Annotated in this window: 57 protein-coding genes, 1 rRNA gene and 2 pseudogenes (1 of these 60 running past the window's edge); 31 read left to right on the top strand and 29 right to left on the bottom strand. The window is 72.4% G+C overall.

Annotation, left to right across the window (positions count from 1 at the left end; all coding sequences use genetic code 11):
* A protein-coding gene (locus tag B100_RS0108840; RefSeq protein WP_078540764.1) for a GntR family transcriptional regulator crosses the window boundary here: on the bottom strand, positions 1-565 show its 5' portion. Its footprint begins 350 nt before the window's first position; only the first 565 of its 915 coding nucleotides appear in the window; it begins with the start codon at positions 563-565; its stop codon lies off the left edge, out of view.
* Positions 566-741: 176 nt separating this feature from the next.
* On the opposite strand from B100_RS0108840, the gene B100_RS0108835 reads away from it, so the two are divergent.
* A complete protein-coding gene (locus B100_RS0108835) occupies positions 742-927 on the top strand; it encodes a hypothetical protein (protein ID WP_024884080.1) in 186 nt (61 codons plus the stop codon).
* Positions 928-1128: 201 nt separating this feature from the next.
* Here B100_RS0108835 and B100_RS0108830 read toward each other — a convergent pair whose 3' ends face one another.
* Positions 1129-2385, bottom strand: a complete 1257-nt coding sequence (locus B100_RS0108830) for a GNAT family N-acetyltransferase (protein ID WP_024884079.1) — start codon at positions 2383-2385, stop codon at positions 1129-1131.
* 61 nt (positions 2386-2446) lie between these two features.
* The gene (locus B100_RS0108825; protein ID WP_024884078.1) at positions 2447-3082 is read right to left on the bottom strand and encodes an RsiG family protein; all 636 of its coding nucleotides are present in this window, start codon (positions 3080-3082) and stop codon (positions 2447-2449) included.
* 177 nt (positions 3083-3259) lie between these two features.
* Here B100_RS0108825 and dtd point away from each other — a divergent pair, with 177 nt between their 5' ends.
* Entirely contained in the window at positions 3260-3685 is a 426-nt protein-coding gene (gene dtd, locus B100_RS0108820; protein WP_024884077.1) for a D-aminoacyl-tRNA deacylase, read from the top strand.
* A 19-nt stretch (positions 3686-3704) separates the two neighbouring features.
* On the opposite strand, the gene ygfZ is transcribed toward dtd, so the two are convergent.
* The 3 genes from ygfZ to B100_RS0108805 all read right to left on the bottom strand — a co-directional run bounded on the left by ygfZ (position 3705) and on the right by B100_RS0108805 (position 5773).
* On the bottom strand, positions 3705-4670 hold the full coding sequence (gene ygfZ / locus B100_RS0108815) for a CAF17-like 4Fe-4S cluster assembly/insertion protein YgfZ (RefSeq protein ID WP_024884076.1): 966 nt from the start codon (positions 4668-4670) through the stop codon (positions 3705-3707).
* Between the two features lie 9 nt (positions 4671-4679).
* Positions 4680-5117: a Fur family transcriptional regulator gene (locus B100_RS0108810; protein ID WP_024884075.1), complete on the bottom strand. Its 438-nt coding sequence runs from the start codon at positions 5115-5117 to the stop codon at positions 4680-4682.
* An 80-nt stretch (positions 5118-5197) separates the two neighbouring features.
* The gene (locus tag B100_RS0108805; protein ID WP_024884074.1) at positions 5198-5773 is read right to left on the bottom strand and encodes a heme-binding beta-barrel domain-containing protein; all 576 of its coding nucleotides are present in this window, start codon (positions 5771-5773) and stop codon (positions 5198-5200) included.
* Positions 5774-6003: 230 nt separating this feature from the next.
* Between B100_RS0108805 and B100_RS0108795 the strand changes: the two genes are divergently transcribed.
* The gene (locus B100_RS0108795) at positions 6004-6366 is read left to right on the top strand and encodes a DsrE family protein (RefSeq protein ID WP_024884072.1); all 363 of its coding nucleotides are present in this window, start codon (positions 6004-6006) and stop codon (positions 6364-6366) included.
* Positions 6367-6391: 25 nt separating this feature from the next.
* On the opposite strand, the gene B100_RS0108790 is transcribed toward B100_RS0108795, so the two are convergent.
* The 9 genes from B100_RS0108790 to B100_RS0108755 form a co-directional block, all read right to left on the bottom strand.
* Positions 6392-6655 (bottom strand): DUF3099 domain-containing protein, encoded by a 264-nt coding sequence (locus B100_RS0108790; protein ID WP_024884071.1) that lies wholly within the window; start codon positions 6653-6655, stop codon positions 6392-6394.
* 71 nt (positions 6656-6726) lie between these two features.
* Entirely contained in the window at positions 6727-7014 is a 288-nt protein-coding gene (locus B100_RS0108785) for a DUF1416 domain-containing protein (RefSeq protein ID WP_004986406.1), read from the bottom strand.
* 32 nt (positions 7015-7046) lie between these two features.
* On the bottom strand, positions 7047-7892 hold the full coding sequence (locus tag B100_RS0108780; protein ID WP_024884070.1) for a sulfurtransferase: 846 nt from the start codon (positions 7890-7892) through the stop codon (positions 7047-7049).
* Positions 7893-8015: 123 nt separating this feature from the next.
* Complete coding sequence (locus B100_RS37550) at positions 8016-8123, bottom strand: putative leader peptide (RefSeq protein WP_351998383.1); 108 nt, start codon at positions 8121-8123, stop codon at positions 8016-8018.
* Positions 8124-8303: 180 nt separating this feature from the next.
* Entirely contained in the window at positions 8304-9044 is a 741-nt protein-coding gene (locus tag B100_RS0108775) for an LmeA family phospholipid-binding protein (RefSeq protein WP_024884069.1), read from the bottom strand.
* 119 nt (positions 9045-9163) lie between these two features.
* Positions 9164-9541, bottom strand: coding sequence for a nuclear transport factor 2 family protein (locus B100_RS0108770; protein ID WP_024884068.1), 378 nt, complete (start codon positions 9539-9541; stop codon positions 9164-9166).
* A gap of 486 nt (positions 9542-10027) precedes the next feature.
* Positions 10028-11242 carry a hypothetical protein gene (locus B100_RS0108765; protein WP_024884067.1) on the bottom strand — a complete coding sequence of 405 codons (1215 nt, stop codon included), beginning with the start codon at positions 11240-11242 and terminating at the stop codon, positions 10028-10030.
* Between the two features lie 3 nt (positions 11243-11245).
* The gene (locus tag B100_RS0108760) at positions 11246-11500 is read right to left on the bottom strand and encodes a MoaD/ThiS family protein (protein WP_024884066.1); all 255 of its coding nucleotides are present in this window, start codon (positions 11498-11500) and stop codon (positions 11246-11248) included.
* A 40-nt stretch (positions 11501-11540) separates the two neighbouring features.
* Positions 11541-12455, bottom strand: coding sequence for an alpha/beta fold hydrolase (locus tag B100_RS0108755; RefSeq protein WP_037722534.1), 915 nt, complete (start codon positions 12453-12455; stop codon positions 11541-11543).
* 244 nt (positions 12456-12699) lie between these two features.
* On the opposite strand from B100_RS0108755, the gene B100_RS0108750 reads away from it, so the two are divergent.
* From B100_RS0108750 to B100_RS0108730, 5 genes are all read left to right on the top strand, one after another.
* The gene (locus B100_RS0108750; RefSeq protein ID WP_024884064.1) at positions 12700-13479 is read left to right on the top strand and encodes a response regulator transcription factor; all 780 of its coding nucleotides are present in this window, start codon (positions 12700-12702) and stop codon (positions 13477-13479) included.
* A 106-nt stretch (positions 13480-13585) separates the two neighbouring features.
* Positions 13586-14608, top strand: coding sequence for a LacI family DNA-binding transcriptional regulator (locus B100_RS0108745; protein ID WP_078540763.1), 1023 nt, complete (start codon positions 13586-13588; stop codon positions 14606-14608).
* 603 nt (positions 14609-15211) lie between these two features.
* A complete protein-coding gene (locus B100_RS0108740) occupies positions 15212-16201 on the top strand; it encodes a trypsin-like peptidase domain-containing protein (RefSeq protein ID WP_024884062.1) in 990 nt (329 codons plus the stop codon).
* A gap of 99 nt (positions 16202-16300) precedes the next feature.
* Positions 16301-17035, top strand: coding sequence for a response regulator transcription factor (locus B100_RS0108735; protein WP_024884061.1), 735 nt, complete (start codon positions 16301-16303; stop codon positions 17033-17035).
* Positions 17032-18501, top strand: coding sequence for a sensor histidine kinase (locus tag B100_RS0108730; protein ID WP_024884060.1), 1470 nt, complete (start codon positions 17032-17034; stop codon positions 18499-18501). The genes B100_RS0108735 and B100_RS0108730 overlap by 4 nt, the downstream gene beginning before the upstream one ends.
* Positions 18502-18590: 89 nt before the next feature.
* Here B100_RS0108730 and B100_RS0108725 read toward each other — a convergent pair whose 3' ends face one another.
* Positions 18591-20414, bottom strand: a complete 1824-nt coding sequence (locus tag B100_RS0108725; protein ID WP_024884059.1) for a bifunctional metallophosphatase/5'-nucleotidase — start codon at positions 20412-20414, stop codon at positions 18591-18593.
* Positions 20415-20585: 171 nt separating this feature from the next.
* On the opposite strand from B100_RS0108725, the gene mshD reads away from it, so the two are divergent.
* Positions 20586-21512 (top strand): mycothiol synthase, encoded by a 927-nt coding sequence (gene mshD / locus B100_RS0108720; RefSeq protein WP_024884058.1) that lies wholly within the window; start codon positions 20586-20588, stop codon positions 21510-21512.
* Here the strand turns inward: mshD and B100_RS0108715 are convergent.
* From B100_RS0108715 to B100_RS0108695, 5 genes are all read right to left on the bottom strand, one after another.
* Positions 21472-22197: a hypothetical protein gene (locus B100_RS0108715; RefSeq protein ID WP_024884057.1), complete on the bottom strand. Its 726-nt coding sequence runs from the start codon at positions 22195-22197 to the stop codon at positions 21472-21474. The two genes, mshD and B100_RS0108715, sit on opposite strands and share 41 nt — an antisense overlap.
* Entirely contained in the window at positions 22188-23711 is a 1524-nt protein-coding gene (locus tag B100_RS0108710) for a hypothetical protein (RefSeq protein ID WP_024884056.1), read from the bottom strand. The genes B100_RS0108715 and B100_RS0108710 overlap by 10 nt, the downstream gene beginning before the upstream one ends.
* Positions 23708-24568, bottom strand: a complete 861-nt coding sequence (locus tag B100_RS0108705; protein WP_024884055.1) for an ABC transporter ATP-binding protein — start codon at positions 24566-24568, stop codon at positions 23708-23710. The genes B100_RS0108710 and B100_RS0108705 overlap by 4 nt, the downstream gene beginning before the upstream one ends.
* Positions 24569-24639: 71 nt before the next feature.
* The gene (locus tag B100_RS0108700; RefSeq protein ID WP_024884054.1) at positions 24640-25491 is read right to left on the bottom strand and encodes a hypothetical protein; all 852 of its coding nucleotides are present in this window, start codon (positions 25489-25491) and stop codon (positions 24640-24642) included.
* Positions 25488-26039: an RNA polymerase sigma factor gene (locus tag B100_RS0108695; RefSeq protein ID WP_024884053.1), complete on the bottom strand. Its 552-nt coding sequence runs from the start codon at positions 26037-26039 to the stop codon at positions 25488-25490. Before B100_RS0108695 ends, B100_RS0108700 begins: the two co-directional genes overlap by 4 nt.
* A 110-nt stretch (positions 26040-26149) precedes the next feature.
* Here B100_RS0108695 and B100_RS0108690 point away from each other — a divergent pair, with 110 nt between their 5' ends.
* The 11 genes and pseudogenes from B100_RS0108690 to pstB all read left to right on the top strand — a co-directional run bounded on the left by B100_RS0108690 (position 26150) and on the right by pstB (position 37511).
* Positions 26150-26575 carry a GntR family transcriptional regulator gene (locus B100_RS0108690; protein ID WP_024884052.1) on the top strand — a complete coding sequence of 142 codons (426 nt, stop codon included), beginning with the start codon at positions 26150-26152 and terminating at the stop codon, positions 26573-26575.
* Complete coding sequence (locus B100_RS0108685; RefSeq protein WP_024884051.1) at positions 26572-27459, top strand: ABC transporter ATP-binding protein; 888 nt, start codon at positions 26572-26574, stop codon at positions 27457-27459. The genes B100_RS0108690 and B100_RS0108685 overlap by 4 nt, the downstream gene beginning before the upstream one ends.
* Positions 27456-28460 (top strand): hypothetical protein, encoded by a 1005-nt coding sequence (locus B100_RS0108680; RefSeq protein WP_024884050.1) that lies wholly within the window; start codon positions 27456-27458, stop codon positions 28458-28460. The genes B100_RS0108685 and B100_RS0108680 overlap by 4 nt, the downstream gene beginning before the upstream one ends.
* A 142-nt stretch (positions 28461-28602) precedes the next feature.
* Complete coding sequence (locus B100_RS0108675; protein WP_486585606.1) at positions 28603-30969, top strand: RNA degradosome polyphosphate kinase; 2367 nt, start codon at positions 28603-28605, stop codon at positions 30967-30969.
* Positions 30950-31183, top strand: a pseudogene (locus tag B100_RS37545) (CHAD domain-containing protein); the annotation flags it as partial. The gene B100_RS0108675 and the pseudogene B100_RS37545, both read left to right, overlap by 20 nt.
* A 684-nt stretch (positions 31184-31867) precedes the next feature.
* Positions 31868-32665 (top strand): annotated as a pseudogene (locus B100_RS37540) (CHAD domain-containing protein); the annotation flags it as partial.
* A gap of 31 nt (positions 32666-32696) precedes the next feature.
* A complete protein-coding gene (locus B100_RS0108665) occupies positions 32697-33137 on the top strand; it encodes an NUDIX hydrolase (RefSeq protein ID WP_024884047.1) in 441 nt (146 codons plus the stop codon).
* Between the two features lie 228 nt (positions 33138-33365).
* Entirely contained in the window at positions 33366-34496 is a 1131-nt protein-coding gene (gene pstS, locus B100_RS0108660; protein WP_024884046.1) for a phosphate ABC transporter substrate-binding protein PstS, read from the top strand.
* Between the two features lie 129 nt (positions 34497-34625).
* A complete protein-coding gene (pstC, locus tag B100_RS0108655) occupies positions 34626-35630 on the top strand; it encodes a phosphate ABC transporter permease subunit PstC (protein WP_024884045.1) in 1005 nt (334 codons plus the stop codon).
* Positions 35627-36685: a phosphate ABC transporter permease PstA gene (pstA, locus tag B100_RS0108650; protein ID WP_024884044.1), complete on the top strand. Its 1059-nt coding sequence runs from the start codon at positions 35627-35629 to the stop codon at positions 36683-36685. The genes pstC and pstA overlap by 4 nt, the downstream gene beginning before the upstream one ends.
* A 49-nt stretch (positions 36686-36734) precedes the next feature.
* Positions 36735-37511 (top strand): phosphate ABC transporter ATP-binding protein PstB, encoded by a 777-nt coding sequence (pstB, locus tag B100_RS0108645; protein WP_024884043.1) that lies wholly within the window; start codon positions 36735-36737, stop codon positions 37509-37511.
* A gap of 110 nt (positions 37512-37621) precedes the next feature.
* Here the strand turns inward: pstB and B100_RS0108640 are convergent, their stop codons facing one another.
* Together B100_RS0108640 and B100_RS0108635 are read right to left on the bottom strand one after the other, a co-directional pair.
* On the bottom strand, positions 37622-38620 hold the full coding sequence (locus tag B100_RS0108640; protein WP_024884042.1) for an inorganic phosphate transporter: 999 nt from the start codon (positions 38618-38620) through the stop codon (positions 37622-37624).
* A gap of 7 nt (positions 38621-38627) precedes the next feature.
* Positions 38628-39248, bottom strand: a complete 621-nt coding sequence (locus tag B100_RS0108635) for a DUF47 domain-containing protein (RefSeq protein WP_024884041.1) — start codon at positions 39246-39248, stop codon at positions 38628-38630.
* A gap of 237 nt (positions 39249-39485) precedes the next feature.
* Here B100_RS0108635 and B100_RS0108630 point away from each other — a divergent pair, with 237 nt between their 5' ends.
* Positions 39486-39896: a metal-sensitive transcriptional regulator gene (locus B100_RS0108630; protein WP_024884040.1), complete on the top strand. Its 411-nt coding sequence runs from the start codon at positions 39486-39488 to the stop codon at positions 39894-39896.
* 23 nt (positions 39897-39919) lie between these two features.
* Here the strand turns inward: B100_RS0108630 and B100_RS35355 are convergent, their stop codons facing one another.
* Both B100_RS35355 and B100_RS0108620 read right to left on the bottom strand, forming a co-directional pair.
* Positions 39920-40105, bottom strand: a complete 186-nt coding sequence (locus B100_RS35355; protein WP_024884039.1) for a hypothetical protein — start codon at positions 40103-40105, stop codon at positions 39920-39922.
* Positions 40106-40221: 116 nt separating this feature from the next.
* A complete protein-coding gene (locus tag B100_RS0108620; RefSeq protein ID WP_024884038.1) occupies positions 40222-41064 on the bottom strand; it encodes an SCO4651 family lipoprotein in 843 nt (280 codons plus the stop codon).
* 105 nt (positions 41065-41169) lie between these two features.
* Between B100_RS0108620 and B100_RS37215 the strand changes: the two genes are divergently transcribed.
* The gene (locus tag B100_RS37215) at positions 41170-41331 is read left to right on the top strand and encodes a hypothetical protein (protein WP_186568127.1); all 162 of its coding nucleotides are present in this window, start codon (positions 41170-41172) and stop codon (positions 41329-41331) included.
* Positions 41332-41473: 142 nt separating this feature from the next.
* Positions 41474-43036 (top strand): FAD-binding oxidoreductase, encoded by a 1563-nt coding sequence (locus B100_RS0108615; RefSeq protein ID WP_024884037.1) that lies wholly within the window; start codon positions 41474-41476, stop codon positions 43034-43036.
* 82 nt (positions 43037-43118) lie between these two features.
* Here B100_RS0108615 and B100_RS0108610 read toward each other — a convergent pair whose 3' ends face one another.
* Together B100_RS0108610 and B100_RS0108605 are read right to left on the bottom strand one after the other, a co-directional pair.
* A complete protein-coding gene (locus B100_RS0108610; protein WP_024884036.1) occupies positions 43119-43826 on the bottom strand; it encodes a phosphatase PAP2 family protein in 708 nt (235 codons plus the stop codon).
* Positions 43827-44035: 209 nt separating this feature from the next.
* Positions 44036-44983 carry a bifunctional lytic transglycosylase/C40 family peptidase gene (locus tag B100_RS0108605; RefSeq protein ID WP_486585616.1) on the bottom strand — a complete coding sequence of 316 codons (948 nt, stop codon included), beginning with the start codon at positions 44981-44983 and terminating at the stop codon, positions 44036-44038.
* A 414-nt stretch (positions 44984-45397) separates the two neighbouring features.
* Between B100_RS0108605 and B100_RS0108600 the strand changes: the two genes are divergently transcribed.
* The 6 genes from B100_RS0108600 (at position 45398) to B100_RS0108570 (ending at position 52539) form a co-directional block, all read left to right on the top strand.
* On the top strand, positions 45398-45706 hold the full coding sequence (locus B100_RS0108600; RefSeq protein WP_024884034.1) for a hypothetical protein: 309 nt from the start codon (positions 45398-45400) through the stop codon (positions 45704-45706).
* A gap of 199 nt (positions 45707-45905) precedes the next feature.
* A complete protein-coding gene (locus B100_RS0108590; RefSeq protein WP_024884033.1) occupies positions 45906-46715 on the top strand; it encodes a hypothetical protein in 810 nt (269 codons plus the stop codon).
* Complete coding sequence (locus tag B100_RS0108585) at positions 46705-48030, top strand: hypothetical protein (protein ID WP_024884032.1); 1326 nt, start codon at positions 46705-46707, stop codon at positions 48028-48030. Before B100_RS0108590 ends, B100_RS0108585 begins: the two co-directional genes overlap by 11 nt.
* Positions 48027-49586, top strand: a complete 1560-nt coding sequence (locus tag B100_RS0108580) for an SCO6880 family protein (protein ID WP_024884031.1) — start codon at positions 48027-48029, stop codon at positions 49584-49586. Before B100_RS0108585 ends, B100_RS0108580 begins: the two co-directional genes overlap by 4 nt.
* Before the next feature lie 14 nt (positions 49587-49600).
* Positions 49601-51010 (top strand): ATP-binding protein, encoded by a 1410-nt coding sequence (locus B100_RS0108575; protein ID WP_024884030.1) that lies wholly within the window; start codon positions 49601-49603, stop codon positions 51008-51010.
* An 11-nt stretch (positions 51011-51021) separates the two neighbouring features.
* Positions 51022-52539 carry a type IV secretory system conjugative DNA transfer family protein gene (locus B100_RS0108570; RefSeq protein WP_024884029.1) on the top strand — a complete coding sequence of 506 codons (1518 nt, stop codon included), beginning with the start codon at positions 51022-51024 and terminating at the stop codon, positions 52537-52539.
* On the opposite strand, the gene B100_RS0108565 is transcribed toward B100_RS0108570, so the two are convergent.
* Positions 52528-53085, bottom strand: coding sequence for a GNAT family N-acetyltransferase (locus tag B100_RS0108565; protein ID WP_024884028.1), 558 nt, complete (start codon positions 53083-53085; stop codon positions 52528-52530). The two genes, B100_RS0108570 and B100_RS0108565, sit on opposite strands and share 12 nt — an antisense overlap.
* A 94-nt stretch (positions 53086-53179) precedes the next feature.
* Between B100_RS0108565 and B100_RS0108560 the strand changes: the two genes are divergently transcribed.
* Positions 53180-54487 (top strand): histidine kinase, encoded by a 1308-nt coding sequence (locus B100_RS0108560; RefSeq protein ID WP_024884027.1) that lies wholly within the window; start codon positions 53180-53182, stop codon positions 54485-54487.
* A complete protein-coding gene (locus tag B100_RS0108555; RefSeq protein ID WP_024884026.1) occupies positions 54484-55155 on the top strand; it encodes a response regulator transcription factor in 672 nt (223 codons plus the stop codon). The genes B100_RS0108560 and B100_RS0108555 overlap by 4 nt, the downstream gene beginning before the upstream one ends.
* Before the next feature lie 50 nt (positions 55156-55205).
* On the opposite strand, the gene rrf is transcribed toward B100_RS0108555, so the two are convergent.
* Positions 55206-55322, bottom strand: a 5S ribosomal RNA gene (gene rrf, locus B100_RS0108550).
* Positions 55323-55334: the final 12 nt, after the last annotated feature.

Genomic DNA, 55334 nt, shown 5'->3' with positions numbered 1-55334 from the left:
CCAGCCAGCGCTCGTGCACCGGGTCGTCGTCCCCGCGGCGGCCCGCGACCGGGACCGGGAAGGCGAGGTCGATGCTCCGGCTGGGCAGCAGGACGCGGACGTCGACCTTGGCCGGTTTCAGCCGCCCCGCGTGGATCTGCCGCAGCGGTTCGCCGATGGCGAGCGTGAGGGAGACGGCGGTCAGACAGACGGCGTCTATCTCCACGTGGTCCGTCTCGAAGGCGGCGGCTATCCGGGGCGCGAGGGCCACCGTCGTGGGCAGCGGAGGCGCGGCGGGGCCGGTCGGAGGGCGTTCGGACCGGTCGGCGACGGTCGCCGGCGCCCCCTTGGAGACGTTGGTCAGCAGCTGTTCGGACTGCAGGATGCGCAACGCGCCACGCACGGCCTGGCGTTCGACACCGAACTCGGCGGCCAACTGGGCCTGGGTGGGCATGCGCTGGCCCGGCCGCAGTGCTCCGGACCGGATCCGGGCGCGCAGTTCGTCGGCCACCTCACGATGCGTCCTCTGGGGCCGCTGAGGCTTCTTCCGTCCATTGACGGAGGCGTGTTCCGTCTCCACGGCCAAACACTACAACTTCTCGCCATCTTCCGGCAGTTCAACGAAGGGTGGTTATAGGACTCTTCCAAGTGGAGATAACTAAGAAGAAGTTGGTCACCAACTCGCCCAACCTGGTCGACCCACACAGGGGTTGGCTCACCAGGAGGGCGGTGGGGGAGGCCACCGGAGACAGGGGGACCGTCATGCCGCTCATCGCCATCGTCATCGCTGCCCTGGCCATCGGGTTCGAGCAACTCGTCCAGTGGAAGTACGGCCCGATGGGGATCATCGCCTTCGTCGCCCTCACCGTGGGCATCAAGGCGCGGAGCACCATGATCAGCGGCATCGGCGCCGTCATCCTCGTGATGCTGTTCGCCCAGTCCGGCTGACGGCACTCCGCACAGGCCGCCGGCCGGGCTCCTCTCCGGAGGGGAGCCGGGAGCCCGTCGACGGCAGGCACCATCCGCACCACCACAACCACAACCACAACCACAACTGAACAGCACGCTACGGATGCAGATCACCCGTCGTCGGCGGAAGGAGCAGGCAGCAGGGGCGCGCGCACGGCCGCGCCCTGGGCGTGACAGCGCTCAGAACACGTCCGGGCACCACGGTCGCCCGGACGTACGCAGCAGGGCGTCGGCCGTACGGGCGGCGCCCGCTCGTTCTTCCCGGACCCGGCCCAGCGCCGCGAGCCGCACCGCCGACTCGTCCCCGAGGTACAGCGCCCCCAGATCGGCCACGTCCAGGGCGATGTCGGCGCTCTCCTTGGTCGGCGCGCAGGTCCCGGTGCCGTCCGCCGACACCTCCAGCCGGTACCGTCCGCCGGCCAGTCCGCCCGCGTCGGCCACCTCCAGCACCAGCGCCCCGGCCCCCTCGTACGTCCGCGCCTCCAGCGCCCGCACGACGTCGAGGACGCGCACCCACAGGAAGTCGGCGTGCGTGGTCACGGCGGCGGCGCGCGGGTCGGGCAGGAGGAGCGGGAGCAGGTCGTCGGGGGCGCGGTAACCGCTCTTGACCCGGACCACCCAGTCGACCGAGCACAGGTAGTGCCACAGCGCCCGCTCGGCGGCCGGGGTCACCCCGGTCAGCCACTTCACCCGCGCCGTGTTCAACGGCTGCTTGCCGTCACCCCACTTGTCGTCCGTGGTGTAGGCAGCCATGCCCTCGACCTCGCCGGAGGGCGAGCGGTACACCACGTAGAAGGGCTCGTGGAACGTAGCGTGGAAGCGCACGGCACCGGTGGTGGTCCGCCACCACAGCTCGTCCCGGCTCACCACGCCCGGCCGGAGCCGGCGCAGCCGCTCGTGCAGCTCGGGGCCGAGCTTACGGACGTCCTCGGCGTCCACCAGGTCGACCCGGCCGCCGTCCTCCGGCCCGGCCCGGCGCGGGTCGAGACCGGTGCGCGGCACGTCGACCGTCCACTCGGTGGTCCAGGTGGCCGGGCCGAAGCCGTACCGCCCGTAGATCGGGTACTCGGCGGCGATCAGCGTGGCGACGACGTCCCCGCGCTCCTTCGCGGCGGCGAGGTCCTCGGTCATCATCCGGGTCAGCAGCCCGCGCCGGCGATGGGTCGGGGAGACGGTGACGTTGGTGACCGCGTCGGCCGGCACGGTCGCCCCGCCGACCACGGTCAGCTCCTGCGCGAAGGAACGGAACGTCGCGACGCACCGCCCCGCGTCGAAGGCGCCCGTCGAGCGGCCGGGCGTGAACTGCGCCCGGCGCGCGTCGACGATCTCCTCGGGCATGGTCGGCTCCCGCAGGAAGCCGATGTTCATGGCCCGGTTCCAGTCGGGGAACTCGGACTCGGTGATGGGACGTACGTCCATGGCGGCACGGGAGGTCATGGACGTCACGTTAGGCCGGTCCCTCGACGGGTGTCGACGCGGTTTCCCCCCCGGCCCCGCCTCACACCAGCAGGTCGTCGACCTGCGCCTCCCCCTCCCGGTACCGGCGGGTGATCTCCGCGCCGCACGCGTCGGCCGTGCGCTGCAGCCGCTGCCGCCGCCGCGACACCTGCTGCTCGTAGCCCACCAGCCGGCCCATGGCCGTGTGCAGCTCGCCGTCGGTGCGCGCCGCCAGGTCGGAGAGCTCCACCTCGGCGAGCATCTCGGCGGCCAGCCGCCGGGACTCCTCGCTCTGCGGTGTCCCCAGCGTCAGGTGGCGGGCCGAGGACCGCTGCCGGGCCGGGGTGTCCCGGAGGATCTCCGGCAGCCGGTCGACGACGGAGCTCTCCCCCGGCGCGAAGGCCGCGGGCACCCCCTGCGGCAGGTCGCGCCGCGCCAGCTCCGCGCGCAGGATGTCGATCCGCCCCTGGAGGAGCCGGCGTACGTAGCTGAGGTCGGCCTCCTCGCGCTGCGCGTCCCGCCGCGTCGCGCGCAGTTCGTCCAGGCTCAGCCCGGTCGGTTCGTCCTCCGCCCGCTCCTCCGGCAGCACGGGGCTGTCCGTACGTTGCGTGGGCGGCCGGCGGAACTCCCGTTCCCCGGCGCCCCCGTGGGTCAACGCGACAGCCGCAGACGACTGCCCGATCCCCGGTGTGCTCATGTGCCTCAACCGTCCCCTCGACCGGCATGTGCCAGCATCGTGCCACCCCGAGCGGCCGCAATGTGAGCGAGTGGCCCCGATCCGCCCCAGATGGGCGCTAAGGAGTAAAAATAGCCCGACCGGGGTGTTCCGCGGGCCGCCGTCGGCCACCTGTTCGCGGACCGGCATCATGGGCGTATGCGTGCAGTGGTGCAGAGGGTCGACGGCGCGAGCGTCGTGGTGGACGGCGAGACGGTGGGGGCGATCGAGGGCGAGGGCCTGTGCGTCCTGGTCGGCGTCACCCACGAGGACACCAAGGAGAAGGCGGCGCAGCTCGCCCGCAAGCTCTGGTCGATCCGGATGCTGCAGGACGAGAAGTCATGCAGCGACGTCGGCGCCCCGCTCCTGGTGATCAGCCAGTTCACCCTCTACGGCGACGCCCGCAAGGGCCGCCGCCCCACCTGGAACGCGGCGGCCCCCGGCGACCTCGCCGAGCCGCTGGTCGACGAGGTCGTGGCACAACTCCGCGCGCTGGGCGCGACGGTGGCGACGGGCCGCTTCGGCGCGCGGATGCGGGTGTCGCTCACCAACGACGGCCCGTTCACCGTGCTGCTGGAGATGTGAGGCCCCGGGGCCGTACGGCTCAGGGCTCGACGACGGTCTCCTGGGCGGCGGCCGTGTCACCGGCGAGCAGCGGGGCGTCCACCGGGACGTTCCGCTTCACCAGCGCCAGGGCGACCGGGCCCAGCTCGTGGTGGCGGGCGGACGTGGTGATGAACCCGATCTTCCGCCCGTCCTCACCATCGGCCGCGAGCCGCAGCTCGGTGCCCGGCACGGGCAGGTGCACCTCGCTGCCGTCCAGGTGCAGGAAGACCAGCCGGCGCGGCGGTTTGCCCAGGTTCTGCACCCGGGCGACCGTCTCCTGGCCCCGGTAGCAGCCCTTCTGCAGGTGCACGGCGCTGCCGATCCAGCCCAGCTCGTGCGGGATGGTGCGGTGGTCGGTCTCGAAGCCGAGGCGCGGCCGGTGCTGCTCGACACGCAGCGCCTCGTGGGCGAGGAGCCCGGTGGCGGGACCCGCCTTGTCCGCGTACGCCTCCAGGTCGCCGCGGGGCAGGAACAGGTCCCTGCCGTACGGCGTCTCGCGCACCGCGACGCCCTCCGGCACCTCGGTGATGGACCCGGCCGGCAGGTGGACCACCGCGATGTCGGCGGTGCGGTCGGCGACCTCGACCCGGTAGAAGAACTTCATCGACTCCAGGTACGCGATCAGCGACTCCTGGGTGCCGGGCTCGACGTGCGCCCAGACCGTCTCGCCGTCGTCGACCAGGTAGAGCGCGTGCTCGATGTGGCCGTTGGCGGAGAGGATCAACGCCTCGGTCGCGCGGTGCGGCGGGAGGTCCTGGACGTGCTGGGTGAGCAGCAGGTGCAGCCAGGTGAGCCGCTCCGGTCCGGAGACGGTGACGACCCCGCGGTGGGACAGGTCGACGAAGCCGGTGCCGTCGGCGAGGGCGCGCTGCTCACGGAACAGGTCGCCGTAGTGGGCGGCCACGCCTTCGTCCACGCCCTCGGCGGGGACGGCGCCGGGCAGGGTCAGCAGGGGGCTTTTCATACGCCTAGCCTACGACTCGGCAGGTGAAGCCTTGCGGGAACAGTCCTCGCACCGGCCGAAGATCGCGAAGTGCTTCATGTCGGTGTCGAAGCCGAAGGTGTCCCGCAGCTTGGCCGTGAACTCGGCGGCCACCTCCACGTCCGCCTCGATGACGTCGGTGCAGTCGCGGCAGACCAGGTGCAGATGGTGGTGCCGGTCGGCGAGGTGGTAGGTCGGGGCGCCGTGACCGAGGTGGGCGTGGCTGACCAGGCCCAGCTCCTCCAGCAGCTCCAGCGTGCGGTAGACGGTGGAGATGTTGACCCCCGACGCCGTCTTCCTCACTTCCACGAGGATGTCGTCGGGGGTCGCGTGCTCAAGGGTGTCGACGGCTTCGAGCACGAGCTGGCGCTGGGGCGTCAGCCGGTACCCGCGCTGCCTGAGGTCGCTCTTCCAGTCGGTGCTCACCACACCACGAGTCTAGGGCCTGGCCCGTGAACCGCCCGGGCCCGAGCCGGGCGGATCCGGCCGCCGTGCCCGGCCGGTGCCGCCTACTTGAAGAACGCGATGCCGTCGTCCGGCATGTCGTCGGGCAGGGCCTTGGCCCAGCGCTCGACCTCCTCCGGGGTGACGACCTTCTTCAGGTGCGCCGACATGTAGGGGCGCAGCTCCACCTCGGGGGTCTGCTTCTCGCCGACCCACATCAGGTCGCTCTTCACGTAGCCGTACAGCCGCTTGCCGCCGGAGTAGGGGCCGGAGGCGGCCGTGCGCGCCACGGCGTCGGTCACCAGGTCGATCTGCGGCTTCTTGTCGGCCATCTCGCCGTACCAGACCTCGACGACGCCGTCGTCGCGGACCATGGTCACCTCGACCTTGCGGTCGGCGTCGATCCGCCAGAAGCCGTGCTCCGACTCCAGCGGGCGGACCTTGTTGCCGTCACCGTCCAGCACCCAGCTGTGCGAGGAGTACTCCAGGAAGTCCCTGCCGTCATGGGTGAAGGTGACCTCCTGGCCGAAGTTGCACTTCTCGGCGCCGGGGAAGTCGTGCACGCCGGCGCCCGCCCAGTTGCCGAGCAGGAACGCGAGCGGGACGAGGTCCTTGTGCAGGTCGGACGGGATCTCGATCATGAGGGAACTTCCTGGTAGCGGGTCAGCGCTGGCCCTGGTACAGCTTCTTCACGGTCAGCCCGGCGAAGGCGAGAACGCCGACGGCGACGAGGACCAGCAGGATTTCGAAGAAGGCGATCACGGGGTGCTCCTTGAGCGGGGTGCGAGGGTGTGCACAGGGCCGGCACCCAGCTTACGCGGCCGGGTGCGGCCGCCGTCGTGCGAGGTGGGCCCCTGACTACGATGCGGTCATGGCGAAGAAGCTCGTGATCAAGGTGACCGCCGGGACCGACGCCCCCGAGCGCTGCTCGCAGGCGTTCACGGTGGCCGCGGTGGCGGCGGCCAGCGGCGTCGAGGTGTCCCTGTGGCTCACCGGGGAGTCCGCGTGGTTCGCGCTCCCCGGCCGGGCCGCCGAGTTCGACCTGCCGCACGCCGCTCCGCTGCCCGACCTGCTGGACTCCGTCCTCGCGACCGGCCGGGTCACGCTGTGCACGCAGTGCGCGGCCCGCCGGGACATCACGGAGAAGGACGTCATCGAGGGCGTGCGGATCGCCGGCGCGCAGGTGTTCGTGCAGGAGGCCATGACGGACGGCACCCAGGCACTGGTGTACTGACGGGCCTACCGGCGTACTGGCGGGCCTACCGGGGCCCCTTCTTCTTCCCGTCCAGCTCGTCCCACCACTCGTCGGACTGCGGGTCGCCCGAGGGGTCGTCCCACCAGCGGTCCTCGGGGCCCCGCCGGTTGGCGACCATCGCGGCGACCGGCGGGATCACCATGGCGACCACGCACATCGCCACCGCGGCCGGCACCGACCAGAGCCGCACGACGCCCCAGGCCAGGACGAACAGCCCGATGCAGCCGCCCATCATGGCGAAGTAGACATGCCGCCTGCGCGCGTACATGTCTCCAGCGTAGGTCCGGGCAGGCCGAAGGGCCGCGCCCCGGAGGACGCGGCCCTTCGTACGAACCCTGCTCAGACCGCGATCGCGACCTCGGCCAGGCCACCCTGCTGGGCGACGACCGTGCGGTCGGCGGTGCCGCCGGGCACCAGGGCGCGGACGGTCCAGGTGCCCTCCGCCGCGTAGAAGCGGAACTGCCCGGTCGCGGAGGTCGGGACCTCCGCGGTGAACTCGCCGGTCGAGTCCAGCAGACGGACGTAGCCCGTCACCGGCTCGCCGTCGCGGGTCACCTGACCCTGGATGGTGGTCTCACCGGGCTTGATCGTCGAGGCGTCCGGGCCGCCGGCCTTCGCACCGCACATGTCTTACTCCTGAGAGATCGGTCGGAGAGGGATTACTTGCCGGAGCCGAGCTCGATCGGCACGCCCACGAGGGAGCCGTACTCGGTCCAGGAGCCGTCGTAGTTCTTGACGTTCTCCACGCCGAGCAGCTCGTGCAGCACGAACCAGGTCAGCGCGGAACGCTCACCGATGCGGCAGTAGGCGATGGTGTCCTTCGCCAGGTCCACGTCCTCGGCGGCGTAGAGCTCCTTGAGCTCCTCCTCCGACTTGAAGGTGCCGTCGTCGTTGGCGTTCTTCGACCACGGGATGTTGGCGGCCGTCGGGACGTGACCCGGGCGCTGCGACTGCTCCTGCGGCAGGTGGGCCGGGGCGAGCAGCTTGCCGGAGAACTCGTCGGGCGACCGCACGTCGACCAGGTTCTGCGCACCGATGGCGGCCACGACGTCGTCGCGGAAGGCGCGGATGGAGGTGTCCTGCGGCTTGGCCTTGTAATCGGTCTTCGGGCGCTCGGGCACCTCGTCGCCGGGGACCAGCTCGCGGGCGTCGAGCTCCCACTTCTTGCGGCCGCCGTCGAGGAGCTTGACGTTCTCGTGGCCGTACAGCTTGAAGTACCAGTACGCGTACGAGGCGAACCAGTTGTTGTTGCCGCCGTAGAGGACGACCGTGTGGTCGTTGGAGATGCCCTTGTCGGACAGGAGCTTCTCGAAGCCCTCCTGGTCGACGAAGTCACGGCGGACCGGGTCCTGCAGGTCCGTGGTCCAGTCGATCCGGATGGCGTTCTTGATGTGGTTCTTCTCGTAGGCGGACGTGTCCTCGTCCACCTCGACGATCGCGATGCTCGGGTCGTCCAGGTGCTCCTGGACCCAATCGGCGTCGACCAGGACGTCACTGCGAGCCATGCTGTTCTCCTCCGGGGCAGTTGCGGGGGGCGTGCAGGTATACGGGTGCGCCCACGCCCGGGCCGGGCCGGCGCACGGATCCCCTCGACGGGGACGGGAATGCGGACGGAAAGACGCGCCCGCTCAGAAAGTGCGACAGAGCATGGCGGCGACACGGCACAGGTCCACTGCCCGCCGCTTCGTGAGATCCGCCTGTCCCCTCGACCGGAGGACGCTCGTCTGACACTGCATGGTGACGATCGTAGGGACGGACAGGCGGCCCTGTCACCGCCGTGTCGCATCCTGAGACGAGATCGTCCGAACTTCGATACGACTACCCGGAAAACCGCCCACTCCGGCGCCCCCGCGCCTACGCGCCCCGCCGACCCATCTGCTCAGCGGACGTCATCGTCTCGCCCACCGGACACCGCTCTAGCCGACCAGCCGCACATCGGTCCCCGTGACCGTGACGTCCACGCCGTCCGGCGCCGCCTGCACCTGCTCCAGACGGATGCCGCCGGGCAGTCCGTCGATCTTCTGCTCGAAGTCCGTGATGCGGCGCACCCGCGACTCGGCGATCTCCACGCCGCCGAGCACCGGCAGCACGTCCGCCCGCACGCGCACGGTGTTGCCGTCCACGACGGTCACCGAGCTGAGCACGGAGACCGGCTCGGGCAGCTTCTTGCCGAACACGCTGGTCTCCAGCGCGACCTCGATCTTCCCGTTCCCCCCGTCGGACAGCCCCACGACCTCGGCGGTGATGCCGGGCGCCACCTGGGTGGACTCGGACTTGGCCGTCTTGAGCAGCTCGTCGTACGCGAGCGTCGCGGTACCGGTGGCGCTGTCGGCGACGGCGGAGCTGAAGTCGCCGGTGAAGTCGACGCCCCTCATGTCGGCACGCAGGTCGGCGATACGGATGGTGCCCTTGCCGTCGCCGGTGCCGGCCTCGTAGTCATGGATGCCGACCCCCACCTCGTCGAAGGTGCCGTCGAGCACCTGGGTGAGGAAGGGGAAGCCCTTGATGTCGACGTCGGGCGTGGACGAGAGGTTCTCCGTGGCCCGGAGGCGGTCGGCGGCCTCGCCCTCGGCGAAGTACACCGCGACGCGGTCGACGGCGACGAAGAGGGCGCCGAGTACCACGGCGATGATCAGCAGTATTCGCAGTGCGCGCATGCGGTGTCCCCCACCTGACGTAAGACGCCCCCGACGACCGGGCGGCCGTCCCTACGCGAGAGTAGTGCGGGACCGTGGGACCCACGGGGGATTGTGGATCACCTGTGACAGGGCAGCCCTCACACCCGCTCCACGTACGGCGCCCGCCATGCCGGCGAGGAGTCGGCACCCAGCTCGGTCCAGTACTCGCGCCCCCGGGTGACCAGTCCGTCCTGGACCGTCCAGAAGGACGCGACACGGTGAACACCCAGGGTGGCGTGGGGGACCTCGACCTCGGAGACGACCTCGGCGCCCGCCTCCAGGACGCGGAGGACCTTGATGGACCAGCCCTCGGGGTATTCCGCGTTGACGCGGATGTAGTTGTCCCTGCCTCGGATGCGCTCGGCGCTGACGGGCCATTCGACGACGAGGTCGTCCGCGAGGAGGTCCGCCAGGGCGGGCCAGTCTCTTGCCTGCATGCGGCCCCAGAGGGCGTGGACGATCTCTGCGGGACGCATGTTCGACATCCTGCACCGGTTCGTGCGGGCGCGGGGGGTGTTGACGCGGCCCGGGCCCAGATGCACCGGGGTCGGTGCGGGCCGGGGGGTGTTCGCGCACCTGGCGCCGGCAGGGTGCCGCCGCGCCCACCCTCCCCCGCTCTCGGGTTCGCTCGAGCGGGGGGGACCCCCATCGCCCCAGCGGCACGATGGCCCGCGGTTGGCGGCAGCTTGCGGCAGCCGCCCGGCCGCGGTTGGCCGCAGGCGTACCGCCTGCGGCGGAGGGCGATGTCGCCACGGTGTTGGTGTGGTCGCCGACGGCGGGGAGGGGACGGGGTGGGGGTGGGCGCCCGCAGCGGCTGGCGCGTCAACACCCCACACCCCACAAGCACACTTCATCGCGCCAGACCGAGGACGACCGCCCCCACCCCGGCCCCGCACCACCCACCCACCGTGGGCGCTACAGCAACCCCCACCGCACAGAACCCTGCGCCGCAGGCGTCGGCGTCAGCCGAAGACGCGGCCCAGGATGTAGACGGCCGGGCCCGCCGCCGCCAGCGGGAGGGCGATGCCGGCCGTGAAGTGGACGAAGCGGGACGGGTAGTCGTAGGCGGCCACCCGGTGACCGATCAGCGCGCAGACCGCCGCACCGGCCCCCAGCAACGCCCCGTCCGTCTCCATCCCCCCGACCGCGAACCCGGCCCCGCCCGCCGCCACCAGCGCGAGCACCACCGACGCCGCCGTCCCCACGGGCAGCGCCCGCGCGACGAGAGCCACCGCGACCGCGACCGCCCCCACGACCACCGCGTCCGCGTCGGCCGCGAGATACCCGCCCGCCGCGATCGCCAGCGCCGCCGCCACGACGGTCGCCATCAGCCCGTACATCCGCTCGTCCGGATCGGCGTGCGACCGCAGCTGCAGGACCAGCGACAGCAGCACCCAGACCCCCAGCGCCCCGAGGATCGCCGCCGGCGACCGGTCGGACAGCAGCATCGCCGCGTCCGCCGCCAGCGCCCCCAGGAACCCGAGCGCGATGCCCTGCCGCGCCGGCCACATCCCGTTGAGCCGGAACCACCCCGCCGCGGTCAGCCCCTGCAGCACCACCAGCGGCACGAGCAGCGCGTACGTGCCGAGCGCGGCACCACCCGCCAGCAGCAGCCCCAGCACGGCCGTGAGCAGGGCCGACTGCATCCCGGGGTCGATGATCGGCGACCGCCCCTCCGCCCGCGCCCGCTGCGCGTCGGTGATCCGGGAGTTCCCCGCGAGGGTGGCCGGCCCGTACTCGGGCCCGGCACCTCCCCCGCCTCCCGCGGTCTCCGGCGCGGGCGCCGGAGCCACAGGCGCGCTCACCGGCACCTGAGCCTGCGCGTGAGCCGGCGCCTGAGCCGGCGGGTACCCCTGCGGAACCGCCGCGCCCACCCCCTGCGGAGGCAGATAGGACGTCTCCTCAGCCGCGGCCACCGGCGGCACCGGCGGCTGCATCTGCGTCTCCCACGTCTGCCCCTGCCACTGCTGCGTGTACTGCTGATCCGCGTACGGATCCTCGTACTGCTGCTGTCCGGGCCACGCCTGCGGCTGCGCATGAGGCTGCGACTGCGGCTGCTGATACGGCGCCTGCGCCTGCGGCTCCCGGGCACCGGGCTGCCCCCAGGCCCCACCGCCCGGCCCGCCCGATCCGTCCGGCCCGTACGCCCCGTACGACCCATACGGCTGGTTCGTCATCCCTCACCCTCCTGCGAACGGCGGAAGCACCTCGACCGTGCCGCCGTCGGCCAGCCGTACCGTCTCGTGCGCGCGCTTACCCACGGGATCACCGTCGACGAGGAACGAGCACCTCAGCAGCACACGCGTGAGCTCGCCGGGATGCCGCCCGCGCACGGCGTCGAGCGCGTCCGCGAGCGTGCCCGCCTCGTACGGTTCCTCGGCCACCCCCGCCGCGGCCTTGGCGGCGGCCCAGTACCGCACCGTGACCTTTGCCATCTGCTGGTTCCTCAATCGGTTGACGGTGAACACGGTCAGGCTAGCCCGCCCGGCCGGCCGCCCAGTCCCCGATGCGCCTCAACAGCGGCTCGGGCGCCGCGTTCTCGGCGTGCCCCATGCCCTGCTCGACCCAGAGTTCCCCGTGCTCCCCGGCGGCGTCCGCGAGCATCCGCGGATGGTCGAGCGGGAAGTACGCGTCGCTGTCCCCGTGCACGACCAGCAGCGGCGTCGGCGCGATCCGCGGTACGGCCTCCACGGGCGACAGCGGTACGGGGTCCCACTGCCGGTGGTGGATGCGGGTGCGCAGCCCGTACCGCCCGACGAGCCGCCCGGAGGGCCGCGTCACGAGCCAGTGCAGCCGCCGCATGGGCGCGGTCCCCCGGTAGAACCACCGGGCCGGCGCGCTGACCGAGACGACGGCGTCCACCTCGGCGGCGCCCCCGCCGGCGCCGCCCACCGCCGCGTGCCGCAGTACCACCGAGCCGCCCATGGAGAACCCCACGGTGACCACCCGCGTGTGCCCCAGCTCCCGCGCCCACTCCACGGCCGCCGCGAGGTCGAGCACCTCCCGGTCCCCGACGGTGGACCGCCCGCCCGAGGCCCCGTGCCCCCGGAAGGAGAACGTCAGGACGGCGCCGTACCCGGCGAGCACCCGCGCGACCCGACGTATGTGCGGCCGGTCCACGTCCCCGGTGAACCCGTGCGCGACGACGAACACGAGACCCCGGTCGAGGCCGGTCCCGGAACCGTTCTGGGGGTTCTTCCCGCCCCGTTCGTATACGGCCGTCCCCGGGTTGTATACGGCCCTTCCCGGTTCGTATACGGAATCGATCGCCACACCGTCCGCCGTGCGCAAGAACGTCCGTATTGGCCCGCCCTCTCGCGTTACATTCCGCGTCTCGGAATATGGACGAATGGTGGATCGCGCCACATGACCTGCCGGATCGGTACCCATGTCGGCTATTCTTCAGCGAAGAGGACTCGGGCAGCGAAGCCCCCGGGTCCTTTTGTGCTTTCGGAAGCGTTGTATACGACCGCGGGAAACCGCCGGTGTACGGCCCTCGAACGCACGCCAGCAGTGCCGTAAACGTCCTCGCAGGGACCGAGGAGGAACCAGACGTTATGGGCGAGCGAACCGTGCACGAACGCAGGCCGGCCGTGTTCCGGGCGGCCCCGATCCGAGCAGGTGAGGAGACGCGATGAGTGCACTCCTTCTCCTGACCAACGCACTCCAGCCGTCGACGGAGGTGCTCCCCGCCCTCGGTCTTCTCCTGCACAACGTCCGCGTGGCACCCGCGGAGGGCCCGGCCCTCGTCGACACCCCCGGCGCCGACGTCATCCTGATCGACGGCCGCCGTGACCTGCCGCAGGTCCGCAGCCTGTGCCAGCTGCTGCGCTCCACGGGACCCGGCTGCCCGCTCGTCCTGGTGGTGACCGAGGGCGGTCTCGCCGCCGTCACCGCGGACTGGGGCATCGACGACGTGCTGCTGGACACCGCGGGCCCCGCGGAGGTCGAGGCACGGCTGCGCCTGGCCATGGGCCGGCAGCAGATCGTCAACGACGACTCCCCGATGGAGATCCGCAACGGCGACCTCTCCGTGGACGAGGCGACCTACTCCGCGAAGCTCAAGGGCCGGGTCCTGGACCTGACCTTCAAGGAGTTCGAGCTGCTCAAGTACCTCGCGCAGCACCCCGGCCGGGTGTTCACCCGCGCCCAGCTGCTCCAGGAGGTCTGGGGCTACGACTACTTCGGCGGCACCCGCACGGTCGACGTGCACGTACGCCGTCTGCGCGCCAAGCTCGGCCCGGAGCACGAGTCGCTGATCGGCACCGTACGGAACGTCGGTTATCGATTCGTTACGCCGGAGAAGGTGGAGCGGGCCGCCGAGGAGGCGAAGGCGAAGGACGCCCGGCAAAAGACGGCGGAAGCGGACGAGACGGCCGCGCAGGAGACCGACGGGGTCCGGGCCAAGGCCTGAGGGCGCACGCATGAGCATCGCGCTCGCCCATACGAGCCGTTTTCCTCCTGTTCACAACCTCCGGCACGCCCTGCCCGGAGGGGATATATCCGCGTAGACTCCGCGCGTGGCCAAGGTAACCAGGGATGATGTGGCGCGACTGGCGGGGACGTCCACCGCCGTCGTCAGCTATGTCATCAACAACGGACCCCGGCCGGTCGCCCCGGCCACGCGCGAGCGGGTGCTCGCAGCGATCAAGGAGCTGGGGTACCGGCCCGACCGCGTCGCCCAGGCGATGGCGTCCCGGCGCACGGACCTCATAGGTCTGATCGTGCCGGATGCCCGCCAGCCGTTCTTCGGGGAGATGGCGCACGCGGTCGAACAGGCCGCGTCCGAGCGCGGGAAGATGGTGCTGGTCGGGAACTCCGACTACATCGGCGAGCGCGAGGTCCACTATCTGCGCGCCTTCCTCGGCATGCGGGTCTCGGGGCTGATCCTGGTCAGCCACGCACTGAACGACCTGGCCGCTGCGGAGATCGAGGCCTGGGACGCCCGGGTGGTGCTGCTGCACGAGCGGCCGGAGGCGATCGACGACGTCGCCGTCGTCACGGACGACCTCGGCGGCGCCCAGCTCGCCGTGCGGCACCTGCTGGAGCACGGCTACGAGTACGTCGCCTGTGTCGGCGGCACCGCGGAGACCCCCGCCGTCGGCGACCCGGTCTCCGACCACGTCGAGGGCTGGCGGCGCGCGATGGACGAGGCCGGCATACCCACCGAGGGACGGCTCTTCGAGGCCCCGTACAACCGCTACGACGCCTACCGCGTCGCCCTGGACATCCTGTCCGGGCCGCAGCGTCCGCCCGCGGTCTTCTGCTCCACCGACGACCAGGCCATCGGTGTGCTGCGCGCCGCCCGGGAGCTGCGCATCGACGTGCCCGGGAAGCTGGCGGTCGCCGGGTTCGACGACATCAAGGAGGCGGCGCTCGCCGACCCGCCGCTCACCACGGTGGCCTCCGACCGTCCGGCGATGGCCCGCGCGGCGGTCGACCTGGTACTGGACGACGGTGTGCGGGTGGCGGGCTCACGCCGCGAACGCCTGAAGATCTTCCCGTCCCGCCTGGTGGCCCGCCAGTCCTGCGGCTGCGCGTAACCCCGGCCCACCGGCCCCCACCCAGAGCCCCAGGCCCACCTGAACCCCGGGCCCCACGGCCCGGACCCACCCGGAGCCCGCAGCCCGGCTCCGCCCGTAGCACTCGGCCTGCCCACAACCCGGCCTCGCTCGACTCGACCCCACCCGTTCTTGGCACGGTCGCCCGGACCCGCCCGTGGCCTGCCCGCAGCTCTTCCGGAGCCCTCGGGCCCCGCCCGGTCCCGCCGGACCCGCGCCCGGCAGTAACACTCGGCCTCGCCCGCGCTGCGGCTCCGCCCGCAGTCCCAGCCCTTCCCACCCGCCACCAGAGGCGACCGGGCTACCCGCGGCCCCCAGCCCTCAGCTCCACCCGCCCCCTCGGCCCCGCTCCTCCCCGGGCCCTCAGCCCCGCCCACGCCCCGCTCCTCCCCGGCCCTCAGCCCCGCCCACGCCGCGGCTCCACCCGCGCGCCGCCTGCCCATCCCGGCACCGCCGCCAGGGCCCGCTCGGAGCCCTGGATCGTCGGCCGGCCGTGGCGGGCTTTATTTCGGGCATACGTACTTCTGTCGGGCTTCTCAGCGGGCACTCAGGATGCTCTCATCGTCGGGCGGGACGCTCGGGAACATGAGCGAGAACTCCCGCCCGAGCGGCGCCCCCGAGAACGACCCGTACCACGTGAACCCCGAGTGGCCGCCCCCGCCGGCCTACGCTCCCCCGGCCCCGCAGCCCGCGCACCGGCGCGCCCGGGGCCCGGCCAAGCTGCTCGTGGCCGTGGCGATCGTCGCGGCCGCCGTCGGCGGGACCACCGCCTACGGGGTGCAGGAGCTGACGGGCACCGGCGGCAGCGGTGTCGCCGCCTCCGCCGCCGCCGAGACCGACGTGGTGCCTGCCTCCCTGAAGGGCACGGTGGCCGGGGTCGCCAAGACGGTGAGCCCCAGCATCGTGGAGATCAAGGCCGCCACGTCGTCCGGTTCGGCCACCGGATCGGGCGTGATCATCACCGGTGACGGCGAGATCGTCACCAACAACCACGTGGTGGCCGGGGCGGACAGGATCCAGGTGCGCACCCACGACGGCAAGACGTTCGGCGCGCGGGTCGTCGGCACCGACAGCCGCAAGGACCTGGCCCTGATCAAGCTGGAGAACGCCTCCGGCCTGAAGCCCGCCACCCTCGGCAACTCAGGCGGCGTACAGGTCGGCGACCAGGTCGTCGCGATCGGCTCCCCCGAGGGCCTGACCGGCACGGTGACCAGCGGCATCGTCTCCGCCCTCGACCGTGACGTCACGGTGCCCAGGGACGACAGCCAGGGTCAGCAGCAGTGGCAGCGCGGCGGCGGCTGGCCGTTCGAGTTCGGCGGCCGGCAGTTCAACGGCGACACCGGCGGCTCCACGACGACGTACAAGGCGCTGCAGACCGACGCCTCGCTGAACCCGGGCAACTCCGGCGGCGCGCTGATCGACATGAACGGCGACATCATCGGCATCAACTCCGCGATGTTCGCCCCCAGCGGCGCCGAGTCCTCCGCCGCGGGCAGCGTGGGCCTGGGCTTCGCCATCCCGGTCAACACCGTCAAGGCGGACCTGCCTGACCTGCGGGCCGGTGCGACGAACTGACGCACCGGACGGGAAACGTGCGACGCTGAAGATCCGACCGACCGTCCCCTCCCCCGCCGCGCCGGCCGCGCGGCGCGCAGACGAAGGACCCGCCACCCGATGAGCCCCGCAGACGGCGACCGTGCCCCCCAGCGCATCCTGATCGTCGACGACGAGCCGGCGGTGCGCGAAGCACTCCGGCGCAGCCTGGCCTTCGAGGGGTACGACACCGAGGAGGCCGTCGACGGCGTGGACGCCCTGGACAAGGCGGCGGCCTACCGTCCCGACCTCCTCGTCCTCGACATCCAGATGCCCCGGATGGACGGACTGACCGCCGCCCGCCGGATCCGCGCCACCGGCGACACCACGCCGATCTTGATGCTGACGGCCCGGGACACCGTCGGTGACCGCGTCACCGGGCTGGACGCGGGCGCGGACGACTACCTGGTCAAGCCGTTCGAGCTGGACGAGCTGTTCGCGCGGATCCGCGCCCTGCTGCGCCGCAGTACGTACGCGGCGGCGGTGGCCGCCTCCGCCGAGTCCGACGACGTCCTCACCTTCGCCGACCTGAGCATGAACCTGGCCACGCGGGAGGTGTCCCGGGCCGGGCGCCCGGTGGAGCTGACCCGCACGGAGTTCACCCTGCTGGAGATGTTCATGGCGCACCCGCGCCAGGTGCTCACCCGCGAGCAGATCCTCAAGTCGGTCTGGGGCTTCGACTTCGAGCCCTCGTCCAACTCGCTCGACGTGTACGTCATGTACCTGCGCCGCAAGACCGAGGCGGGCGGCGAGCCGCGCCTGGTGCACACGGTGCGGGGGGTGGGGTACGTGCTGCGGCAGGGCGGCGCGGAGTGACCGGACCGGTGCGCCGTTTCCGCGCCCTGCCGATCCGGGCGCGGCTGTCGCTGCTGGTGGCCGCGGCCGTGGCGTTCGCGGTGGCCGCGGTGTCGGTGACCTGCTGGTTCATCGTGCAGGGCAAGCTGTACGAGCAGGTCGACGAGGATCTGAAGAAGGCGACGGTGCTGCAGGGCCCGCAGCGGGTGGACGAGATCCGCAGCGCCCTCACCGACTGCACCGAGACGCCGCGGGACGAGGGCACGGGCGGTTTCCAGTACACGTACTCGCAGGTGGTCAAGGAGGACGGCACGGTCTGCCTGTTCCCCAGCTCCGTGGGGAACGTCAGGGTCACCGCGTCGGACCGGCGGGTGATCGAGAGCGCGGGCGAAGGCTCGCGGGGCATCTTCCGCAACGGCACGGACGAGGACGGCGACGACGTCCGGGTGCTGACCCTGCCCCTGGTCATCAACGACCCCTCCACCCTGACCAGCACCCACGCGGCCGTCATCGTGGCGGTCCCGCTGAAGGGCACCGAGTCCACCCTCAACGACCTCGCGCTGATCCTGCTGCTCGTCTCCGGCATCGGGGTGCTCGGCTCGGCCGCCGCGGGTCTGGCCGTCGCCCGGGCCGGACTGCGCCCGGTGGACAAGCTCACCGAGGCCGTCGAGCACGTCGCCCGCACCGAGGACCTGAGCATCCGCATCCCCGTGGAGGAGGAGTCGGAGGACGAGGTCGCCCGCCTCTCACGGTCCTTCAACTCCATGACGTCCGCGCTCGCCAGCTCCCGTGACCTGCAGCAGCAGCTCATCGCGGACGCCGGGCACGAACTGCGCACCCCGCTCACCTCGTTGCGCACGAACATCGAGCTGCTGACCCGCAGCGAGGACACCGGCCGCCCCATCCCGCCGGCCGACCGCAAGGCACTGCTCGCCTCGGTGAAGGCGCAGATGACGGAACTGGCCGCGCTCATCGGGGACCTCCAGGAGTTGTCCCGCCCGGACCCGGACCACCAGGCGGGCCGTACCGGGATCGTCCCCTGGCACGACGCCGTCGAGTCGGCGGTGCGCCGGGCCCGGCTGCGCGGCCCGGAGCTGACCGTCACGGCCGACGTGCGCCCCTGGTACGTACGGGCGGAACCGGCGGCGCTGGAGCGGGCGGTGGTCAACGTGCTGGACAACGCCGTGAAGTTCAGCCCGCCCGGCACCACCGTCGAGGTGCGCCTCGCCGACGGCGTCCTCACCGTCCGGGACCACGGCCCCGGGATCGCCGCCGACGAACTGTCGCACGTCTTCGACCGTTTCTGGCGCTCCCCGGGCGCCCGCGCCCTGCCCGGCTCCGGACTCGGCCTGTCGATCGTGGCGCGCACGGTGCAGCAGGCGGGCGGCACCGTCGCCCTCACCCCGGCCGAGGGCGGCGGCACCACCGCCACCGTCCGCCTCCCGGGCGCCCCGGCCCCGCCCCCGGAGGTCCCCGGAACCCCGTGACCGCGGGGAGGCGGGGAGGCGGGAAAGCGGGAAAGCGACGGGGCCGGTGCCCACCGTGTGGTGTGCGCCGGCCCCGGTCGTGGTGCGGGTTACTGCACGATCGTGATGCGGTCCGCCGCCGGCGGGGCCAGCGGGGAGCCGGCCGAGGAGTTGGCGGTCAGGTACTGCTCCAGGGCCGCCAGGTCGTCGTCACCGACCAGGTCGTCGGTGCCCTCGCCCAGGGTGGTGAAGCCGTCGCCGCCACCCGCGAGGAAGCTGTTCGTCGCGACGCGGTAGCTCGCCGTCGGGTCGATCGCCTCACCGTTCAGCCGGATGGAGTCCGTGACGACCCGGTCGGCGCCGGTCTTCGTCAGGTCCAGTGTGTAGGTCAGGCCACCGGACACCTGGAGGATCTTCGGGGCCGCCTCGTTGGAGCCGCTGACCTGCTCCTTGAGCGCCTGGATCAGCTGCGCGCCGGTGAAGGTCTGCAGGTTGACCGTGTTGGCGAACGGCTGGACCGTGAACGCCTCCGCGAAGGTCACCACGCCGTCGCCCTCGCCGCCGCTCGCCCCGTAGGTGAGCGAGGCGCGGATACCGCCCGGGTTCATCAGGGCCAGGTCGGCCTCCGGGTCCAGCGTGCGGGCGTACTCGAGCTGCGCGTCGGCGATGAGGTCGCCCAGCGGGGACTCGGTGCCGTCCTTGACGACGTCGCCGGAGATGTAGCCGATCGGGCGGTTGCCGATGGGGGCGGCGAGGGTGTTCCACTCGCCGATCAGGCCGGTGATGTCGGACGCCTTGGGGACGTCCCGCGAGACCACGTGGTTGGCGGACTTCACGGCCGTACGGGCGATGTCGCCGGTCCTGCGGTCGTAGGTCAGCGTGGTGTCGGTGTAGAGCCGGCCGAAGGACGCGGCCGAGGTGACCATGCGGGGCTTGCCCGCCGGGTCGGGGATGGTGCACACGTACGCGTTGTGGGTGTGGCCGGTGACCAGCGCGTCCACGTCGGGCGAGACGTTCTTGGCGATGTCCGCGATGGGGCCGGAGATGCCGTCGCCGGCGCCCGGGGCGTCGCAGTCGTAGTTGTAGTTCTGCGAGGCCGGGAAGCCGCCCTCGTGGATCAGCGCCACGATGGACTTCACGCCCTTGCGGCGCAGCTCCTTGGCGTACTTGTTGATCGTCTCCACCTCGTCCTTGAAGACGAGGCCCTTGACGCCCTCGGCGGACACGATGCTCGGGGTGCCCTCGAGGGTCACGCCGATGAAGCCGACCTTGACGTCCTTCTTCTTCCACACCCAGTACGGCTTGAGAAGGGGCTTCTCGGTCTTCTCGTTCAGCACGTTGGCCGTCAGGTATGGGAAGTCGGCGCCCTTGAACTTCTTGTCCGTGTAGCAGCCGTCCGTCGGGTGGCAGCCGCCGTTCTGCAGGCGGCTCAGTTCCCTGGCGCCCTCGTCGAACTCGTGGTTGCCGACCGAGGTGACGTCCAGTTCGAGCTTGTTCAGCGCCTCGATGGTCGGCTCGTCGTGGAACAGGCCCGAGATCAGCGGGGAGGCGCCGACCATGTCGCCGCCGGCCGCGGTGATGGAGTACGGGTTGCCCTTACGGGCCTGGCGCAGGTGCGTGGCCAGGTACTCCGCGCCGCCCGCGTCGATCGTCTTCACCGTGCCGTCGGGCTGGACCTCGGTGACCCGGCCGGAGGAACCGGTCGGCGGTTCGAGGTTGCCGTGCAGGTCGTTGAAGGACAGCAGCTGCACGTCCTGGTAGCGGCTCGGCCCGTGGCCGTGGCCCTTGCCCTTGCCGTGCTGCTCGCCCGCGTTCGCCGACCCGGGCAGGGCCGCGGCGGCCAGCGCACCGACGGTGAGGACACCGGCGGCGGTCGCGAGGAGACGGTTCGTACGGCGTCTGCGGCGCGGGTGCGCCGGGGATGTGGCTGGCATACGCCCCCCTGTCGGTGCGAGTGGGTACCGGCGCAGCCTAGAGTCAACGCGCGTAGCGCGACAGGGGCTTCCGGGTCACGACCTGGTTTATCTTTCGCCGGTGCCCTCGCCACGGGGTGCGCGCGGCACGCTGCCGCCCCCTCACCCGGCCGTCCCCTTACCCTCGTACGCATGACCAGCGACGCCTTCTCCCGGCCCGGCCGCCCCCGTTCGCTCCAGACGTACACCGTGCTCGACACCGACCAGGTCGAGGCGGTCCTCGCCCTGCTCGCCGACGCCGCGCGCGCCGACGGGCAGCAGGCCGTGTCCGAGCAGGGCCGGCTGCAGCTGCGCGGCGGGGAGCGGGACGGCGTCTCGCACCTGCTGCTCACCGTCGACGACGACCTCGTCGGCTACGCCCAGTTGGAGGACACCGACCTGGTGGAGCCGCCGGCCGCCGAGCTGGTGGTGCATCCCTCCTACCGGGGTCAGGGCCACGGGCGGGCTCTCGGCACCGCGCTGCTCGCCGCGTCGGGCAAGCGGCTGCGGGTGTGGGCGCACGGCGGCCACTCCGCCGCCCGCCACCTGGCCCAGGTGCTCGGGCTGACGCTGTTCCGTGAACTGCGGCAGATGCGGCGGCCGTTGTCCGGCCTGGACCTGCCCGACCCGGTGCTGCCGGAGGGCGTGGAGGTGCGCGCCTTCGAGCCCGGCCGGGACGACACGGCCTGGCTGGCGCTGAACGCCGCCGCCTTCGCCCACCACCCCGAACAGGGCTCCCTCACCCAGCGCGACCTCGACGACCGCAAGGCCGAGCCGTGGTTCGACCCCGAGGGCTTCTTCCTCGCGGAGCGCGACGGCCGGCTCGTCGGCTTCCACTGGACCAAGGTCCACCGGCAGGAGGGCCTCGGCGAGGTGTACGTCCTCGGGGTCAGCCCCGACGCCCAGGGCGGCGGGCTCGGCAAGTCACTGACCACGATCGGGCTGCGCCACCTCGCGGACCAGGGCCTGCCCACCGCCATGCTGTACGTCGACGCCGACAACAAGGCGGCCGTGTCCGTCTACGAGCGGCTGGGCTTCGTCACCCACGAGACGGACCTGATGTACCGGACGGAGACCTGAGCGCCCGCAGCGTGCGGCGCCGGACCGGTTCGGCGCAGCTCACCGCCAGCGCCACGAGCAGGGCGCACAGCAGCACCGCCCAGCGGTCGTGGGCGGCCGCCCAGTGGGGGTCGGCCGGCTCGGTGAACATCCCCCAGTCGCCGGGGCTCAGCAGCGGCCCCAGGACCGCGCACACGAGCAGGAGCGCGGCGACCCCCTGTCCCGGCCGCGCGCTGTCCCGGCGCACCGCGAACGCCGCGCCGGCCAGGGCGAGTACGAGAGCCGACGCCGCCTCCAGGGTGACGTCCCCGGCCGGGGGACGCGCATCCTCGGGGACCAGCAGCAGCGCCGCGGTCCACCACAGGGCGGCGAACGGCACCAGCGGCACCCAGCGCAGCGCCAGCCGCAGGCCGCGCCGGACGGGCACGGCGGCCGTGGTGTGCCGGGCCGGGTCGTCCAGCAGGAACGCCGCGCCCAGCGCGAAGGACAGGGCGGCGGCCCGCAGCGCGGTGACGGCGGCCCACGCGGTGACCTCGCCGCCCGACAGCCTCGGCAGCGCGGCCGCCAGCAGCCCCAGGCCGCTCGCCGCGGCCACCGCCCGCCAGGGGACGGTGCGGGCGACGGGCCGCACCAGCTGAAGGACGGTGCCCGCCGCCCGCGCCTCACCCACCGGGGCACCGCCCGCCCGGGTTCCGGTCACCCGCACGTGTCGTCACCTTCCGGCTTCGGAAGGCCCAGCACCTGCGCCACGCGGTCCGTCGACACCCTGGGCGCGGTCAGTTCCTTCCAGCCGGAGCGCACCTTCGCCTCGGCCTCCTGGCGGGGCAGCGCCAGCAGTTCCCGCAGCACCTCGGTGTGGGCGGCGGTCATCCGCAGCGGCTCGGTCTGCGAGATGACGATCGCCGAGCCGGTGTCGCTGTCGTCGATCCGCACCCGGCGCAGGTCCGCCACGGGGTCGGGGCGGCCGGCGAGGGCCAGCCACATGACGGTGACCATCCGGCCGTCGCACATCTCGCCCACCTCGGCCTCCGTGCCGGCGACCAGCACTCCGGCGACGCCGACCGCGAACTCCGGGACGCGGTTGCCGCCCCAGGCCGTGCCGACGGTGACCTCGCCGGGGCGGGTGGCCGGCGGGATCGGCCCGTCGGAGTCCAGGCCGTAGCGCGCCTCGACCCGCTGCCGTACGAGCAGCGGCCGCTCCCGCGCGTCGCCCCCGGCCAGGGCGCGCACGTCGTCGACGGTCTCCGCCCAGTCGCCGGTGCGCGGCCCCCACTCGGGGAAGGCGCAGTAGGTCGTGGTGTCCCGCTCGGCGCAGGTCTGGAGCTTCTCCGGGGTGACCGTGGCCCGTACCCGCGCCTCGGTCGTCGCCTCCGGCACCCCGCGGGACTGTCCCACCGCGCCGACGACCGTCAGCGCCACCGCGCCGGCGGCGGCCGCCTGCACGGTCCGCAGCCGGGCGCCGCCGGACAGCAGCAGCGCCACGAGCATCAGCGTCAGCGCGAGCCCGCCCAGGTACAACGCGTGCCACGCGGCGGGGCGGCCGATCAGGTCGGAGGGCAGGGTGATGAGGCTGTACTCGGTGACGGACGGCACCAGCCACCGGGTCCAGCCGTCGGTGACGAAGCCGGTGAGGAACATGGCGAGGAAGAGCAGGAGGACGATCAGCAGCGGCGCCGCGAAGGGCGCGGCGAGCAGGCGGGCCAGCAGCACCCCGAACCCGCCCAGGAGCAGCACCGACAGCGGGCCGACGAGGAGTTCACCCGGCGAGCCGTGCCCGACGGCGCCCGGCTTGAGCACCTCCCAGGCGAACTGCGCGCCCACGCACGCCCCGGTCAGGAGCGCCGCCGAGACGACGGACAGCAGATGCGCGACCGTGCGCTGCCAGCTCGGGAGCACCAGCACGGCGAGGTGCCGTTCGGTGTCGTGGCGCCGGGAGCGCAGCACGGCCTGGTTGACGCTCAGCAGCACCGCGAGGCCGACCAGCAGCGGACCGTCCTGCGTGGCCCGGTCGGCGTCCTGCAGCGCGGGGAAGCCGTCGAAGGAGTCGCGGGTGCGCCACACGATCCAGGCGAGGTACGCCGCGAAGGCGACGAGCACCGGCACGCGGGTCAGGAGCCTGCGGGTCTCGAAGCGGGCCAGGGCGAGAACGGCCGCCGAGGAGGCTCCGGGCGCCCGCGTCACCGGGGCCGGGGCGGGGGCCGTGGTGGTGGTCGTGCTCATGCGGTCACCTCCGCGCCCGCGCCGTCCAGGGTGAGCAGGTAGCCGTCCTCCAGCGTGGGTTCGAGGAGGTCCGCGCCGGCGGGCGGGTCGCCCACGTTGCGGAAGGTGCCGAGGCCCGTGCGCCAGCCGGCCTTGGCCCCGGGGTCGCGCCCGTCGCTGCTCCATACGCGTCCGGCGGCCCGCGCGGTCAGGTCGGCGGGGGCGCCGTCGAAGCGGACGGTGCCGCCCGCGAGCACGACCACCCGGTGGCAGAGCATCGCCACGTCCTCGGTCTGGTGCGTGGACAGCAGCACGGTCCGGCCCTCGCCGGCGGTCGCGATCAGCTCGCGGAACCGCATGCGCTGTTCGGGGTCGAGACCGACGGTGGGCTCGTCCAGGACGAGGAACGCCGGGTCGCCGGCCAGGGCCGCCGCCAGCGCCACCCGCTGCCGCATGCCGCCGGACAGCTTGCGGATGCGCTTGCCGCGCACGTCGCCGAGTCCGACCTCCTCCAGCACCCGCCGCACCTCGGCGTGGCGGGCGGTGCGGTCGGTCAGCTCCTTGAGGATCGCCACGTAGTCGACGAACTCGAAGGCGGTGAAGTCGGGGTGGAAGCCGGGCGTCTGCGGCAGGTAGCCGAGCCGGCGCCGGACCTCCTGGCGGCCGCGCGCGGTGCCCGGGTCGTGGCCGAGCACGGTGAACGCGCCCCGGTCGGCGGGCACGGCGGTGGCGAGGACCCGCAGCAGGGTGGTCTTGCCCGCGCCGTTGGGGCCGAGCAGCCCGGTGACGCCGGGGGACAGCCGCAGCGACACGTCGTCCAGGGCGCGCGTACGGCCGTAGTGGAGGCTCAGCCCGGAGGCCGAGACGGTGGGGGACATGGGGAACTCCCGTGGCAGGTGGTGGGGGCCGGGGCGGTGACGCCCCCCGGCCGGTGAGGAGCCGGGCGCGGTCAGACCGCGGGGTCCCGGCTCAGGTCGAAGCGGTCCCGGAGCAGGACCAGCAGTCCGGCGGCGAGTACGGCGACGGCCGCAGACACGCCTTGCCCGGCCGCGGTGAACGGGGCGAGCGTCCCCTGTCCGCCGCCTCGCAGGGCGTCCGCCGTGAGCAGCAGCGCGATCCAGCCGCCGCCGACGAGCGAGGGCGCCAGGACGGGGCCGAGCCGGGCCGACAGCGCGAGTGCCGTGGTGATGAGCGCGAGCGCGGGCAGCAGCCAGCCCAGGGCGAGCAGCCCGTACCCGGGGAGGGCGAGGGTGGCCAGGCCGTTGAGGCCGAGCCCAGCGGTCAGCACCGCCACCGTGCGGATCATCAGCAGCCGGAAGCCGTGCATCGGGGCGACCACGGCCATCTCGTACGTCGGGTCGACCGCCGGCCCGTACGACAGGGCGACCCCGACGAGCGGCAGCAGCGGCGCGAGGGCGAGGAACAGCGTGACCCGGCCGCCCCCGGCGTTGCCGACCGTGACGGCCACGGTGAGCACCAGCACGGCCGCCACCGCGCCCAGCCAGGAGCGGCGCAGCGCCGGGGTGGCGACCAGCAGCCGGGCGGTGTGGTCGGCCACGCCGATCCGCAGCAGCAGCGACTCCAGCAGGCCCGGCCGAGGCGCGTCGAGCTCGGCGTCCAGCCGCTGCCAGCCCATGTCGAGGGCGACGGGGTCGCCGAGGGCGGCGAGGACGGCACGGCAGTGCGCGCAGGCCGTCAGGTGGGTGTCGGCCGACCAGAGCGCGGGCGGCTCCAGCTCGGCCCGCGCGTAGGCCCGCAGGTCGTCCTCGGGGACGTGCCAGCGCTTGTCCTCGTACGTCATGCCAGCGCCTCCCGGAGTTGCCTGCGGGCCCTCATCGCCCGCGTCTTGACCGTGCCCGGCGGGATGCCGAGCAGGACCGCGGCCTCGCGGGTGGTCAGCCCGTCGACCACGGTCGCCTGGAGCACCGCGCGCAGTTCCGGCGACAGCCGGACCAGGGCGCCGGCGAGGTCCCCGTGCTCGACCCCCGCGAGCACGCGCTCCTCCGCCGACACCTCGTCGCGGTGCCGCAGCCGCGCCAGCGCCTGCCGCAGCCGCCCCCGTGCCCCGGCGCCGCGCAGGGCGTCGACGAGCCGGCGTGAGGCGATCCGCCACAGCCAGCCGGCGGCGTCCGCGGCCGCCGTGTCCTCGCGGTGGCGGGCGGTGCCGCGCCACACGGCGAGGAAGGTCTCCTGCACGACGTCGTCGACGAGGGCGGCGTCGGCGCACCGGCCGCGCATGCGCGCGGTCAGCCACGGCGCGTACCTCCGGTACAGCTCCTCGAAGGCGCCCCGGTCGCCGTCGGCCGTGACGGCGCGCAGCAGCTCGCCGTCGCTTCTCTTCTCGCTCACGTCTCCTCATCGGACGGGCCCCGCGGATCGGTTCACGGATCCGCGGTTGACTTTCGCACCACTCTTGCACCACCCTTTCACTACTCAATTAGTGAAAGGGTGGTTGCCGAGTGGTCGACTACCGCATCGACCGGCGCAGCGGCGTGGCCACCTACGTCCAGATCGTCCAGCAGACGAAGCAGGCGATCCGTCTGGGCCTGCTGACCCCCGGCGACAAGCTGCCCACGGCCCGCGAGGTCGTGGAGGCCACCGCCGTCAACCCGAACACCGTGCTTAAGGCGTACCGGGAGCTGGAGCGCGAGGGCCTGGTCGAGGCCCGGCGCGGCCTCGGCACCTTCGTGCGCCGCTCCCTCGGCGCAGCCCCCGCCGACTCCCCGCTGCGCGCGGAGCTGGAGGACTGGGCCGCCCGCGCGCGGGAGTCCGGCCTGGAGCGGGAGGACGTCGCCGCGCTGTTCACCGCCGTACTCGAGACGCACTACCCGGAGCAGGCCGCGCACGCCGCGCCTGCGCACACCCCCCAGGGAGACCCGTCATGACCGTCCCGGCCCTCGAGGCGGACGCGCTCGGCAAGCGCTTCGGCCGCCGCTCCTGGGCGCTGCGCGACTGTTCCTTCCGGCTGCCCGCCGGACGCGTGTGCGCCGTCGTCGGACCCAACGGCGCCGGCAAGTCCACGCTCGTCGCGCTCGCCGCCGGACTGCTCGCGCCCACCGAGGGCACGGTCCGCGTGCTGGGCGCCGCCCCGGCCGCCGCCCGCCCCCGGGTGGGCTTCGTCGACCAGGACAAGCCGCTGTACCCGCAGCTCACGGTCGCCGAGACGCTGCGCATGGGCGCCGACCTCAACCCCGGCCACTGGGACGCCGACACCGCGCACCGGGTCGTGGCCGGCGGCGACCTGGACCCGGGCAAGCGGATCCGCGCCCTCTCCGGCGGCCAGCGCACCCGGGTCGCGCTCGCCCTCGCCCTGGGCAAGCGGCCCGAACTGCTGCTCCTGGACGAGCCGATGGCCGACCTCGACCCGCTCGCCCGGCACGAGCTGATGGGCCTGCTGATGGGCGAGGCCGCCGCCCACGGCACCACCGTCGTGATGTCCTCGCACGTCGTCGCCGAGCTGGAGGACTCCTGCGACCACCTGCTGCTGGTCGGCGGCGGCAAGATCCGGCTCGCCGGCGAGATCGACGACCTGCTGGCCGCCCACACCCGGGTGTCCGCCCCCGCCGCGGCGGACCTCTCCCCGCACGAGGTCGTCGAGTCCCGCACCACCGGCCGCCAGCTCAGCGCGGTGCTCCGCCCCTCCGGCCCGCTGCCCGACGACTGGCGCACCGTCGCGCCGACCCTCGAGGAACTCGTCCCGTCCTACTTGCGCAACCCCGCGGCCCCGGCCCTGACCCCCGCGCCCGAGACCCTGGAGGCCGCCGCATGACCGCCGCCCTCACCACCCCGGCCGCGCCCGCCGCCGCCCGCACCGCCGGCGTGCCCCGCCAGTGGCGCTGGCTGGCCCGGCTGCACCGCCCGGCCCTGATCGGCGGCGGCGCGCTGGTGCTGCTCACCGCGGCGGCCCTGCTGTGGCTCGGCGGGCCGCTCACCGACGCCTCGGCGGCGGCGTGGAAGGCGTACAACGCCTGCGGGTTCACCCCGCGCTGCTCCTACGACCAGGACTCGATCCTGCTCTACAAGGACGTCTACAACTACACGACGATCGCCGTGCTGGCCGTGCCGTTCCTGGTGGCCGCCTGGGCCGGGGGCGCGCTCGTCGGCCGCGAGACGGAGTCCGGCACGGCACGCCTCGCCTGGACCCAGGGTGTCTCCCCTGCCCGCTGGCTGGCGTCCCGGCTGGTGCTCCCCGCCGTGCTCACCGTCGCCGCGACCGGTCCGCTGGCGGCCCTGCACCGCTGGGCGTGGGCGCAGGGCAGGGACAGCATCCCCGCCACCAAGTTCTGGCACGACATGGCCACCTTCCACGCCAACGGCACCGTCCCCGTGGGCCTGGCACTGGCCGGTCTCGCGGCGGGCGCCCTGGCCGGGCTGCTGCTGCGCCGCGCGATGGCCGCGCTGGCCGCCGCCGCTGTCACCGTGGGGGTGCTGTGGGCCGCCGTCCACGCGGCCGTGCCGTACCTGTGGCCGTCCGTGACCCGGGTCAGCAGCCTGAAGGAAGGGCCGTTGGGGCGCGGCCTGCTCGTCGGCCAAGGGGTGCTGACCCCGGAGGGCCGGGCAAAGGCCCCGTGCGTCAGCGGCGGGCTGGACAGCTGCCGCGACACCCTGGCCGACATGGGCGCCACCGCCTTCTACCGCGACCTGCACCCCGTCTCGCACTACTGGCCGCTCCAGCTGGTCGCCACGGGCATCCTGCTCGCCGTGGCCGGCCTGCTGACGTACGCGGCGTTCCGGGTGCTGCGCCGCACGACCGGGACGGCGCGCGGCTGACGCGTCCGCGTTCACGACAAGGGAGGGGGCGTGCCCGCACGGGGCACGCCCCCTCCGCCGCGCCCCCGCGGGCCACCGCCCGCTGCCCTGGACGTCATGTCGTCGTAACCACGGATTCAGACGGCCTTGCGACGCTCGGTGAATGCATCCCGCCGCGCCCCAGCCCTCACCCCGCCGGGTGAACGGGAGGAACGGGAACGCCTCAGGGCCACCACCGCTCCCACCCGCGTTCTCCGACGCGCCCGTGACGCCCTTCGCGCGGAAGAATGGGGTCATGAGCCAGCCCGACACCCAGGCACAGGTACAGCACTCGCAGCCCTCCGTGGGCTCCATCGCCGCGCACCGGCCGCACACCGTGGCCGGAGTGGTCTCCGACCTGGAACCCGACATCGACGCCGACCTGGACGGCTACGAGGAGGCGCACACCGACGGTGCCACCCCGCTGCCGCAGGGCCGTTTCCTCGACCGCGAGCGCAGTTGGCTGGCGTTCAACGAGCGCGTGCTCGAACTGGCCGAGGATCCCGAGACCCCGCTGCTGGAGCGGGCGAACTTCCTCGCGATCTTCGCCAGCAACCTGGACGAGTTCTTCATGGTCCGGGTGGCCGGACTCAAGCGCCGCATAGCCACCGGCGTCGCCACCCGCTCCGCCTCCGGCCTCCAGCCGCGCGAGGTGCTGGAGATGATCTGGGCCCGCTCCCGCGAGCTGATGGCCCGGCACGCCGCCTGCTACCACGAGGACGTCGCCCCCGCACTCGCGGACGAGGGCATCCACCTGGTCCGCTGGAACGAGCTCGCGGAGAAGGAGCAGGCCCGCCTGTTCACCCTGTTCCGGCACCAGATCTTCCCGGTGCTGACCCCCCTCGCGGTCGACCCGGCGCACCCCTTCCCCTACATCTCGGGCCTGTCCCTGAACCTGGCCGTCGTGGTGCGCAACCCGGTCACCGGGCACCGGCACTTCGCCCGGGTGAAGGTGCCACCGCTGCTGTCCCGCTTCCTGGAGAGTTCCCCCGGCCGCTACGTCCCCATCGAGGACGTCATCGCCGCCCACCTGGAGGAGCTGTTCCCGGGCATGGAGGTACTGGAGCACCACGCCTTCCGGCTCACCCGCAACGAGGACCTCGAGGTCGAGGAGGACGACGCGGAGAACCTGCTCCAGGCGCTGGAGAAGGAGCTCATGCGGCGCCGCTTCGGCCCGCCGGTGCGCCTGGAGGTCGAGGAGTCCGTCGACCGGGAGGTCCTGGACCTGCTGGTGCGGGAGCTGAAGATCGGCGAGGCCGAGGTGTACCCGCTGCCCGGCCCGCTCGACCTCACCGGCCTGTTCCGCATCCACAGCCTGGACCGGCCGGAGCTGAAGTACCCGAAGTTCGTCGCGGGCACCCACCGCGACCTGGCCGAGGTGGAGTCGGCGTCCGCGCCGGACATCTTCGCCGCGCTGCGCAGCCGGGACGTGCTGCTGCACCACCCGTACGACTCCTTCTCGACGTCGGTGCAGGCGTTCCTGGAGCAGGCGGCGGCCGACCCGGACGTGCTGGCCATCAAGCAGACCCTGTACCGGACCTCCGGCGACTCCCCGATAGTCGACGCGCTCATCGACGCCGCCGAGTCCGGCAAGCAGGTCCTGGTGCTGGTCGAGATCAAGGCCCGCTTCGACGAGCACGCCAACATCAAGTGGGCGCGCAAGCTGGAGGAGGCGGGTTGCCACGTCGTCTACGGCCTGGTCGGCCTGAAGACCCACTGCAAGCTGTCGCTGGTGGTCCGTCAGGAGGGCGAGACGCTACGCCGGTACAGCCACGTCGGCACCGGCAACTACCACCCGAAGACGGCCCGGCTCTACGAGGACCTCGGCGTGCTCACCGCCGACCCGCAGGTCGGCGCGGACCTCTCCGACCTGTTCAACCGGCTCTCCGGCTACTCCCGCCGCGAGACCTACCGCCGGCTGCTGGTCGCCCCCAAGTCACTGCGCGACGGCCTGATCTCGCGGATCGACAAGGAGGCACAGCACCACCGTGCCGGGCGGCCCGCCTACGTCCGCATCAAGGTCAACTCGATGGTCGACGAGGCCGTCATCGACGCCTGCTACCGGGCGTCCCAGGCGGGCGTCCCGGTCGACATCTGGGTGCGCGGCATCTGCGCGATCCGGCCCGGGGTGCCGGGTCTGTCGGAGAACGTGCGGGTGCGGTCCGTGCTCGGCCGCTTCCTGGAGCACTCCCGGGTGTTCGCCTTCGGCAACGGAGGTGAGCCGGAGGTGTGGCTCGGCAGCGCCGACATGATGCACCGCAACCTCGACCGCAGGATCGAGGCGCTGGTGCGGGTCACCGACCCGGCGCACCGGGCCGCGCTGAACCGGCTGCTGGAGACGGGGATGTCGGACACCACGTCGTCCTGGCACCTCGGTGCGGACGGCGAGTGGACCCGGCACTCGACCGACGCGGACGGCCAGCCGCTGCGCAACATCCAGGAGATGCTCATAGACGCCCGGAGGCGCCGGCGTGGCACAGCAGCACCATGATCCGACGGCCGGTCCGGTACCGGCGGACGTCCTGGCCCGCCACCTGCGGGACCGGGCGACCGAGTTCCTCCGCGCGCTGCGCCTGCACCGGGAGTCCGGTGCGGGCGCGGCGTCGGAGGACTCCGCCGAGGCGGCCCGCGCGCTGCGGCGTGCGGCCCGCCGCATCAGCGCCGGGCTGTACACCTTCCAGCCGGTGCTGGACCCGGCCTGGTCGCAGGCGCTGGGGCCCGAACTGGCGTGGGTGTCCGGCACGCTGTCCCTGGAGGACGCCTGCGCGTCCCGCCTGAACCAGCTCCTCCTCGCCCTCCATCGCCTCTCGGGCACCCCGGACATCCCGCCCGGCGTCCGGATGCCCCCGCCCCGGTCGCGGCGAACGCCCGCTTCGGCGGTCGCCGGGGCGGAGGACACCCCGGGCCCGGCCCGGTCCCCCGACGCCTCCACGACACGGTCCGGCGCCGGCGGGCCGGCCCCCGCCGCCCGTGACCGCGGCCCGTCGGCCGGCCCCGGTGGGCCCGCCGCCCTCACCGAGGACGGCCCGCGGCGCCCGGCCCCCGCCACCGGTGACCCCGGCGGGCCGGTGTCCGCCGCGCGGCGCCACGGCGCGTCCGCCCACGACGCGAACACCCCCGGTGGACCGTCGGCGGTGCCCGCCGAGGACACCCCGGCCCCCACCCGCCACCTCGGCGCATCCGCCGGCCGGCCCACGCCCCACATTCCCGGCGCGTCCGCCCACGACGCGGGCACCCCCGACGGACCGTCGGCGGTGCCCGCCGAGGACACCCCGGCCCCCACCCGCCACCTCGGCGCATCCGCCGGCCGGCCCACGCCCCACATTCCCGGCGCGCCCACGCCCTCCGGCGGCACCCCGCCCGACGTGCCCCGCCCCGCCGCCCCGGCGTCCGGCGCCCCCCGCGCGACCGGGACGCGGTCCGCCGCGGCCCGCCGCACCGGCACCGTGACCGCCACCGTCCCGGCCCCGGACGACCGTCACGCCGCCGACCGGCGTCCCGAAGGGAGCGCCCGTCCCGACGGCGCCCGCACCCCCCGCCCCTCCCCCGGCCGGGGTCACCTCACCGTCGGGGCGGCCAAGGCCGGGGCGCTCCTGGACCGGCAGCTCACGCCGGCCCGGACGCGGGCGCACTCCACCGCGCTGCAGGCGCTCGGGTCGTCCCGGTTCCACGCCCTCGCCGACCAGGTGGCGGTGCTCGCCAGCGAGGTACCGCTGGCCCCGGCGGCCGACGGCGCCGACCTGCGCCCGCTGGCGGACGCCGCGCGCGAGCGGCTCGACGACGCCGTCGCCGCGCTGCCCCTGCTCACCGCGGGCAGCCCGTACAACGCCGAGGCGCTGGTCCACGGCCTGTCCCCGGACCTCGCGCCGCATCCGCAGGACGCCCCCTGGCATCAGGTCCGCCTGCTGCTGCGCCTGCACCGCTACGCCCGCGAGGTCCTGTGCGACGGGTCCGGCGACGGCCCCGGCGCCGACCCCCGGCTGCTCGCGGCGAGCGAGGCGCTCGACCGGCACCGCGACGCCGCCGAGGCCGCCGCGGCCGCCGCGCAGGCGGCCCGTACCCCGCGGATCGCACCGGCCACCGCGTACGCCCTGGGCGTGCTCCACGCCGACCAGCGGCACGAGGTGGAGGCGGCGCGGTACGCGTTCCAGCGGGCCTGGCAGAAGCCGGCCGCGGACTCGCCGTAAGGCCACCGCCACGACCTTAAGGAGGCACCCGGTGCGCACCCCCCGCCCCGCCCGGAACGGCACCCTCGTCGTCCAGGCCGCCGGCTGTGTCCTGTGGCGCCCCTCCCCCGTCACCGGCGAGCTGGAGCTGTGCCTGGTGCACCGCCCCAAGTACGACGACTGGTCCTGGCCCAAGGGCAAGCTGAAGCGCGGCGAGGACCCGCTGGCCGGCGCGCTGCGCGAGGTCGCCGAGGAGACCGGTCACACCGCCGCGCCGTCCGCCGAGCTGCCCGGCACCCGCTACCTCGCGCAGGGCCGCCCGAAGCGGGTCCGCTACTGGGCGGCCGAGGCCGTGTCCGGCACCTTCGTCCCGAGCGACGAGGTCGACCGGATCCTCTGGCTCCCCCCGGACGCCGCCCGCCGCCGTCTCACCTCACCGATGGACGCCGGCCTGGTGGACGCCCTGCTCGCCGTCCTGCCCCCGGCCCGCTGAGCGCGTCACCCGCCCCTCCGGCCCCGCGCGCCGCGACCTCACCGCACCGTCCTCAGGGGTTCACCCCTCGTTCATGTACGGCCATCGGCCGCTTCACCTCTTCTGCCTAATTTCGGCCTTACGCGGTGCGGTTCGCCCGTACACGAACGCTTTGACAGAGGAGGCGACCGCCTCCCCACACTTCGCACGCCGCCGCATTCAGGACGGCGGCCACTGGAAGGAACACAAGTGAAGCTTCAGCGCATGAACCGGCGGGCCCTCGCTCTCGGTGCTCTCGCCGTCTCCGGCGCCCTGGCGCTCACGGCGTGCGGCTCCGACGACACCGGCACCAACGGCGGCGGCACCGACGCCTCGGCGACCGCGCAGGCCGGCACCGTCGACTGCGGCGACGCCAAGGGCCAGCTCCAGGCCTCCGGCTCCTCCGCCCAGAAGAACGCGATCGACGCCTGGGTGCGCCAGTACACCGCGGCCTGCAAGGACGTGCAGATCAACTACAACCCGACCGGTTCGGGCGCCGGCATCACCGCGTTCACGCAGGGCCAGACCGCGTTCGCGGGTTCGGACTCCGCGCTGAAGCCCGAAGAGGTCGAGGCGTCGAAGAAGATCTGCGCCGACGGCCAGGGCATCGACCTGCCGATGGTCGGCGGCCCGATCGCGGTCGGCTTCAACGTCCCCGGCGTCGACACCCTCGCCCTGGACGCCCCCACCCTCGCGAAGATCTTCGACAACAAGATCACCAAGTGGGACGACCCGGCGATCGCCAAGCTCAACGCCGACGCCGACCTCCCCGACCTGAAGATCCAGGCCTTCCACCGCTCCGACGAGTCCGGCACCACGGACAACTTCACCAAGTACCTGAAGGCCGCCGCGCCCAAGGACTGGAAGTACGAGCCCGCCAAGTCCTGGGCGGCCGAGGGCGGCCAGTCCGCGCAGGGCTCCTCCGGCGTGGCCCAGCAGGTGAAGCAGACCTCGGGTGCGATCTCGTACTTCGAGCTGTCCTACGCCGCCGACGGCATCAAGACCGTCGACATCAAGACCGAGGCCGCCGAGCCGGTCAAGGCGACCATCGAGAACGCCACCGCCGCCATCGGCGCCGCCAAGGTGGTCGGCACCGGCAAGGACCTCTCCCTGAAGCTCGACTACACCCCGACCGCCGAGAACGCCTACCCGATCGTCCTGGTGACGTACGAGATCGTCTGCGACACCGGGAACAAGGCCGAGACCCTGCCCGCCACCAAGTCCTTCCTGGGCTACATGGCCTCCGAGCAGGGTCAGGGCCAGCTCGCCGACGCGGGCTACGCCCCGATGCCGACGGAGATCATCACCAAGGTCCGCGAGACCGTCGCCGGCCTCAGCTGACCCGGGTGTGCGGCCCGCGCCCCACCGGGCCGGGCCGCACCGTCCGGTGCACCGCCAACAGGAGCCCCCGGCCCCGGGCGGCTCCGACCGAGCCGCCCGCCCCGGTGGCTCCGCAGACCGGAGAACCCGATGGACACCACCACGCAGAAACCCGCCGCGCCGCCGGCACCCGGACCGGCCGCGCCCCCCGACACCCGTGCCGCGCGCGGCGTCACCCGCCCCGGCGACCGGATCTTCCTCGGGCTGTCCCGGGGGTCCGGCATCCTCGTCCTGGTCCTGATGGCCGCCATCGCGGCCTTCCTGACCTACCGCGCCTCGCTCGCGATCGCCGCGGACGAGGCCAACTTCTTCACCACGTTCGAGTGGAACCCCAGCGGCTCCCCGCCGGAGTTCGGCATCGCGGTCCTGGCCTTCGGCACGGTCGTGTCGTCGGTGATCGCCATGGTCGTCGCGGTGCCGATCGCCGTCGCCATCGCCCTCTTCATCACCCACTACGCCCCGCGCCGCCTCGCCGGCCCCGTCGCGTACGTGATCGACCTGCTCGCCGCCGTCCCGTCCATCGTCTACGGCCTGTGGGGCGCCCTCGTCCTCGTGCCGCACCTGGACGGCCTCTACGGCTGGCTCGACGACTACCTGGGCTGGACCGGGATCCTCGACTGGAACGACGGCGCCCCGCGCTCGCTGTTCACGGTCGGCATCCTGCTGGCGGTGATGATCCTGCCGATCATCACCAACGTCAGCCGTGAGGTCTTCCGCCAGGTCCCGCGGACGCACGAGGAGGCCGCCCTGGCCCTCGGCGCCACGCGCTGGGAGGTCGTCCGCATGTCGGTGCTGCCGTTCGGCCGCTCCGGCGTCATCTCCGCCTCGATGCTGGGCCTCGGCCGCGCGCTCGGCGAGACGATGGCCGTCGCCATGGTGCTCTCCCCGAGCTTCACCATCGACGCCAGCCTGCTCGACCCGGGCGGCGGCACCTTCGCACAGAACATCGCCAGCAAGTTCAACGAGGCCACCGAGACGGGCCGGGACGCGCTGATCGCCTCCGGTCTGGTGCTGTTCGTCATCACCCTGCTGGTCAACGGCGCGGCCCGGCTGATCATCGCCCGCCGCAAGGAGTACTCGGGGGCCAACGCATGAGCCACGCTCTCCACGACACCCGCCCGTCCGGTTCGCTGCGCGGGGCCACCCTGCCGAAGTGGTTCCCCTGGGCGGTCGCCGCCGCCTCCACCGCCCTCGGGCTCGGCGTCAGCACCGCGGCCGGGCTGCACAGCGACATCCAGTGGGCGCTGATCGCGGCGCTGCTGTTCGTCGCCGGCTCGTACGCCGTCTCCGCCAAGGTCGAGGGGCGCCGGCAGGCCCGGGACCGCACCGCGACCAGCCTGGTCTGGGTCGCCTTCCTGCTCGCCGTCATCCCGCTCGCGTCGCTGACCTGGGAGACCGTCAAGCAGGGCATCAAGGTGTTCGACGGCTACTTCCTCACCCACTCCATGGGCGTGGTCGCCGACACCGAGCCCGGCGGCGGCATCTACCACGCCCTGCTGGGCACGCTGGAGCAGGTCGGCCTCGCCGCCCTGATCTCGGTGCCGGTCGGCGTGCTCACCGCGATCTACCTCGTCGAGTACGGCCGCGGCCGGCTCGCCCAGGCCGTGACCTTCTTCGTCGACGTCATGACGGGCATCCCGTCCATCGTCGCGGGCCTGTTCGTCCTCAGCCTGTGGATCCTCATCCTCGGCATGGGCTACTCGGGCTTCGCCGGCTCGATGGCGCTGGCCATCCTGATGATCCCGGTGGTCGTGCGGTCCACGGAGGAGATGCTCAAGCTCGTCCCGAACGAGCTGCGCGAGGCGTCCCTCGCCCTCGGCGTCCCGAAGTGGCGCACCATCCTCAAGGTGGTCCTGCCGACGTCCGTCGGCGGCATCACCACCGGCGTGATGCTCGCGATCGCCCGCATCACCGGTGAGACCGCGCCCGTGCTGCTGCTGGTCTGGGGCACGAACTTCATCAACGCCAACCCGTTCCAGGACCCCCAGGCCTCGCTGCCGATGTACATCTACCTGCAGTACACCAACGGCTCCGAGGCGGCGTACGACCGTGCCTGGGCGGCGGCCCTGACGCTCATCGCGTTCATCATGATCCTCAACCTGGTGGCCCGCGGCATCGCCCGCTGGAAGGCCCCGAAGACCGGTCGCTGACCGGCTCCCCCACACAGTCGTCGGCGACCCGAAAGAAGCAGTGATACCCATGGCCAAGCGCATCGACGTCAGCGGCCTCAACGCCTACTACGGATCCTTCCTGGCCATCGAGGACATCTCGATGACCGTCGAGCCCCGCTCCGTGACCGCCTTCATCGGCCCCTCCGGCTGCGGCAAGTCGACCTTCCTGCGCACCCTGAACCGCATGCACGAGGTGACCCCCGGCGGCCGGGTCGACGGCAAGGTCATGCTTGACGACGAGAACCTCTACGGCCCGGGCATCGACCCGGTGGCGGTGCGGCGCGAGGTCGGCATGGTCTTCCAGCGCCCGAACCCGTTCCCCACCATGTCGGTCTACGACAACGTGGCGGCGGGCCTGCGGCTCAACGGCACGTACAAGAAGTCCCAGCTGGACGACATCGTCGAGCGGTCCCTCAGGGGCGCCAACCTGTGGAACGAGGTCAAGGACCGGCTGAACAAGCCCGGCTCGGGTCTCTCCGGCGGCCAGCAGCAGCGCCTGTGCATCGCGCGGGCCATCGCGGTCGAGCCGAACGTGCTGCTGATGGACGAGCCCTGCTCCGCCCTGGACCCGATCTCCACCCTCGCCATCGAGGACCTGATCGGCGAGCTGAAGGAGCGCTTCACGATCGTCATCGTGACGCACAACATGCAGCAGGCGGCGCGCGTCTCGGACCGCACGGCGTTCTTCAACCTGGCGGCGGTCGGCAAGCCCGGCAAGCTCATAGAGATCGACGACACCGATCGGATCTTCTCCAACCCGTCGGTCCAGGCCACCGAGGACTACATCTCCGGCCGCTTCGGCTGACCCGAAACCCCTCGCGGCGCTGCATGGCGGTGCCGCCGCGAGGCAGGAAGGGCCCGCCCCCACTCAACGGGGGCGGGCCCTTTCCCTGTGCTGTCACTCGGGGACGGCGGCTACAGGGCGACCAGATAGACCAGTCCGTAGCAGGCCGCGGCCACCAGCGCGGCGGCCGGCATGGTGATGAACCAGCCGAGGACGATGTTCTTGGCGACGCCCCAGCGCACGGCGTTGACCCGCTTCGTCGCCCCCACACCCATGATCGCGGAGGTGATCACGTGGGTGGTGGAGATCGGCGCGTGGAAGATGAACGCGGAGCCGAACATGATCGAGGCGCCGGTGGTCTCGGCGGCGAAGCCCTGCGGCGGGTCCAGCTCGATGATCTTCCGGCCCAGGGTGCGCATGATGCGCCAGCCGCCCGCGTAGGTGCCGAGGGACAGCATGAGCGCACAGGCGATCTTCACCCACACCGGGATCGCGTCGCCGTACTCCTCGACGTCGGCGATGACCAGCGCCATCACCACGATGCCCATCGTCTTCTGTGCGTCCTGCAGGCCGTGGCCGAGGGCCATGCCCGCCGCGGACACCGTCTGGGCGATACGGAAGCCCCGCTTGGCCTTGTGCGGGTTGGACCGCCGGAACATCCACATGATCGCGGTCATCACCAGGTAACCGACGACGAGGCCGATCACCGGCGACACGAACATCGGGATGACGATCTTGTCGACCACCCCGTGCCAGTAGACCGTCGTCCCGCCGGCCAGCGCGGCGCCCACCATGCCGCCGAACAGGGCGTGGGACGACGAGGACGGCAGACCGAAGTACCAGGTGATCAGGTTCCAGGTGATGGCGCCCACCAGCGCGGCGAAGAGGATTCCCATCCCCTTCGACCCCTCGGGCGTCTCGATCAGCCCCTCGCTGACGGTCTTGGCGACCCCGGAGCCCAGGAAGGCGCCGGCCAGGTTCATCACGGCCGCCATCGCGAGCGCCGCGCGGGGCGTCAGCGCGCGGGTGGAGACGGACGTGGCGATCGCGTTCGCGGAGTCGTGGAAACCGTTGGTGTACGTGAAGAAGAGCGCGACCCCGATGGTCACGACCAGAGCGAAGGTGTCCATGAAGAGCTCAGGACTCCTTGACGGCGATGGTCTCCACCGTGTTCGCCACGTGCTCGAAGGCGTCGGCCGCCTCCTCCAGTACGTCCACGATCTGCTTGAGCTTCAGCACCTCGATCGCGTCGTACTTGCCGTTGAAGAGGTGGGCCAGCAGCTTGCGGTGGATCTGGTCGGCCTGGTTCTCCAGGCGGTTGACCTCGATCCAGTACTCGGTGAGGTTGTCCATGGTCCGCAGGTGCGGCATGGCCTCGGCGGTGAGCTCCGCGGCCCGCGCCAGCACCTCGATCTGCTGCTCGACGCCTTTGGGCAGTTCCTCGACGTTGTAGAGGACGACCAGGTCGACGGCCTCCTCCATGAAGTCCATGATGTCGTCGAGGGAGGACGCCAGGTTGTAGATGTCCTCACGGTCGAACGGCGTGATGAACGAGGAGTTCAGCTGGTGGAAGATCGCGTGCGTGGCGTCGTCACCGGCGTGTTCGGCGGCCCGCATACGCTCTGCGATCTCTGCTCGGGCGGAGGTGTCCGCCCCGAGGAGTTCCATCAGGAGCTTGGAGCCCGTGACGATGTTGTCCGCGGACGCGGCGAACATGTCGTAGAAGCTCGTCTCCCTGGGGGTCAGACGAAAGCGCACGTGGGGTCCTCGGTATGCGTCGGTTTCGGTCAGGCTGATGCTAGGCGCATCATCCGGCCACCTATAACGGCCGCCCCCCAGTGTCGCCCATCATGCAGAGTGATGAGTACGGGGGCGGCCCGTGCGCTGTACCGGCCGGTGCCCGCGGTCCGGACCTGCGGGCCCCGGACCGGCGAAGTTCGGTACCATATACCCACCAGGGGTATATAACGCCCAGCAGGACGCCAGGAGGACGCGATGACCACCACCGGGACCGGCGCCCCCGCGCCCTCCTCTCCGGACACCCCGGACACCGTGGAGACGAGCACCGGGGACGCGACGGGTGTGACGGACGTAACGGACATCGTGACCGATCACGACCGCGGGATCCACGGCTACCACCACCAGAAGCAGGAGCACCTCAAGCGGCTGCGCCGGATCGAGGGCCAGATCCGCGGACTGCAGCGGATGGTCGACGAGGACGTCTACTGCATCGACATACTCACCCAGGTGTCCGCCTCCACCAAGGCGCTGCAGTCGTTCGCGCTGCAACTGCTGGAGGAGCACCTGCGCCACTGTGTCGCGGACGCGGCCGTCAAGGGCGGCGACGAGATCGACGCGAAGGTCAAGGAAGCGACGCAGGCCATCGCCCGCATGCTGCGGACCTGACCGCCGCCCCGGTGGCCGCGGCCTCAGTGCCCGGCGGACTCCGCCCGGGCCTCGGCCACCCGCAGCACCTCGTCGATGCTCTCCGGACTGAGCCGGTCCTCGGCGTTGGAAGCGGCGATGATCAGCTCCCCGCAGAGCTCGATCTCGGCGAGCGCCACGTGATCCTGAACCGGGACCGTCCCACTCCCGAGCGGAGCCACGCGCCTCACCTCACTCTGTCGTCACCGACTTCCTAGAGTAGGGAGCGCCCTACGGACCGCGCATGGCACGGAAGGGCTAGTTCGGCCCGGCCACTCGGGACCCCGGCCCCCTGGCCCGCGCGCCGTCACTCCTCCGCGATCCGCCCGGCGTAGATGTCCTCGTCCTCGGGAAGCCGCACGTCGGCGGGGGCGCCGAAGTCGTAGAGCAGCGTGGTGGAGGCGACCGCGACGGGCTCCTGCCGCTCCCCGTTCACGAAGCTGAACCGGTGCCGGATCTTGCGGATCCGCCCCTCGTCGTCGAGGTACACGTCGAACGGCACCCGGGCCGTGGCGAACCCTTTCGCCGCCGCGCCCAACGGCCCCCGGTTGACCTCCGAGGCCTCCCGCGAGGCGGCCTCCAGGTCGGCGGTGCCCCGGTAGTGCCGCACCCGCGCCCCCGCGACCTCGGTCCGGCCGACGAACGTCGCCGACCGTGTGCCGCGCAGCACCTCCGCGGCGGCGAACGGATCGGTCGCCCCGCCGGTGACGAGATTGCCGTCGGACAGCGTCGCGGTGTCCACCCGCACCCACTTGTCGGCGGGCACCCCCGCCCCCCGGTTCTTCATGTACAGCGCCCCGGGCGCGAGCAGCTCGGTGATGGGCCGCCGCACGGCGGCGCCCGCGGGGTCCTGGGGGAGCAGCACCTTCAGCCGCCCCAGCCGCCTGCGGTAGTCGTAGACCCCCTCGCCCCGGATGGTCACCCGGGTGCCGCCGGTGGCCATCTCCAGCGAGGTGCGGGTCTGCGAGCTGCCGGCGTCCACCAGCGCGTCGGCGGCCGAGCGCAGCACCTGGACCGGATCGCCGGCGGGAGGTCCCTGCGTCACGGCGTCGCTGCGCGCGCACCCGGCGGACCCGAGCCCGACACAGCAGACGACCCCGACCACGGCCGTCATGCCGTGCGTCCGCCGGTGCTGTCGTCGTCGAGCCATCCCTGCCTACCCCCGCTCCGTCCGACACGGGCCGCCTGTCGTTCCCGTTAACGACGGGTCGGTGGCCCCGTCACGCGGCCCCGCCCGGGCGCTACGGTGGGCCGCGTGCCGCACCAGGACGACGCGCCGGCTCCCCGGCCGCACACCACGACCACCACCGAGCAGGGGCCCTTCTGCACGGCCCGCTGCACCTGCGGCTGGCGCGGCCCGGCCAGAAGAGCCAGGAGCCAGGCCCGCAAGGACGCCGAAAACCACACGGGGGAGTGACGCGCCCCCGGCCTGGTGCCGACAATGGCCCCCGCACGACCACGGGAGACGGACGGGACGGCGGCGGACCCGCACCGCGGCGGCAGCCGGCCCGCCCGGACCCGGACAGGCCGTCCCCCACCCGACCTCCGGAAGGCCGACCGTGAACCGCCGCACCTTCTTCGCGGGCACCGCCGCAGCGCTCACCACCGCGGCCGCGTCCTCCGCGTGCACCTCCTCCAAGCCCGGACCCGCCCCGGCCACCCCCACGCACGCCCCGTCGCCCTCTCCCTCCCCCTCCAGGCCCCCGCGCCCCGCGACGCCCGCCGACTGGACCGCCCTGGCGGGGCACCTCGACGGCCTGCTGGTGCGCCCCGGCGACGCCGACTGGGAGACGGCCCGCCGCCTCTACAACACGCGCTTCGACTCGCTCAGGCCCACCGCCGTCGCCTACGTGCGGCACGCCGACGACATCCGCACCGCCCTCACCCACGCCCGCGAGCACGCCGTCCCGCTCGCGGTGCGAAGCGGCGGCCACTCCTACGCGGGCTGGTCCTCCGGCGACGGCCGCCTGATCGTCGACGTGTCCGGCCTCGACGCCGTCCGCGTCGACGGTGACACGGCCGTCGTCGGCGCCGGCGCCAAGCTCATCGACGTCTACCGCACGCTCGCCGCGCGGGGCCTCACCGTCCCCGGCGGCTCGTGCCCCACCGTCGGCATCTCCGGGCTCACCCTCGGCGGCGGCCACGGCGTGACCTCCCGCGCCTACGGCCTGACCTGCGACAGCCTCACCGAGGTCACCCTGGTCACCGCCGACGGCAACCGGCTCACCGCCTCCGACTCCGAGAACCAGGAGCTCTTCTGGGCGCTGCGCGGCGCGGGCAACGCCCAGTTCGGCGTCGTCACCGAGTTCCGCTTCCGCACCCACCCCGCCCCGCGCAGCGTCACCGGCTACCTCACCTGGCCGTGGGAGCGGGCGGCCGCCGTGGTCGCCGCCTGGCAGGAGTGGGGCCCCGACCAGCCCGACGAGATCTGGTCCGCGCTCCACCTGGACAACACCGGCGGCGGACCCGGCGTCTCCGTCACCGTCTTCTCCCTCGGCACCTACGGCGAGCTGCAGAACGCCGTCGACCGGCTCGCCGACCGCGTCGGCGCCTCCGCGAGCAGCGTCTCGCTGCGCCGGCGCTCGTACCAGAAGTCCATGGAGCTGTACGCCGGGTGCTCCTCCTTCGCCGACGACGACCAGTGCCGGCTGCCGGGCGCGACACCCGGCCGCAGCCCCGACGGCGCCCTGGGACGCGAGACCTACGCGGCCCGCTCCGACTTCTTCGACCGCCCGCTCGACGAGGCGGGCGTCGACACCCTGCTCACCCGGACCCGGGAGGCCCGCGACGGCTCGGCGAGCATCGCGCTCACGGCCCTCGGCGGAGCGGTCAACCGGGTCGCGCCCAACGCCACGGCGTTCGTGCACCGCGGCTCCCGGGTGCTGGCCCAGTACCTCGCTTCGTGGGGGCCCGACGCCCCCGGCACCGCGATCCGCTCCTGGCTGACGGACACTCACCGGGCCATGCGGCCCCACGCGTCCGGCGCCGCCTACCAGAACTACGCCGACCCGGACCTCACCGACTGGCGCCGCGCCTACTACGGCGACGCCGCCCCGCGCCTGACCCGGCTGAAGCGGCGCCTCGACCCGGACCGCGTCTTCACCTACCCGCAGGCCCTCTGAAGCCGACCTCCGGACAGACGAAAGGGCCCGCGCCCACCCGCCCCGGGAGGAGCGGCGGCCGCGGGCCCTTTCCCAGCCCTCGTCAGGCAGCCAGGTCCCGCTCCTCGGGGCCGGCGCCCGACGCCCTGCCCCGGCTGCGCTCGGCCACCCGCCGGCGCTGTCCCTGCGGCCGGGCCGAGACCAGCCACCCGGCCTTCGGCGACCGCTCGACGGCCCGCATCAGCGGCGTCAACAGGGCCATGGCGAGCGGGGACAGCAGCAGCGCGACCGCCGTACCGAGCGCGAGTCCGCCGATCACGTCCGTCGGGTAGTGCACACCCATGTAGACGCGGATGAAGCCGCCGATCAGGCCCAGCACCAGGGCGACCAGTCCGAACCTGCGGTTGGCCAGGAACAGCGCCACCGCCAGCGCCATGCAGAGTGTCGCGTGGTCGCTGACGAAGGAGTAGTCGTCCTTGCCGTCGACCAGCACCTCGAGGCCCTCGTGGTCGTTGAACGGTCTCGGCCGCTCCACGAATCCCCGGATCGGCACGTTCACCACGACCGCGACGCCCGCCGCGAGCGGGGCCCACACCAGGGCCGCCACGGACGACGCCGCGTCAGGTCCGCCCTGCTTGCGCACCCCCCACCAGCACCAGAGCACCATCGCGAGAAGGCCGAAGAGCACCCCGTACTCACCGACGAACTCCATGACGTGGTCGAACCACGGCGGGGCGGCCTTGGCGAGGCCGTTGATGTCGTAGAGCAGGTCGACGTCGGGGTTCGACCCGGAATCGGCGAGTCCAGCCATGGTGCTGCGGCCCCTTCGTCATGTCGTCCGGCGCGCGGACGCGCGCCGTGCTGCCACCCCCGTGGTCTGTAGATCCGCTCGTCCGCTCGGCTACGAGAACAGGAACGCACGGTCCCCGCTGATACGTTCCACACTCCACCGAAAGATCACGCAGACGTTATCGAAGAGAGATACGTCTTTGCAGCTCAGGGGGGAGTTTGTCGCTCCGCTCACACGGTCGTGGGGAGCGCTTTCGCGCCATCTTCGGTGACCCGGGTGGCACCAAAGTAGTCAGGAGTGTCGATCGGGTCGAACCGGATCACGGCTCCGGACCGCGGCGCGTCGATCATGTACCCGCCGCCGACATAAATGCCCACATGCCGGATGGCACGGGAATTGGTGAGGTCGTCCGAGAAGAACACCAGATCCCCCGGCAGCAGTTCGTCCCGGGCCGGGTGCGGTCCCGCGTTGTACTGGTCGTTCGCCACGCGCGGCAACGTGATCCCCACACTCTCGTACGCGGCCTTGGTCAAGCCCGAGCAGTCGAAGCGTCCGCCCTGGTCAGGGGTGCCGTTGCCGCCCCAGAGATAGAGGGTGCCGAGCTTCTTCTGCGCGAACGCGATGGCCCCGGCGGCCTGCCGCGACGGATCCACCCGCCCCACCGGCGCCGCGAAGCTCTTCTCCAACTCCCGGATGCGCTGGACGTAGTTCTGCGTCTCCTTGTACGGCGGCACGCCCCCGTACTTGATGACCGCGTACGCCCCCGCGTTGTACGAGGCGAGCATGTTTTCGGTCAGATCCCCGCCGACGTCATCCACATAGGACGCCAGCGTGCAGTCGTAGGTCGCCGCGGACGGGATCGCGTCCGCCGGGTCCCACACGTCACGGTCCCCGTCCCCGTCGCCGTCGATGCCGTGGACGGCCCAGGTGCCGGGGATGAACTGCGCGATGCCCTGCGCCGCCGCGTGGCTCTGCGCCTTGGGGTTGAACCCGCTCTCCTGGTAGAGCTGGGCGGCGAGCAGGGCCGGATTGATGGCCGGGCAGAGGTTGCCCCAGGTGGAGACGAGCTGCTGGTAGGCGGCCGGCACACTGCCCTTGGCGAGCGCCTTGGCCGCGCCGCCGCCCACCCCGTTCACCAGGTTCCCGGCGACGACGTACACGCCGACGACGAGGAGCATCACGAAGGCGAGCGCCGAGCCGACGGCAAGAGTCGCACCGACCCACACCTTACGCACCGTCAACCACCCCTCACCGTCCGGCAGTCCACCGCCGCCCGACAGTGTAGAGGCGAGAAGCCCGCCGCGGGGTGATCAGATACGACGACATGCTCGGTCCGCGCCACCGGGGACGAGCCGCGCTTCATTGCCCGGCGTTACGCAGCGTGATACACAGAGTGACGATACGACTCTTCACCCGTCGGAGCGCGCCCCTCCCGGAGTCCGGCGCGCGCCGGTGGCAAGCTATTCCTACGAAACCCGCCAACAGATGACGTCAAGTCGACATACGACAGCGGCATCGTCGGCGACAATGAGGCCTGACCTCTGCACCCCCGCAGAGGATGCGGAACTACCCATACAGGGGCGGTGACTTACATGCTCTTTGCGGCCGACGAGGGAGACATCAACACCATTATCGGCGGGATCGCTCCGGATTGGGGCCCCTTCGGCAGCCTGGGCAACGAGGCCAAGGTGATGATCGAGGTGGTCATGGCGGTCGCCATCCTCCTCTGCCTCGGCATCGCCATCTGGGGGGCGGCCAAACAGCGCATCGGCGCCACCGCGTTGAGGGACACGTTCTCCGCCGAACAGGGCAAGGGCCTGATCATCGCGGGCCTCACGGGCGTCTTCATCATCGGATCGCTCGGCACCGTGTTCACCATCGTGTACGGCATGGCCGTCTAGCCCCGCACCATCGGTCCCGTCCGGGCACGCCCGGCTCCCCTCCATCCCACCCGCCCGTCGTGCCCACCGGCTGAGGTTGCGTTTCCCTGATGTCCAGTCACCACACCACGCCCGAGCGGCAGCCGGTACGGCTACCGTCGTACGTGGAGTACCCGGAGTACGAGGTGTTTCCGCACGACGCTGAGGGGGCGTACGCGGTATGAGTCTCGGAGACGACACGGGCCGGACCCGCACCCGCCTGCCGGAGGGCGGCGGCGACCCGTACGGTGGCGCGCGCAGAGGCGGCCGTTCGTCGTCGCGCAGCCTGGTGACGGTCGTCGGCGTGGTGGTCCTCCTCATCGCCGCCATCGCCTTCGCGAACCGCGGAGGCGGCGATTCCGACGCGGAGGAGGGCGGGGGCGCCGACTCCCCCAAGGCGGCGGCTACGGCACCGTCGGGGGACAAGCCCGTCTCGGCGGAGGAGGCCGGTGTCCCGGCCGGCTTTCCCCACACCCGCCAGGGCGCGGAAAGCGCGGCGGCGAACTACGCGGTGGTGCTCGGCTCCGCCGAGATGTTCGATAAGGAGCGGCGGCGGGACATCGTGGCGGCCGTCTTCACCCCCGAGGTCGCCGCCTCGCGCAAGGGCGACCTTGACACGGCGTACTCCAACCAGGAGTTCCTGGCCAACATCGGCCTCGACAAGAACGGCAAGGCCCCTGCCGGGCAGACCTTCGTCTCCCGAGTGGTTCCCGTGGGCACCAAGGTGACGGCGTCCGGCGCGGACGACGCCTCCGTCGAGGTTTGGTACACGTCGCTGTTCGGTCTGTCCGGCGAGGGCTCGACCAACCCGGTCACGGAGAGCTGGTACACCACCACGTACCAGCTGCAGTGGATGGACAACGACTGGAAGGTCGTCGACTTCCAGCAAAAGGACGGACCAGTCCCGGTCGGGCGCGACCAGAAGGCCTCCACCGCCGACGACATGACGAAGGCTGTCGAGGAGTACGGAGGGTTCACGTATGCGCGCTAACCACCGCTTCCTCAAACTCATGACGGCCGCCGCAGCGGTACAGGGCGCCGCGGTCCTGTTCGCCGGCCGGGCAGTGGCCGCTCCCACCCCTACTCCCACGGACAACAGCGACCCTTGTGACCTCATCCGGGGCCCCGCCAAGGACTACTGCGAGCGCGGTCAAGGTGGCGGGTCCTCCGGAGGGGAACGGTCGACGTTCAACGACCCCACCTCCGCCCTGGACCCCCTCGCCTCCCTCGCCCGCGGCTGCGCCGACGCCGCGTCCTGGACGGTCAAACAGCTCAGCGCCGCCGTGGAGGACACCGCGAAGGTGGACTTCACCAACGACACCTTCCTCCAGCAGTACGCCGTCGTCTTCGCCGCGTCGACCATCCTCACGCTTGTCCTCTGGCTGCTGGCGGTGGCCAAGCGGGCAGTCCGCGGTGTGCCGCTCGCCACCGCCCTCTCCGAGGCGATCGGCTTCCTCTGGCTGACCGTCCTCGCCTCCGCCTTCACCCCGCTGATCCTCTACACCGTCGTCTCCGCGACCGACGGCGTCACCGACGTCCTGGCGAAGGCGACCGGCGACCAGACGGACACGTTCTTCGGGACGTTCTCCGCCGCCCTGGAGAAGGGCAACGACATCGGCGGCGGCCCGATCATGCTGATCGTCGTCTCCCTCGTCTCCATCCTCGCCGCGGGCATCCTCTGGCTGGAGCTGGTCATCCGCGCCGCCCTGCTCTACGTCGGCGCGCTCCTCGGCACCGTCGTCTACGCGGGCCTGGTCGACAAGAACCTGTGGGGCCACGTCCGCCGCTGGGCGGGCATCATGATCGCTGTGATCATGGTGAAGCCGGTCATCGTCATCGTGCTCGGCCTGGCCGGCGCGCTCTCCTCCGACGACGGCCCCGACGCCTTCTCCGCCGTGGTCTCCGGCCTCGCGATCATCCTGCTCGCGATCTTCGCCTCGGCGATGATCTACCGCTTCGTCCCCGGCTTCGGCGACGAGATCGCCGGCTCCCGCAACAACCGCATCATGCAGGGCGCCGAGGGCAAGGCGGCCGCCGTGATCAGCTCCCCGGCCACCCTGGTCGCGCAGGGCATCAAGACCCACAGCACCCGCGCCGACCACCAGGGCGGCGGCGGCCAGTCCGCCACGCCCCGACCGTCCAACCCCGCGTCCGGGGGAGTCGCCGCGCACAGCTCCCGCCCGTCCGGCGGCGGCGGATCCGGTTCCTCCGCCGCTCCCCCGCCCCGCTCGGGCAACCCGGTGAACACCCCCCACGCCGGCACACGCAACAGCAGTCCCAACCGCACGGGAGGTGAAGGGCGTTGACGACCGATTCCCATGTGTCGCCCGCGATCGCGCCCCGCCGTACGTATCTGATCGGCCGCGCCCGGCCGAACGCGATCGTCGGCCGCAATCGCGAGACGGGTGAGATCGCGCTCATCGTCATCGGCGCGTTCCTCGGCATGATGTGCGGGCTTCTCGTCCCCGTCCTGTCCGTCAGGATCGTGCTGCTCGCCGGGCTGCCCATGCTCGCCCTGGCCGCCGTGTACGTGCCGTACAAGCACCGCACGTTCTACAAGTGGTTTGAGATCAACCGCAGTTACAAGCGCACCGTGCGCCGGGGCGCCACCTACCGCTCCGGTGTCGTCGAGGCCGGCACCCGGCTCGACGGGCGCGAGGTGGAGGTCGGCGCACCGCCGGGCATCGGCCGGATCACCTGGCTCGCCGCGCCGTTCGGCCCCGACGAGATCGCCGTGCTGCTGCACGCGGACCGCAAGACCGTCACCGCCGCCATCGAGATCGAGGGCCCCGGCGTCGGCCTGCGCGACTCCGAGGACCAGGAGGCCCTCGTCGACCGCTTCGGCACACTGCTCAAGCACGTGGCGAACGGCGACGGCTTCGTCACCCGCATCCAGATGCTCGCCCGCACCCTGCCCGCCGACCCCGACGCGCACGCCAAGGACGTCTCCGTCCGCGGCGACGAGAAGGCCCCGGCGTGGCTGCAGCAGTCGTACGACCAGCTGCAGTCGATGGTGTCGACCAGCAGCGAGCAGCACCGCGCGTACCTCGTCGCCTGCATGCACTACACCCGCGACCTGGCCGCCGAGGCCAACACCATGGCCCGCGCCATGCGCAGCCAGGGCGGCGGCCGGGTGGACCGGGACGCCGGGCTCGCCGTCGTCATGGCCCGTGAGCTGACCGACATCTGCTCCCGGCTCCAGGAGGCCGACATCCGCGTGCGCCAGCCGCTCGGCCAGAGCAGGCTGTCCTCGCTGATCCACTCCATGTACGACCCGGACCACCCGATCGACCACATCCAGGCGATGTCACAGCGCAACGCCTGGCCTGCCGAGCTCGACGCCACCGAGCCGACGTACCTCCAGGCCAAGACCCGCGAGTCCGTCACCCGCGCGCCCTGGTGCCACGCCACGGCCTGGGTGAAGGAGTGGCCGATGACCCCGGTCGGCGTGAACTTCCTCGCGCCGCTGCTCGTCCACACCCCCGACGTGATCCGCACGGTCGCCGTCACGATGGACCTCGAACCCACCGAGATCGCCATCGAGCGCATGTTGACCGAGAAGACCAACGACGAGGCGGAGGCGTCCCGCGCCGCCAAGATGAACCGCACCGTCGACCCGCGCGACGTCGCCGCGCACAGCCGTCTCGACCAGCGCGGCGAGGACCTCGCCAGCGGCGCCGCGGGCGTCAACCTGGTCGGCTACATCACCGTCTCCTCCCGCACACCCGAGGCCCTGGCCCGCGACAAGCGGACGATACGGGCGTCGGCCGGAAAGTCGTACCTGAAGCTGGAGTGGTGCGACCGCGAGCACCACCGCGCGTTCGTGAACACTCTCCCGTTCGCCACCGGCATTCGTAGGTAGGGGCTGAGCTGAAGATGCGGGATCCGCTGTCCGTCGTCACCGACGCCTTCACGTCCTTCCTGTTCGGGAAGGTCGAGACCACACGGCTGCCGGTGCGCACGTCCACGGGCCAGGCGCAGGCGGTGTACCTGCCGACCGCCGCGCCCGGCCTCGGCGACTCCGGCGTCATCATCGGCCGCGAGGTCTACTCCGGGAAGGGCTACATCTACGACCCCTTCCAGCTCTACGGCCAGCAGCTCCCGGCACCGCACTGGCTGGTCCTCGGCGAGTCCGGCAACGGCAAGTCGGCCCTGGAGAAGACGTACGTGCTGCGCCAGCTCCGCTTCCGCGACCGGCAAGTGGTGGTCCTGGACGCGCAGGGCGAGGACGGCGCCGGCGAGTGGAACCTCATCGCCCAGGAGCTGGGCATAACCCCCATCCGCCTGGACCCGATGGCCGCGCTCGACCAGGGCATCCGCCTCAACCCGCTCGACCCGGCGATCACCACCACCGGCCAGCTCGCGCTGCTGCGCACCATCATCGAGGTCGCCATGGGGCACGGCCTGGACGAGCGGTCCGGCTTCGCCCTGAAGGTCGCGCACGCCTACGTCAACGAGACCATCGTGGAGCGCCAGCCCGTCCTGTCCGACATCGTCGACCAGCTCCGCCACCCCGAACCGGAGTCGGCGGAGGCGATGAACGTCGCCATAGACGACGTCCGGGCGTGGGGCCTGGACGTCGCCCTCGTCCTGGACCGCCTGGTCGACGGTGACCTGCGCGGCATGTTCGACGGCCCGACGACCGTCGGCATCGACCTGGACGCCCCGCTCATCGTCTTCGACCTGTCCCACATCGACCGCAACTCCATCGCCATGCCGATCCTCATGGCGATCGTCGGCGTGTGGCTGGAGCACACCTGGATCCGCCCCGACCGGAAGAAGCGCATCTTCCTGGTCGAGGAGGCCTGGCACATCATCAACAGCCCGTTTGTGGCACAGCTCTTCCAGCGGCTGCTGAAGTTCGGCCGACGTCTCGGCCTGTCCTTCGTCGCGGTCGTCCACCACCTGTCCGACGTGGTGGACGGAGCGGCGGCGAAGGAGGCCGCGGCGATCCTCAAGATGGCCTCGACCCGCACCATCTACGCCCAGAAAGCGGACGAGGCGCGGGCGACGGGCCGGGTGCTGGGCCTGCCCCGGTGGGCCGTGGAGATCATCCCCTCGCTCACCCCGGGCATCGCGGTCTGGGACGTCAACGGCAACGTCCAGGTGGTCAAGCACCTGGTCACCGAGACCGAACGCCCGCTGGTCTTCACCGACCGCGCGATGACCGAGTCGTCCGCCGACCTCGCCGACGACGCCCTGCGCGCCGCCGAGTTGGAGGCGGAGGAGCGGGCGGCGGCCTTCGTGGAACAGCACGTCGGGGACTCCGAGTCGACGGTGGCGTAGGAGGGGGACGCGTGAGACCGGACGAGCACCGCGGGCGCACCGGCGGCCAGGGCGGCATCCCCGACGGGCTGCTGGTCGGCGTACTCGCGTTCCTCCTCGGCATGACCGCGATGGTGTGGACGGCCACCGGTCTCTCCGGCCTCTTCGCCCACGGCCGCTGGCCGTCCGGCCTGTCCTTCGCCCGCGCACCCCTGGCCATGCGCCACCTGATCTCCGCACCGCACGACATCCCCGGTGCCTGGCCGGACACCCCGCCCGAGGACCTCTCCGGCTACGGCCTGTTCTGGGGCCTGCTCATCGGCCAGCTGATGATCCTGGTGGTCCTCACCGTCTTCGTCCTGGGGACCGTGGCCCGCTGGCGCGCCGTGCGCGCCCGCCGCCGCGCGGAACCGGCCACGGCGGCGCCGCCCCCGACGCCCGCACCGGAACCCGTGCACGAGGTACCCGCCCCGAGGGCCCCCGGGACCACCCCGCCCGCAGCGCGGCAACCCACCGCCGCCGTACCGGAACACCCCACTCCCGCGGCATCCGCACCGGCACCGGCACCGGGATCGGCGCCGGAGGAGCCCCGGCCCGGCTGGGAGTCCGCCCCCACGGAGAGCGGCGGCCCCGGCCTGCGCCACGGCCCCCCGGCCACCCGCCACGCCACCGCCGCCCAGGCCGTACGCGACGCCGAGGGCCCCGTCCTCGTCCTCACGTCCAACCCCACACTCTGGTACGACACCAAGGACGCCCGGGCGAAGCTCGGCCCCTCCCACCTCTACGACCCGACGCACCTGTGCGACACCCCGGCCCGCCTGCACTGGTCCCCCGTCGCCGGCTGCGAGGACAAGGACACGGCGACCGCCCGCGCCGCCGCGCTCCTCACGCCCGTCCGCCCCACCTCGCGGCTCGACCAGGCCGTCAGCGACACCGCGGAGCTCCTGCTCCGCAGCTACCTGCACGCCGCCGCCGTCGACGGCCGCACCGTCCGTCACGTCCACCGCTGGGCGCAGGGCCTTCAGGTGCAGGACGCCGTGCGGGTGCTGCGCACCAGCCCCAAGGCGGCCTCCGGCTCCGCGGGCGAACTCGAGGCGGCGCTCACCGCCCACCCCGAACGCCGTGACGTGGCACAGCAACTGACCGCCCGTGCGCTGGCCGCCCTCTCCACGGTCAACGTCCGCGAAGCCTGCACTCCGCACCGAAGTGATGCCCTCGCCCTGGATTCCTTCATCCACGAAGGGGGAACGCTTTACGTCGTGGGCGAATCCATCGAGGATCCGCGCACCGGACCGGGCGCCATGCCCCTGCTCACGGCGCTCGCCTCGCACGTGGTCGAGCACGGCCGGCGCATGGCCGAACGGTCATCCTCCGGTCGGCTCGACCCACCACTCACCCTCGTCCTCGACGACGTGGCGGCCGTGGCCCCTCTCTCCCAGCTGCCCGACCTGCTCGCGGGCGGAGCCGACCGGGGCATGCCCACCCTGGCCCTGGTCCGTTCCCCCGAACAGGCCCGCACCCGCTGGCCGCACGCCGAACTACCGGTCTGACTCCGGCCGTTCCACGGCCAACTCCAGTTCCAGATCCTCCGGGGCGGCCCCCAGCGTCATGGTCACCCCGGTCTCGACGAAACCCGCCTTGCGGTAGGCCCGCAGCGCCCGCGCGTTGTCCGCGTGCACCAGGAGCCGCACCCGCTCGGCGCCCTGCGCCCACGCCCACTCCAGACCGGCGTCGAAGAGCACCTCGGTGAGCCCGATGCCCCGGTGCCCGGGCCGCACGAACACCCCGATCAGATGCCCCTGGAGCCGCTCGACGGGCGCACCGGCCCAGTCCGTGGTCCCCGGCTTCTCGATGAGCACGGTCACCGTCCCGACCCACTCCCCGTCGGGCCCCTCGGCGATGATCTGCTGCGATCCGGACGCCCCTTCAGCACTCCGCTCGGCCCGCTCCCGCCAATAGGAGTCGGGCTGCGCCACGGCGGACTCGTAGGTGTCCATGAAGGCGATGGGCGCCACCGGGTCCTGAAGGGCGGCGAGCCGCAGGGTCTTGGCCCGGGGCCACTCGTCGGCGTGCAGGGAACGAACCTGGTAGCTCATGCGGTCACCGTAGTACCCGGGTACCACGGCCTCATCCGAATTCAGGACCACGGGACCGACGTCCCGACCTCCCTGACGGGGGATCATCGAAGGCATGACCCGGCCCTCCGCGGCGGACCTATCCGCCGCCACAGACCTCGTGACGCGCGAGCAGCTGGCGGCGACGGCTGGGGCGCCGACCACGCCGGAACCCCTCACCGCCTGTATTCAACGCGGCCGGGACGCCGTACGCGCGTGGGACCGGCGCCGTCCGCTCCTGTGGAATCTGACCTTCACCGGGTTCTGGGTGACTGCGGCCCTCATCGACTTCGCCGGCGGCGGCTGGCGCAACGTCACGCACAACCCGAGCGTCCCCGGCGCCCTCCTGCTCGTCCTGAGCCTCGGCCTGTCGGTCCCGCTGCTGTGGCGCCGTACGCACCCGGTGGCGGTGCTGCTCGCCATGACGCCGTTCGCCGTGGTCAACGGCTGGTCCGGGGCCGCGCTCCAGGCGGCCCTGCTCCAGCTGGTCGTCGTGTACCACATCGCCCTGCGCCGGCCCCTGCGCGCTCTGTGGTGGGCGTCGGCTCTGACGCTCGTGCCGGTGGCCATCACCACGACGCGTTTCGGCGAGGGCGGGTGGAGCCAGCAGATCGGCTCGCATCTGACCTCGATCGGCGTGGCGATTCTCATCGGCATCACCGTACGGACCCGCCACCACTACACCGAGGCCCTGGAGGACCGCGCCCGCCGTCTCGAGATCGAACGGGACCAGCAGGCCCGCATCGCAGCCGCCGCCGAACGCACCCGCATCGCCCGCGAGATGCACGACATCATCGGCCACAACCTGTCCGTGATCACCGGCCTCGCCGACGGCGGCAAGTACGCGGCCGGCAAGTCCCCGGAACGCGCCGCCCAGGCTCTGGACGCCATCGGCACCACCAGCCGCCAGGCCCTCGGCGAGCTCCGCCGTCTCCTGGACGTCCTCCGCGACGACGACACCGGGAGCCCCGCCGAACGAACCCCCCAGCCCGGCCTGACCGACCTGGAGCAGCTCATCGACGGCGTCCGCGGCGCGGGCCTCCCCGTCCACACGCGCGTGGAAGGCCGGGCGACCCTTCCCCCCGGCCGCCAGCTCACTGTGTTCCGGGTCGTCCAGGAAGCCCTCACCAACACCCTCAAGCACGCCGGCCCCGACACGACCTCCGAGGTCTTCATCGCCCACGGGGACAGGGGTGCCGTGACCGTCACCATCACCGACACCGGGAAGGGCTCACCGCCCCGCACCCCGTCCGACGGCCGCGGCATCCCCGGAATGCGCGAACGAACAGCCCTGTACGGCGGCACACTTGAGGCCGGCCCACGCCCGCACCCCGAGCGGGGCTGGCGCGTCCGTCTGCACCTTCCGGAGGAGTCCCCGCAGTGACCACCGTCCTCGTCGCCGACGACCAGTCCCTTCAGCGCCTCGGTTTCCGCATGCTGCTGGAGAGCCAGGACGACATGACCGTCCTGGGCGAGGCCACGAACGGCACCGAAGCGGTCCGTATGACGGCGCGACTGCACCCCGACGTGGTCCTGATGGACATCCGCATGCCGGGCATGGACGGCATCGAGGCCACCCGCCGCATCGTCGCCGCGGGCGACCGCACCCGCGTCCTCATCCTCACGACCTTCGACCTGGACGAGTACGCCCACGCCGGTCTCCGCGCGGGTGCCTCCGGTTTCCTCGTCAAGGACGCCCAGCCGGAGGAACTGCTGTCCGGCATCCGCGCCGTGGCCACCGGCGACGCGGTCGTCGCCCCCAGCCTGACGCGACGCCTCCTGGACGCCTACGCCCACCATCTGCCGGTCGGCGACACCGAGGAGGAGCCGACACCCGACGACCCTCGGCTGTCCTCACTCACCGAGCGGGAACGGGAGATCCTCACGGTCATCGGCAAGGGATGGACGAACACCGAGATAGCGACCCGCTTCCACCTCGCCGAGTCCACAGTGAAGACGCACGTCGGCCGCATTCTCTCCAAGACGGGATCCAGGGACAGAATTCAGGCGGTGATTCTGGCGTACGACGCCAAGCTGGTGGAGCCGGCCTGAAACGCAGAAAGCCCCCGTGCCGAATGGCACGGGGGCTTTCCACAATGATTGTTCGGCGGCGTCCTACTCTCCCACAGGGTCCCCCCTGCAGTACCATCGGCGCTGTAAGGCTTAGCTTCCGGGTTCGAAATGTAACCGGGCGTTTCCCCTACGCTATGACCACCGAAACACTATGAAAC

The organism is Streptomyces sp. CNH189, from assembly GCF_000527195.1.
Note: the sequence above shows the minus strand (reverse complement) of the source record. Positions and strands in the feature narration are given on the sequence as shown.

Bases quoted from the DNA above. Each gene is read 5' to 3' on its own strand.
- B100_RS37550 (WP_351998383.1), bottom strand. From the start codon at position 8,123: ATGCAGTGTCAGACGAGCGTCCTCCGGTCGAGGGGACAGGCGGATCTC.
- B100_RS0108610 (WP_024884036.1), bottom strand. From the start codon at position 43,826: ATGGCTGGACTCGCCGATTCCGGGTCGAACCCCGACGTCGACCTGCTC.
- B100_RS0108735 (WP_024884061.1), top strand. From the start codon at position 16,301: ATGAGCCCCGCAGACGGCGACCGTGCCCCCCAGCGCATCCTGATCGTC.
- B100_RS0108680 (WP_024884050.1), top strand. From the start codon at position 27,456: ATGACCGCCGCCCTCACCACCCCGGCCGCGCCCGCCGCCGCCCGCACC.
- B100_RS0108835 (WP_024884080.1), top strand. From the start codon at position 742: ATGCCGCTCATCGCCATCGTCATCGCTGCCCTGGCCATCGGGTTCGAG.
- B100_RS0108590 (WP_024884033.1), top strand. From the start codon at position 45,906: ATGAGTCTCGGAGACGACACGGGCCGGACCCGCACCCGCCTGCCGGAG.
- B100_RS0108575 (WP_024884030.1), top strand. From the start codon at position 49,601: ATGCGGGATCCGCTGTCCGTCGTCACCGACGCCTTCACGTCCTTCCTG.
- pstA (WP_024884044.1), top strand. From the start codon at position 35,627: ATGAGCCACGCTCTCCACGACACCCGCCCGTCCGGTTCGCTGCGCGGG.
- B100_RS0108705 (WP_024884055.1), bottom strand. From the start codon at position 24,568: ATGTCCCCCACCGTCTCGGCCTCCGGGCTGAGCCTCCACTACGGCCGT.
- B100_RS0108685 (WP_024884051.1), top strand. From the start codon at position 26,572: ATGACCGTCCCGGCCCTCGAGGCGGACGCGCTCGGCAAGCGCTTCGGC.
- B100_RS0108780 (WP_024884070.1), bottom strand. From the start codon at position 7,892: ATGGCTCGCAGTGACGTCCTGGTCGACGCCGATTGGGTCCAGGAGCAC.
- B100_RS0108725 (WP_024884059.1), bottom strand. From the start codon at position 20,414: ATGCCAGCCACATCCCCGGCGCACCCGCGCCGCAGACGCCGTACGAAC.
- B100_RS0108675 (WP_486585606.1), top strand. From the start codon at position 28,603: ATGCATCCCGCCGCGCCCCAGCCCTCACCCCGCCGGGTGAACGGGAGG.
- mshD (WP_024884058.1), top strand. From the start codon at position 20,586: ATGACCAGCGACGCCTTCTCCCGGCCCGGCCGCCCCCGTTCGCTCCAG.
- B100_RS0108710 (WP_024884056.1), bottom strand. From the start codon at position 23,711: ATGAGCACGACCACCACCACGGCCCCCGCCCCGGCCCCGGTGACGCGG.
- B100_RS0108565 (WP_024884028.1), bottom strand. From the start codon at position 53,085: ATGAGCTACCAGGTTCGTTCCCTGCACGCCGACGAGTGGCCCCGGGCC.
- B100_RS0108830 (WP_024884079.1), bottom strand. From the start codon at position 2,385: ATGACCTCCCGTGCCGCCATGGACGTACGTCCCATCACCGAGTCCGAG.
- dtd (WP_024884077.1), top strand. From the start codon at position 3,260: ATGCGTGCAGTGGTGCAGAGGGTCGACGGCGCGAGCGTCGTGGTGGAC.
- B100_RS0108600 (WP_024884034.1), top strand. From the start codon at position 45,398: ATGCTCTTTGCGGCCGACGAGGGAGACATCAACACCATTATCGGCGGG.
- B100_RS0108775 (WP_024884069.1), bottom strand. From the start codon at position 9,044: ATGCGCGCACTGCGAATACTGCTGATCATCGCCGTGGTACTCGGCGCC.
- B100_RS0108740 (WP_024884062.1), top strand. From the start codon at position 15,212: ATGAGCGAGAACTCCCGCCCGAGCGGCGCCCCCGAGAACGACCCGTAC.
- B100_RS0108605 (WP_486585616.1), bottom strand. From the start codon at position 44,983: ATGCTCCTCGTCGTCGGCGTGTACGTCGTCGCCGGGAACCTGGTGAAC.
- B100_RS0108785 (WP_004986406.1), bottom strand. From the start codon at position 7,014: ATGTGCGGTGCGAAGGCCGGCGGCCCGGACGCCTCGACGATCAAGCCC.
- B100_RS0108760 (WP_024884066.1), bottom strand. From the start codon at position 11,500: ATGGCAAAGGTCACGGTGCGGTACTGGGCCGCCGCCAAGGCCGCGGCG.
- B100_RS0108630 (WP_024884040.1), top strand. From the start codon at position 39,486: ATGACCACCACCGGGACCGGCGCCCCCGCGCCCTCCTCTCCGGACACC.
- B100_RS0108640 (WP_024884042.1), bottom strand. From the start codon at position 38,620: ATGGACACCTTCGCTCTGGTCGTGACCATCGGGGTCGCGCTCTTCTTC.
- pstB (WP_024884043.1), top strand. From the start codon at position 36,735: ATGGCCAAGCGCATCGACGTCAGCGGCCTCAACGCCTACTACGGATCC.
- B100_RS0108755 (WP_037722534.1), bottom strand. From the start codon at position 12,455: ATGGGTACCGATCCGGCAGGTCATGTGGCGCGATCCACCATTCGTCCA.
- B100_RS0108795 (WP_024884072.1), top strand. From the start codon at position 6,004: ATGGCGAAGAAGCTCGTGATCAAGGTGACCGCCGGGACCGACGCCCCC.
- ygfZ (WP_024884076.1), bottom strand. From the start codon at position 4,670: ATGAAAAGCCCCCTGCTGACCCTGCCCGGCGCCGTCCCCGCCGAGGGC.
- B100_RS0108825 (WP_024884078.1), bottom strand. From the start codon at position 3,082: ATGAGCACACCGGGGATCGGGCAGTCGTCTGCGGCTGTCGCGTTGACC.
- B100_RS0108585 (WP_024884032.1), top strand. From the start codon at position 46,705: ATGCGCGCTAACCACCGCTTCCTCAAACTCATGACGGCCGCCGCAGCG.
- B100_RS0108765 (WP_024884067.1), bottom strand. From the start codon at position 11,242: ATGACGAACCAGCCGTATGGGTCGTACGGGGCGTACGGGCCGGACGGA.
- B100_RS0108805 (WP_024884074.1), bottom strand. From the start codon at position 5,773: ATGATCGAGATCCCGTCCGACCTGCACAAGGACCTCGTCCCGCTCGCG.
- B100_RS0108560 (WP_024884027.1), top strand. From the start codon at position 53,180: ATGACCCGGCCCTCCGCGGCGGACCTATCCGCCGCCACAGACCTCGTG.
- B100_RS0108770 (WP_024884068.1), bottom strand. From the start codon at position 9,541: ATGCGTCCCGCAGAGATCGTCCACGCCCTCTGGGGCCGCATGCAGGCA.
- B100_RS0108750 (WP_024884064.1), top strand. From the start codon at position 12,700: ATGAGTGCACTCCTTCTCCTGACCAACGCACTCCAGCCGTCGACGGAG.
- B100_RS0108620 (WP_024884038.1), bottom strand. From the start codon at position 41,064: ATGGCTCGACGACGACAGCACCGGCGGACGCACGGCATGACGGCCGTG.
- pstC (WP_024884045.1), top strand. From the start codon at position 34,626: ATGGACACCACCACGCAGAAACCCGCCGCGCCGCCGGCACCCGGACCG.
- B100_RS0108790 (WP_024884071.1), bottom strand. From the start codon at position 6,655: ATGTACGCGCGCAGGCGGCATGTCTACTTCGCCATGATGGGCGGCTGC.
- B100_RS0108700 (WP_024884054.1), bottom strand. From the start codon at position 25,491: ATGACGTACGAGGACAAGCGCTGGCACGTCCCCGAGGACGACCTGCGG.